The following is a 57,671-nucleotide window of genomic DNA, read 5'->3' on the forward strand; positions in this document are numbered from 1 at the left end:
CGCAGCGAAGGACCTTATCACGTCAGAATAGGCGTTGTTCTGACGTGATAAGGTCCTTCGCTGCGCTCAGGATGACAACGATTTTGACTTTCTAAACAGCTTCGATTTGATGACTTCTTGCCTCTATAACTAAATTATGTCCTCTCGTCGCAAATTTTTGCAATCCTCGGCCGCTGGCCTGGCCGGCCTGGCCGCTTCTCCCCTGGCGGCGGTGGCGCTGCCGGCCGCCCCGGTTGCGACCAAACCCATCGTCATCTCGACCTGGGACGCGGGCGTGAACGCCAACAAAGGCGCCTGGAAAATCCTGGGGCCCGGTGGCTACGCCCTCGACGCCGTGGAAGCCGGCGTGATGGTGACCGAGGCCGAGCAAGGCTGCTGCGTGGGCCTTGGCGGCCACCCCGACCGCGACGGCATCGTGACGCTCGATGCCTGCATCATGGACGAGAAATTCAACTGCGGCGGCGTGGCCGCGTTGGAACGAATTAAGCACCCCATCAGCGTGGCGCGGCGCGTGATGGAGCGCACCCCGCACGTCCTCATTGTGGGCGAAGGGGCGCAGCAGTTTGCCGTGGCACAGGGCTTCCCACTCGAACCGCAGAAGCTGAGCGCCGATGCCACGGCAGCCTACAAAGAGTGGCTCAAAACCAGCCAGTACAAGCCGGTGGTCAACATTGAAAACTCGGGCCGGCCGCGCCCTACCGGCCCGGTGGGCGACCGCCAGAACCACGACACCATTGCCATGCTGGCCCTCGATGCGCAGGGCCGGCTCAGCGGCAGCTGCACCACCAGCGGCATGCGCTTTAAGATGCACGGCCGCGTGGGCGACTCGCCCCTCATCGGCTCGGGGCTGTTTGTGGACCCGGCCGTGGGTGCCGCCGCCGCCACCGGCCAGGGCGAGGACGTGGTCCGCATTGCCGGCGCCCACACCGTGGTGGAGCTGATGCGCCAGGGCCGCACCCCGCAACAGGCCTGCAAGGAAGCCATCGAGCGCATTGCCGCCATCAAAGGCGCGAAAGCCAAAGACATCCAAGTAGCATTCATCGCCCTCGACAAAAACGGCCAGACGGGTGCCTACGCTTTGCAAACCGGCTTCAACTTCACTGTGAGCACCACTGATAAACCGCTGTTGCGCGACAGCGAGTTTTTGCTGAGGTAGACAATTATATTCTGTCATCCTGAGCGCAGCGAAGGACCTTATCACGTTCGAACAGGTTCTGTTCAGCTGTGACAAGGTCCTTCGCTGCGCTCAGGATGACAGACAGAAAACCAACAATCCATGACCAGAACCCTGGAAATCTGCGCGGCCTCGCTGCCCTCGGCGCTGGCGGCACAGGCGGGCGGCGCGCACCGCATCGAGCTATGCCAGAACCTGGAGCAAGGCGGCATCACGCCCTCTTACGGGCTGATTCAGGAGACACTTCGACAGCTTCATATTCCAGTGTTCGTGCTGATTCGGCCCCGGCCAGGCGGCTTCGTGTACAGCAATGATGAACTGGAAATCATGCGGGCCGATATCATAATGTGCCGCAAGCTGGGCTGCGCGGGCGTGGTGCTGGGCGTGCTGGATGCGTGGGGCCGCGTGTCCAGGACGCCATGCCGCTGGCTGATTGCAGCCGCTCGTTCAATGGAAGTCACCTTCCACCGCGCATTCGATTCCTGCCCCAACCAAGCCGAAGCGCTGGAAGTTATTATTAAAATGGGCTGCCAGCGCGTGCTCACCTCCGGCGGGCAGCCCACCGCCGTGGCGGGGCAAGACCAGCTGGCGCAATTGGTGGCGCAGGCGGCCGGACGCATTTCCATCATGCCGGGGGCGGGGGTTTCGGCGGCCAATATCCAGCAGTTGGCGCGCCACACCGGTGCCGTGGAGTTTCATACCAGCGCCAAGCAACTGGTGCCGGCCAACCCAGCCGACGGGCTGTTTCAGACTGAACGTTTTGAGACGGATGCGGCTTTGGTGGCGGAACTGGTGGCGCTGCTGTAGCGCGAGCTTTGTAGTTCGCGTGCCGGAACATCAATCGCTGAATTGGCGCGGAAATGCGAACTACAAAGTTCGCGCTACGACGCACTACGGCTTTCTTACCTTTGCTGTACTTATGAAAATCGGTATTTTTTTCGGAGGCACGTCGCGCGAGCGGGAAATTTCCTTTGCCGGCGGCCGCACCGTGTTTGATAATCTGGACAAGGCGCTGTTTCAGCCCGTGCCCATCTTCGTTGATAGCCTGGGGCAGTTCATTCTGCTCGACTGGCAGTTTATTTACAAAGGCACCATTCGGGATTTTTACCCGCCGGTGAGCTCGCAGCCGCCGTCGCTGCACCATTTGCAAGTCTACATTGAAAGCCTGGGCGAGCTAAGCCACGACGAGCGGTTCGAGGCCATTGCCAAAGTGGGCCGCGAGGTGAAAGTGCAGGAGCTGCCGCTGCTGATGGATTTTGCCTTCCTGGCCCTGCACGGGCCGGGCGGCGAGGACGGGTCCATTCAGGGCCTGCTGGAGTGGCTGGGCATCCCCTATTCCGGCTCGGGCATTCTGCCCTCGGCCTTTGGTATTGATAAAATTGCGCAGAAAAACCTGCTCCGCGCCACCAATCAGCCCACGCCCGATTTCCGGGTGGTCAAGGCCGAAGAATGGGACACGGCCGCCGACAAAACCGCCATGCTGCGGGTGCTGGTGAAGCAGCTGGGCCTGCCGCTGGTGCTGAAAGCGCCGCGCCAGGGCAGCAGCCTGGGCATCAGCATCCTGAAGACGGCCGACCCGGCGGCCTTCGAGCAAGCCATGCAGAAAGCGCTGTTCCGCCGCACCGTGACGCGAGCCGAATGGACGGCCCTGACCGACGAAGCCAAAGTAGCCTGGGTGCGGCAGCTGGCCGACATCCGGGATGGCATCGGCTTGCCCGTAGTTGCGCTTGCGCTTAATGAAGGATTAAGAACGAAGAATGAAGAATGGAGGACGCAGGAGAATTCCTCATTCCTCATTCCTCATTCCTCATTAAGCGAAGCGTCCATTTACCATCCCGAAACGCTGCTGGATTTCCTGAATTTAAGCTTCGAGGAGGGTGCCGAGCTGGTGCAGCTGAGCAGCACCACGGGCGAAACGCAGGTGCTGGTGGAAAGCTTCGTGGCGGGCCGTGAGTTCAGCTGCATTGTGGTGGAAAACGAAAACGGCGACCCGCTGGCCTTGCCGCCCACCGAGATTGTGAAGGGCGAGGAGATGTTCGACTACCGCTCGAAGTACCTGCCCGGTCTGGCCCGCAAGGTCACGCCCATCGACCTGCCCGAAGCTGAAATTTCGGCCATCCGCAAGGCCTGCCAGCGCATGTTTCACACCTTCGGCTTCCAGGTGTATGCCCGTTTGGATGGCTTTTACACGCCCAGCGGCCAGATTTTCCTCAACGACCCCAACACGACTTCCGGCATGTTGCCGGCTTCGTTCTTCTTTCACCAGGCGGCCGAAATTGGGCTCAACCCCAGCCAGTTCCTCACCTACCTCATCCGCACCTCGCTGGCCGCCCGCCAGCGCGGCGGCATGAAGCCCACGCAGCTCAAACAGCAGATAGAGCGGCTGGACCAGGCCGTGGCCGCCCGCCAGAGCGAAGCCACCGAACGCATCCGGGTGGCCGTAATAATGGGCGGCTACTCGTCGGAACGGCACATTTCGGTGGAAAGTGGGCGCAACATTTACGAGAAGCTCAGCTCCTCGGCCAAGTACGCGCCGGTGCCGGTGTTCCTCACCGGCTCGGCCCAGGAGCACAAGCTCTACGTGCTGCCCGTGAACGTGATGCTGAAGGACAACGCCGACGACATTCGCGAGAAAATAGAGCACGCCGAGGCCGGCGAAGCCCCGCACCCCATTCTGGAGCGCATCCGGCGCGAGGCCGGCGCCATCACCAGCACCTACGCCGGGCAGGCGCTGGCCCAGCCGCGCCGCATCTCGTTCGAGGAATTGGCCGAAATGGCCGATGAGGTCTTCATTGCCCTGCACGGCCGGCCCGGCGAGGACGGCGCCCTGCAACAGGAGCTGGAACGCTTCAACCTGCCCTACAACGGCTCGGGCGTGGCCAGCAGCAGCGTCACCATCAACAAGTTCGAAACCAACAAGCGTCTGCGCGAGGCCGGCCTGCTGGTAGCGGAGCACCGCATGGCCAACAAGCTGGAATGGCAGGCCGACGCCGAAGGCTTCTACCGCGGCCTCGAAACGCAGTTCCCCTACCCCTTCATCGCCAAGCCCGCCGACGACGGCTGCTCCTCGGCGGTGAAGAAAATCAAGAACCGGGCGGAGCTGGAAGCGTTTTCGCAGTTGATTTTCAGAACGCAGGAAGACCTGATGGCCGGCCCGGCCGAGGTGCTGCACCTGGGCTTCAAGGAGGAATTTCCGCAGAAAGATGCCTTCTTGGTCGAAACCCTCATTGGCCGCGACGGGGCCGCGCACTTTCTGGAAATCACGGGCGGCCTGCTCACGAGCTACGACGAGGACGGGCTGCTCGACATCGAAGTGTTCGAGGCCAGCGAGGCCCTGGCCACCGGCGAGGTGCTGAGCCTGGAGGAAAAATTCCTGGCCGGCGAAGGTCAGAATATCACCCCCGCCCGCTACGATGTGGACGCCGTGGAGCGCCAGCGCATCTCGAACGAGGTGAAGGCTGTGCTGCGCCGCGTGGCCGAAGTGCTCGATATTCAGGGCTACGCCCGGATTGATGCCTTTGTGCGCGTGCGCCAGGAGGGCGAGGTGGAGGTGCTCATCATCGAGGTGAACTCGCTACCCGGCATGACGCCCGCCACCTGCATTTTCCACCAAACGGCGCTGGCCGGCTACACGCCCTACGAGTTTATCGACCGGATTCTGGAGTTCGGCAAAGCGCGGGCGGCCAAGGCGGTACCCGCCAACTAGCACGTCATAAGCACCCGTCATGCAGAGCGCAGCGAAGCATCTTTACCGCAGTAGTAATTCCATTGGCAGGATTTACTTGCGCGGGCAAGATGCTTCGCTGCGCTCTGCATGACGTTCTTTGGATTCCAACTGTCGCAATTACGTTACCCTTATGTCTTTTTTCACCTCCAACACCCCGCTCGACGTCGTTAAGCATCTTGTGCTGATTCTGATTGCCGGGGTGCTGCTCGTGCTGGGCTTTTTCTTTGTGTACCTGCCGGTGAGCACCCACCACGGCGAGACCATTACGGTGCCCAAGGTGACGGGCATGAACGTGGCCGACCTGGAGGCTTACCTCGACGAGCGCAAGCTGGCCTATTTCGTGGACGACTCCAGCTACAGCCCCGACCCCAGCGTGCGGCCCTTCACGGTGCTGGTGCAGGACCCCAAGCCGGGTGAGAAGGTGAAAGAAGGCCGCAAAATTTACCTGCAGGTGAGCATGAAAAACCCGCCGGTTATCAAGATGCCCACCCTCACCGGCGGCTCGTCCAAAACGGCCATGCTCATTCTCAAAAGCTATGATTTGGTGGCCGGCCAGATTCAGCTGGTGCCCGACCTGGCCTCCGGGCAGGTGCTCAAGCAGCTGGTGAACGGCAAGGAGATTGCGCCCGGCGCGCCTATCACCAAAGGCACCAAAGTAGACCTGGTGGTGGGCGACGGCCAGGGCAACCAAACCTTCTCCGTCCCCAACCTCATTAACATGCCCGAGGACGAGGCCCTGACGCTCCTCACCGGCCAGGGCCTGCAAAAAGGCGAAGTGTTTGAGCAGCCCGCCGAAGAAGGCCAGGTGCCCGGCACGGTGGTGCGCCAGCGCCCCGTGGCCGGCCCCGACGCCACCATTCGCATGGGCCAACTGGTAGATATCTGGGTGGCGAAGTAGGGCCGTATATTGCTCGGCTGGTTGCGCATAACCGCCTGCAGCAAAACAGACGAAACCAAGGCCTTGCCCGTTTGCATGCACTATTTCGGCCGCTGCCGTCGTTAGCCTACCAAAGCCCTTTCCATGACTACACTTTTCCGCACCTGCCGTCGCCTGTTGCTGCCCATGCTGCTGCTAGCCGCCGGGGCTGCTGCCGCCCAGGACGTGCTGCCGCGCCCCCTTTCGGCCGACCCCGGCCGGGCCGTGTATGACCCAGCCGAAAATCCGCAGGTGCAGCGGCGCGGCACCACTGCACTGGCCCTGCCCTTTTTCGACGACTTCACCACGCCGCTGGAAGGGGCGCCCAAGGCCCAGAACTGGCAACCCAAAGGCGGTGCCCTGGTCAACAACCGGATGGCCATTCAGCCCCTGACGCGCGGCACGGCCACCCTGGATGGTCTGAAGGCGAACGGACAGAATTACAGCGGGGTGCCCACGGTGCAGTATGGCGTCATCGACTCGCTGTGGTCGCAGCCCATCAACCTAGCGGGCCTCTCGCCGAGCGACAACGTGTACTTAAGCTTTGCCTGGCAGGCGGGCAGCATTGCCAGCGTGCCCAGTTCCAGCTTCGGCATCACAACCGTGCGGCTGGCCCTTATGGTGAAAACCAATACCGGCATTTGGGAGCAAGCCTGGGTGTACAACAGCCAGGGCCGGCGCACGCCCTTTCGTCAGCAGGTCATCGACCTGAACCAGGCCAAATACCTCCACGGCGACTTTCAGTTCATGCTGGTGGCCAGCGGCAACCGCTCCGACAACAACGACAACTGGGGGGTAGACTACGTGTACCTCAACCGGGGCCGGTCGATGACCGATACCACGTACACGGATTATGCCACGGCCGCCGGCCTGCGCGGCGGCAACCCGTCGGGGGGCCTGCGCAGCCCTTTGCGCCGGTTCACGGCCATGCCCATCTGGCAATTCAACGCCTCGCCCGTGAGTGAGCTGAATCCGCGCTTGGGGGTGAATATTTCCAACCTGCGTTCGGGGAATTTGCCAACGCTCATCAACTTTCAAGGCACTGTGCGCGAAGTACCGGCCGGGCCCCAATTGGGTATGTGGTTTCAGCGACTGGTGGGCGTGCCAACCGCTCCCCGGCTGGACAGCGTGACGGGCCACGCCAATAGCCTGGCCATTGCCACTTCCACTACTCCCCGAACGCTGCGCTACACCCTGGCCCTCAACACCAACGAAACCAATCCGCTCACGCTGTCGAACGACACCATTTTCCGCGATGTGGAGCTGAACAACTATTATGCTTACGACGACGGCACCGTGGAAGGCTTTTTAAACATTTTGCCCTACACTTCGGGCCAGCAGGCGGGTTATGCCTACCGCTTCGACCTGAACCAGGCCGACCACGTGGGGGGCCTGCGCCTGTACCCGGTGTATCCGGGCACGGACGGGACCGGTTCCGGCACGGGGGCTTTTGACTATGCCGCCCGCACGGTCACCATCAGTGTGTGGGACGATGCCAACGGCCAGCCGGCAGCTACCCCCCGGGCTTCCAAAGTAGCCACCATTCCGGCTGCCACGGCATCTACCACGCGCGGCCAGAGCTACCAAATTAATTTCGACCAGCCCGTGCCCGTCTCCGGCACTTTCTACGTTGGTTTTTCGCAGCCCCCCACCAACCGTATTCTTCCTTACGGCTTCGACTTTAATAGCACCTACCCCACCGGCTACCTGATGAGCCGCAGCAACACCGGCACTTGGAGTGCCGTCAACTACACTACCGGCGCGCTGATGATGCGCCCCGTGATGACCAATATGGTGACCACGGCCACCACGCCCGCCGCCCGCGAAGCCGCGGCCTACCGCATTTATCCCAACCCTACCCGCGGCAGCGTGACGGTAGAAGGGCCGGCATTTGCCCGCGCTGCTGTGGTCGATGCCGTGGGCCGCACCGTGTGGGAGCAGCCGGCCGCGCAGGCTGGTCAGGCCGCGTTGCTGTTGCCGGTTTTGCCCGCCGGCCTCTACACCGTGCGCCTCACCCTTCCCGACGGACGCACCGCCAGCCGGCGGCTAGCCATTGAGTAGCGCGCTTTGTGGCCTGCTGAGCGCCCAGGAAATAGCACTTGCACTCACCCCAAAGCACGGTCCTGCTGAGCTTTTGCATAATCCCTCTTCTCAATCTGTCATCGACAAAAAGGCCCGTCAGATAATCTGACGGGCCTTTCTGTGCTCAAAGCAGTAAAACCTGCTACTTGGTTGGCATGAGCACGGCATCGACCACGTGGGTCACGCCGTTGCTGGAAATTACGTCGGGAATGGTGACGCGGGCCAGGCCGCCTTTAGCGTCTTTTAGCATCAGGCCGTTGCCGTTTTTCATCACGGTCAACGGTTCGCCTTCGACGGTGGTTAGCACCTGGCCGGGCTTGAGTTCAGCGGCAGTGAAGCGGCCGGACACCACGTGATAGGTAAGAATAGTGGTCAGTTTAGCCTTCATTTCCGGCGTCACCAGCGAGTTGGCTGTGCCGGCGGGCAGTTTATCAAACGCCGCGTTGGTAGGCGCAAAGACAGTGAAAGGGCCGGCGCTCTTCAAGGTCTCGGCCAGGCCGGCGGCTTTCACGGCGGCCACCAGCGCGGTGTGGTCGGCACTGCCCATGGCGTTGTCTATAAGGTCTTTATCGGGGGCCATCAGGGCGCCGCCCACCAGCACGCCGCCTCTGCTCGTGCTCACGTCGCCTTTGCGGAGCGTGGTCTTGGCCTTCAGTTTGTCGCCCTCGTCAGACTTGCCTTTTACTTTCGTTTTGCCATCGTCCGCCATTTTGGTTTTGGTGGTCATGCCATCGGCGGTGGCTTTGGTTTTTTCGGCGTCGCTCTTGGTTTTGGTGCCGGTCTGGGCAATGGCTGGGGCTACCAGGGCGACGGACAGAGCGCAGGTAAGGACAACTTTCGTATTCATCGGGATGGAACGCTGGGGAAGAAAGACCTAATGGTAATGGCTCCGCTATACGGCCAGGCCCCGGCCAGCGGTTTTGGCCGCGTCCCACGCGCTTGGGCCACTCCCCGCTTCTTGCAGAATTCGTCAACAGCTAAGCTAGTGCGGTGTCGGGGTTGGTGTAGAGTAGCGCGAACGTTGTCGTTCGCGTCCCCGCGCCGCGAGCTCGTTCTGGCACGCGAACTGCAAAGTTCGCGCTACTGACCGCACGTACACTGACTTCGAAACGGCTGCAATAGTATAGACAAGAAATCAGGAAGGTGCTGAACGGCTTGCGCCTCCAACGGATTCTTCGCTTGGTCATTGCCACATGTCGAGAAGCCAACAATTGCTTTCGCCAAGTATGTTTGTGGCCTTGCCTTTCCTTGCCATGTCTGCTACCCCTTCCCTGGTGCCCGATGACGACGCCCAACGGCTTTACAGCCTGCGGGCCTACGACTTACTGCCTGCGCTCACCGAACCTGTATTTGATGAGTTTGTGGCCCTGACGGCCCGCATCTTCAGCCTGCCCATCTCGTTGATTTCGGTTGTCGAGGAAGCCGACGTGTACTACCCCGCCAACCACGGCATGCCGGGCAATAACCAGCAGCCCCGCGCCGATGCGCTGTGCTCCACCGCCATTTCGCAGGCCCACGCCGTCGTCTACCACGACCTGGCCCTCGAAGACGAGTCGCATATTCCCCCGGAAGCACTGCGCGAGGCCGAATCCAACGGGCTGCGCTTCTACGCCGGGGCCTTGCTGCGCCTGCCCAACCAGCAGCCCCTGGGCACCTTGTGCATCATCGACCGCCAGCCCCGCGACTTCACCCCCGATGAGCAGCACATCCTGGAACTGCTGGCGGCCCTGGTCAGTCAAACCGTCGTGGTTCGGCACCTCTGCCGAACCAACCCCGATACCGGCGAGCACCAATGGGCACGCCTGAGCGCGGAGCTTCAGGAAGAAGTGCAGGCCCTGAATGCTCTGGTCCGCTACCTCTTTGCGCGCCGCGGCACCCAGGTCCCGGTCCCGGCAGAATTTCTCAGCCAGGTCGAAAGCCGTATTCACGACCTGCAGGACCTGCTCAATCGGTACCATCCCTAGACTTCTATAAGGACCTAAAGCACCTACGCCCCGGCCAGCAAAAAGCCTGTTCTCAACGAAAAACAGGCTTTTTGCTGGCCACTGCATGCCTGTAATCGTTGCGAAGACCAGGGTTCCGGCCAGCGTCGTTGGTCTTCAAAGGGTGGTGCAAAAACAGGCACGTGGCTGCGCGGAAATACTGGGGGTGGTGGGCAGCAACCCCACGCCTACAAGGCTGGCCCAATACCCTTGTGGTAAAGAACCGACTGCTTAAACAACTTCAATAATTTGTTTCGATTATTTGCTTTTATTTTTGTTTTGTTATGATATTTTGTAATATTGCTACCGGCAGCGGCAATAAGGACTTTTTCCTGAGAGCTGAAAGCGCTTTTATCCTGGTTATCCATGCTGGCGACGCAACGCAGAGAAAAAATCTTAGAGCTGCTAAAAGAAGACGGGTCGGCGAAGGTCATCGCGCTGGCCAGGCTTTTTAAGGTCACGGAAGTCACCATTCGGCAGGATTTGGACAAGTTGGAAAAGGAAGGCCTGGTGGTGAAAGAGCACGGGGGCGCCTACCTGAAAAACGTGGAAGACCAGGTGCGCACCTTCTCCCTGGCCAACCAGGAAAACCTGGATAAGAAAGAACTGATTGCTGCTAAATGCCTGGAATACATCCAGGAAGGCGACAGCATCATTCTGGATTCCGGCTCGACGACCACCGAAATTGCCAAGCGCCTGACCGGCTACCGCCACCTCACCGTCATCACCAACGCCCTGAACATTGCCCTGATTCTGGGGGCGCAGCCGGGCATCGAGGTGATTATGACGGGCGGAGAATTTAAGCCCCCCACGCTGTCGCTGACCGGACAAAAGGCCGCCGACTTTTTCCGAGGCCTGAACGTGCAAAAGCTGTTTCTAGCCACGGCCGGCCTGTCGTTAAAGTCGGGGCTTACCTACCCGAGTATCAGCGACATCGTGGTAAAAAAGGCCATGATTGACGCGGCTGACACCTCCTACCTGGTGGCCGACTCGACGAAGATTGGCAAAAGTGCATTTGCCAGCCTGGGGGCCCTGTCGCTGATTGACTACATCATCACCGATTCGGGCATAGAAGAGAAACACAAGGCCCTGTTCAGGGAGCACGAAATAGAGTTGATAGTTGCCAACTGAAAATAAAACAAACTAAATGAAAGGTAATGTTACCCTGGGGGTCATCATTGGCAACCGCGACTTTTTTCCCGATAAGCTGGTGGGCGAGTGCCGGCAGGACTTGCTGGCCGCTTTTGCGCAGGCCGGCATCACGCCCATCATGCTGGATGAGAGCGCCACCAAGCTGGGCGGCGTCGAAACTTTTCAGGAAGCGCAGAAGTGCGCCGCGCTGTTTCGGCAGCACGCCAACGACATCATGGGCGTGCTGGTGGTGCTGCCCAATTTCGGCGACGAAAAGGGCGTAGCCGAAACCCTGAAACTCTCGCGCCTCGATGTGCCGGTGCTGGTGCAGGCCTACCCCGACGACCTCGCCCGCCTCGACGTGGCCCACCGCCGTGATGCCTGGTGCGGCAAGATTTCGGTGTGCAACAACTTGTACCAGTACAACATCAAGTACTCGCTGACCACCAAGCACGTGGTACACCCCTCGGACCCCAGCTTTATTGAGGACCTGAAAAACTTCGCCGGCGTGTGCCGCGTCACGAAAGGCGTGCGCAACGTGCGCATCGGCGCCGTGGGTGCCCGGCCGGGCGCGTTCCAGACGGTGCGCTACAGCGAGAAGATTCTGCAGCGCAGCGGCATTTCGGTGGTGACCATTGATTTGTCGCACATCCTGGGCTTTGCCGACAAGCTGACCAAGGACGACCAGAAGGTGAAGGAGCGGCTGGAAGCCATTCAGGCCTACACGCCCACCGGCCGCACGCCCGGCGACAAACTCATCCAGATTGCCAAGCTCGACGTGGTGCTGCGCGACTTCGTGGAAGAGCACGCCCTCGACGCCACGGCCATTCAGTGCTGGACCTCGCTGCAGCAGAACTACGGCTGCAACGTGTGCACCAGCATGAGCATGATGAGCGAAAACATGCTGCCCAGCGCCTGCGAAGTGGACGTGACCGGCACCCTGAGCATGTACGCCATGCAGCTGGCCTCGGGCTCGCCGAGCGCGCTGGTGGACTGGAACAACAACTACGCCTCCGACCCCGATAAGTGCGTGCTGTTCCACTGCGGCAACTGGGCGAAGTCGTTTTTGCCGGACATTCAGATGAGCACGGCCCCGATTCTGGGCACCACCGTGGGCGAGGAAAACACCTACGGCGCCCTCGACGGCCGCACGCCGGCCTCGCCGCTCACCTTTGGCCGCATCAGCACCGACGACCCCAAGGGCATCATCAAAGCCTATGTGGGCGAGGGCGAGCTGACCGACGACGCCCTGAACACCTTCGGCAACCGCGCGGTGGCCAAAATCGACAACCTGCAAGGCCTGATGCAGCACGTGTGCCGCCACGGCTTTGAGCACCACGTGGTGATGAATGCCTCCAAAACGGCGGGCATTCTGGAGGAAGCCTTCGGCAACTACATGGGCTGGGACGTGCACCGGCACAAGTAAGCAGAACGTCATGCCGAGCGCAGCCGAGGCATCTCGCTCGCTTCGTTGTAATGGCATTGATTACTGCCACACGCGAGATGCCTCGGCTGCGCTCGGCATGACGACCTTTTCTAACTGATATCGTTCTGTGTATGATTTCCGAAGCAACGATTTCCACCGCCGAGCTGGCCCGCAAGTCGGTGCAGTACCGGCGCAACATTCTCAAGTACATTGTGGGGGCCAAGGCCGGGCACACGGGCGGCAGCCTTTCGTGCGTCGACATTCTCAACGTGCTGTATAACTATACGATGAATGTGTCGCCGGATAACTTCACTTCGCCCGACCGCGACCGGTACATTCAGAGCAAAGGGCACACGGTGGAGGCGCTGTTTGTGGTGCTGGCCGACCAGGGTTTCTTTCCGGAGTCGGACCTGGAAACGCTGTGCCGGTACCAGTCGCACTACATCGGCCACCCCACCCGCAAGGTGCACGGCGTGGAGCAAAACACCGGCTCGCTGGGCCACGGGCTGCCGCTGAGCGTGGGCACGGCCCTGGCCGCCAAGCTCGATGGGCGCAGCTACCGCACCTTCACCCTGCTCGGCGACGGCGAATTGCCCGAGGGCTCAAACTGGGAAGGCGCGCTGCTGGCGTCGCATTACAAGCTCGATAACCTCTGCGCCATCATCGACAAGAACGGCTTGCAGATTTCGGGCCCCACCGCCACAGTGTGCAACACCGACCCGATGGACCAGAAATTCGAGGCCTTTGGCTGGGCCGTGCGCCACGTGGACGGCAACGACGTGGCCGCTCTGCAAGCGGCCTTTGATGCGCTGCCGTTGGCGGCCGGCAAGCCGAGCCTCATCATTGCGCACACGGTGAAAGGCAAGGGCGTCAGCTTTATGGAAAACCAGCTGAAGTGGCACCACGGCGTGCCCTCGGCCGAGCAGTACGAAGCGGCCGTGCAGGAGTTGGACGCGGCCGAAGCGGCGCTGGCATAAGCAATTAGCACCTATTGATATGGGAGAACTAACCCCAACCGTTGCCGCGCCCGGCGTGGCCCAAGCCAACCTCGACGTCTTCTCGGGTACGCTGCAAGAACTTGCCGCTACCGACCGCGACCTGCTGGTGGTGACCAGCGACTCGCGCGGCTCGGGCAAGCTCGTGCCGTTTGCCGAGCGTTTCCCCCGGCAGCTGGTCGAAATCGGGATTGCCGAGCAAAACCTGGTGGGCGTGGCCGCCGGGCTGGCCTCCACGGGCAAGCGCGTGTTTGCGGTGTCGCCCGCCTGTTTCCTCACGGCCCGCTCCTTCGAGCAGATTAAAACCGACGTGGCTTACTCCGACAACCCGGTGAAACTCATCGGCATCAGCGCGGGCGTGAGCTACGGGGCGCTGGGCTCGACGCACCACAGCCTGCACGATTTTGCCGCTCTGCGCGCCGTGAACAACATTACGGTGGTGGCCCCGGCCGACAATTTCGAAACCGAACAAGCCATTCGAGCCGCCGCGGCGCTGGATAAGCCGGTGTACCTGCGCTTCGGCAAGAAGCCCATGCCGCTGCTCACCAAGGAGGATGTGCCGTTCGCCTTCGGCAAAGGCCGCGTGGTGCGCCAGGGCGCCGACCTCATCCTCATTGGCACCGGCGAAACGACCTACCCGGCCCTGCAAGCCGCCCAAAAGCTAGCTGCTGAACACGGCATCGAAGCCACGGTGGTGAGCATGCACACCATCAAGCCGCTCGACTACGACCTGCTAGCCGAGCTGGCCGCCACGGGTGCGCCCATCGTCACGGCCGAAGAGCACAGCATCTTCGGCGGCCTGGGCGAGGCCTGCGCGTCGTTTCTGCTACAAAACGGCTTCCGCAACCGCTTCAAAATCATGGGTATTCCTGACGAATACACCGTGACGGGCTCGCAGCTTGAAATCATGAACCACTACGGACTGTCGGAGGCGGGCATTGCTGAGGCGGCACTGAAGCTATTGAAGCTAAGCGTCATGCCGAGCGCAGCCGAGGCATCTCGCGTGCAGCAGTAATCAATGACGGCTGCAACGATTCGAGTGAGATGCCTCGGCTACGCTCGGCATGACGTTCTTTTCTTGCTCCTCCTGGCTGCTTTTTCCCAAAATCCCACCCATGTCCAACCCACGCAAATTGCTGTTGCTCTGGCTGCTCCCGCTGCTCCTTGCGGCAGGCTGCGGCCAGAAGAAGGCCGCTGGTCCGAAGAAGGTCGCCGTCATCGTTTCGACGCTGAACAACCCGTGGTTTGTGGTGCTGGCCGAAACAGCGGCGGCGCGGGCGCGGGCCCTGGGCTTTGAGGCCAAAATATTTGACTCGCAGAACAATACCTCGCTGGAGGCCGACCATTTCGAAAACGCCATCGTGTCGGGCTTCGACGCCATTCTGCTGAACCCTACTGATTCGGACGGCTCCATCGTGAACGTGCAGAAGGCCAAGGACGCCGGCATTCCGGTGTTTTGCATGGACCGGGAGGTGAATTCCTCCAAAGCCGCTACTTCGCAGATTTTGTCGGACAATTACTCCGGCTGCGTGGCGCTGGGCAAGGAGTTCGTGCAGGACCTGCACCAGCGCGGCAACTACGTGGAAATCCTCGGCATCGTGGGCGACAACAACACCTGGAACCGCTCCAAAGGCTTCCACAGCGTGGTGGACCGCTACCCCGGCCTGAAGATGGTGGCCCAGCAAAGCGCCGATTTCGACCGCAACAAGGCCATGGAAGTGCTGGAATCGGTGCTGCAGGCCCACCCCGACATCAACGCCGTGTTTTGCGGCAACGACGCCATGGCCATGGGCGCCTACCAGGCCCTGGTAGCGGCCGGCAAAGCCAAAGAGGTGGGCGTGTACGGCTTCGATGGCGCCGACGACGTGCTGGGCGCCATTGGCGAGGGCAAAATCAAAGCCACCGGCCTCCAATCGCCCCAAACGATGGCGAAAACGGCGGCCGACTACGCCGCTGAGTACTTCAAGGGCAAGCGCGACTTTGCCCAGCGCGTGCCGGTGGCCGTGGAGCTGGTAGATGCCGCTAATATTCGGGATTATCGCAACAAGTAACGCGCCATGAAGAAAACGCTGCAATACGTGGTACTGGCGGCCGTGTTGGTGCTGGTGGCCTTCAAATCGGTGTATTTCGAGAAGCTGAGCACGCACAAAGCGGCGACCGGTCCCGACGCGGCCGGCAAGTTCGACGCGGCCAGCTACGCCCAGCGCTTCTGGACCGAGAAGCTGCTGCCGGCCACGGCGCAGGCCCCTGATTTGTCGGCTTTGCTGACGGAGCTAAAGGCTAACCCGCAGGCGGCTTTCGCTCAGTCGCACGCCTTGGGCATCGGCAACATTCGCTATTTTCTGGTGCGGGGTGCGGGCACCGTGGCAAAGGTGGACAAGAACGACGTGACCGTGCGCCTGGCCGATGGCAACGACGTGCAGCTGGCCACCGAATACGTGTTCGGCAACGCGGCCCGCGATGCCTCTGGCTTGATACGCAACCAGGATTTCGACAACACGGCCGACCTCAACGCGCTGGCCGAACAGCTTAACGGGCTGATTCGGGCGCGGGTGGTGCCGGGCCTGCGGGCCGACGCCAGGCCGGGTAGCGCGGTGCAGTTTGCAGGCGCGCTGGAGCTGAACCAAGCCCACCTGCACCTCGACAAGCTGGAGGTGATGCCGCTGGCGGTGACTTTTTCGCCCACTGTAAAGCCGTAGCGTATGCTGGTCGCAGAAAATATTACGAAGCGGTTTGCGGGCGTCACGGCGCTGGATAAGGTATGCCTGGAGTTTCCGGCCGGCCAGGTCACGGCCGTGATTGGCGAGAATGGAGCCGGCAAATCCACGCTGATGAAGATTTTGTCGGGCGTGTACGCCGATTATGAGGGGCAGATTTATTTCCGTGGGCAGCCGGTGCGGTTTGCGTCCATTCGCGACGCGCAGGCCTGCGGCATCGCCATCATTCACCAGGAACTCAACCTGGTGCCCTACCTCAGCATTGCCGAAAACCTGTTTCTGGGCCGCGAGCTGACCACCGACTGGGGCCTGCTCGACCAGAAGCAGATGCGCCGCAAAACCCAGGAGCTGCTCACCCGCCTCAAGCTCGACGTGCCCCCCGACACGCTGGTGGGCGAGCTGAAAGTGGGCCAGCAGCAGGTGGTGGAAATTGCCAAGGCCCTGCTCGAAGAATCGGAGGTCATCATCATGGACGAGCCCACGTCGGCCATCAGCGAAAGCGAGGTGGCGGTGCTGTTCGGCCTCATTCGGGACCTGCGGCGCGAGGGCAAGGCCGTGGTTTACATCTCCCACAAGCTCGACGAGCTGTTCACCATCGCCGACCGCTACGTGGTGCTGCGCGACGGCCATTCCATCGAATCGGGCCCGATGGCGGGGATGACGCCCGACGACATCATCCGCAAGATGGTGGGGCGCGACATCACCATCATCCGCCAGCAGGCCGGCAAAACCTGCGGCGAGCCCGTGGTAACCGTGCGCGACCTGTGTTTGCGCCACCCCACCCGGCCGAACGAAAATCAGCTCAAAAACCTGTCGTTCAGCGTGGGTCGGGGGGAAATCGTGGGTTTGTTCGGGCTAATGGGCGCGGGGCGGACCGAGCTGCTCGAAACCCTGTTTGGCCTGCACCACGGGCGCGCCAGCGGCCGCGTGTGGGTGGAAGGCAAGGAAACGTTTTTTACCGCGCCCATTGGGGCCATCAAAGCCGGCCTGGGCCTCGTGCCCGAGGACCGCAAGCGCGACGGCCTGGTGCTGGGCCTCGACGTGCAAACCAACATCAGCCTGGCCGACCTCGGCAACGTGGAAAAAACCGGCCTGCTCAACCGCGTGAAAGAAGCCCTGCTGGCCCGCAAATACATCACCGACCTGCGCATCAAAACGCCCTCCGAAAAGCAGGAAGCCCGCAACCTGAGCGGCGGCAACCAGCAGAAAATCGTGCTGGGCAAGTGGCTGGCCACCAACCCGCGCCTGCTGATGCTGGACGAGCCCACGCGCGGCATCGACATCAACGCCAAAAACGAGATTTATAAGCTGATGCTGCAGCTGGCCGATGCCGGCATGGGCATCCTGGTCGCCTCTTCCGAGCTGCCTGAAATCCTGGCCGTGTCCGACCGCGTGCTGGTGCTGAGCGAAGGCCGGCTCACGGCCGAGTTCAGCGCCGCGGAGGCGACGGAGAATGCGATTTTGAAGGCCGCCATTCCGAGCACGATTTGATGCATTAGAACGAAAACAGTCCGTCATGCAGAGCGCAGCGAAGCATCTTTACCTCAATACCAATTAATTACTGCTGCGGTAAAGATGCTTCGCTGCGCTCTGCATGACGTTGCCACTTCCCACTTCCTTCCCACCCCCATGCAACTCGCCTTACCTGCCAATTCCCGGCCCCTGCTGCTCAAGTTTCAGTCGCTGATTGCGCTGTTTGTGCTTTGCCTGGGCATCAGCTTGCTGAGTGATAAGTTCCTGACCGGGGCCAACTTCTGGAACGTGCTGCGGCAGATTTCGGTGAACGTGTGCATCTCAACGGGCATGACGCTGGTGGTGCTCACGGCGGGCATCGACTTATCGGTGGGCTCGGTGCTGGCGTTGGCGGGCGCCATAGCGGCGGGGCTGCTGCGCAACGGCATTGCCCTCACCGGGCCCGACTTGTTCATCGGCTTCACGGTGCTGGGCGCGGTGGTGGCGGGGCTGGGCACGGGCACGGCTTTGGGCTGGTTCAACGGCTGGGTGATTACGCGCTTCCGGCTGCCGCCCTTCGTGGCCACGCTGGCCATGCTTACCATTGCCCGCGGCCTCACCATGCTCTGGACCGGCGGCTTTCCGATTACCGGGCTGGGCGACTCGTTCGACTACCTGGGCACGGGCTGGCTGCTGGGCATTCCGGTGCCGGTGTGGGTGTCGGGGCTGATTGTGGCCCTGGCCGTGCTGGTTACCAACAAAACCCGGCTGGGCCGCTACATCTACGCCATTGGCGGCAGCGAAAGCGCGGCCCGGCTCTCGGGCGTGAACATCAACCGCGTAAAAACCACCGTGTACGCCCTGGCCGGGGCGCTGGCCGCGGTAGGCGGCCTGCTCGTCACGGCCCGCCTCGATTCGGCCCAGCCCAACGCCGGCAGCAGCTACGAGCTCGACTCGATTGCGGCGGTGGTGATTGGGGGCACCTCGCTGGCGGGCGGGCGTGGCAGTATTTTGGGCACGGTGCAGGGCGCCGTCATCATCGGCGTGCTGAACAACGGGCTGGTGCTGCTCAACGTGTCGCCCTTCTGGCAGCAGGTGGTGAAAGGCTTTGTGATTCTGCTGGCCGTGATTATTGACAAATCCAACGCTAAAAACGACTAGCCGTGTTTCCTCCCTTCATCCTGGCCATCGACCAGGGCACCAGCAGCACCAAAACACTGCTATTCGATGCGACTGGCCAGGTGGTGGCCCGTGCCACGGTGCCACTGCCAACCAACTATTTTGGCAACGGCTACGTGGAGCAAGACCCCGAGGGCATCTACCAGAACGTGCTGGATTCGGTGGGGCAGTGCTTAACGGCATTTACCACCGCCGGGGGCAACCTGACGGATATAAAATCGGCGGGCATCTCCAACCAGCGCGAAACCTTCGTGGTGTGGAACGCGGCCGGCAAACCGCTGCACCCGGCCGTGGTGTGGCAGTGCAAACGCTCCATCGGCGTGTGCGAACGCCTGAAAGCCGCGGGCCTGGAAGATGAAGTACAGGCCAGAACCGGGCTGTTCATCGACCCTTATTTTTCCGGCACCAAGCTCATCTGGCTGAATGAAAACGTGCCCGCCGTGCGCGAGGCCATCCACGCCGGCCAGGCCTACTTCGGCACCGTCGATACTTGGCTGCTCTACAAGCTAACCAACGGCCAGCGCTACCTCACCGACCACACCAACGCCTCGCGCACGCTGTTTTTCAACCTGCACACCCTGAACTGGGACGCCGATTTATTGGCCAAATTTGGCCTCGGCCGGTTGAATCTGCCGGCCCCCCGGCCATCGGCGAGCAGTTTCGGCGCAACTACATTTGGGGGCCTGCTCAGCCAGCCGGTGCGCCTGACGGCCATGATGGGCGACTCGCACGCCGCCGCATTTGGCGAGGGCTGCTTCGCGCCCGGCACCGCCAAAGCCACGCTGGGCACCGGCAGCTCCATCCTGATGAACATTGGCCCGGCGCCCAAAACCTCGCAGCACGGCATGGTCACCACCATTTGCTGGAGCATGGAAGGGCGCGTGGATTATGCGCTGGAAGGCGTTATTGTGACCTGTGGCGCTACCATCGAATGGCTGAAGAACAGCCTGGGCCTGTTTGCTGAAAGCCGCGACACCGAGGCCCTGGCCACCGCCGTGCCCGACAACGGCGGCGTGTACCTCGTGCCCGCCTTCAGCGGCCTGGGCGCCCCGCACTGGCAGATGGACCGCAAGGCCAGCATCACGGGCCTCACCTTTGGCAGCACCAAAAACCACCTCGTGCGCGCCGCTCTCGAGTCCATACCGTTTCAGATACAGGACGTGCTGCAGGCCATGGCCCAGGACACCGGCCTGCCCCTGGCCGAGCTGATGGTGAACGGCGGCCTTACCGCCAACCGCTTCGTGCTCCAGTTGCTGGCCGACCTGCTCGGCACGCCCGTCAGCAACCAGAACAGCCCCGATATCTCGGCCCAGGGCGCCGCCTACCTGGCGGGCCTGCAAGCCGGCCTCTACCCCGATTTGGCGTATCTGGAAACCCTGGCTACCGGCCGTAACAGCATCCGGCCAGGGGCGGGCGCGCCCGCGGCGCAGGCAGCCCACGCCGGCTGGCGGGCAGCCATAGGCGAAGGCTAACCCGCTGTCGGCGGGCGCGCCGGGCCGGAATCCGGTATCTTTGGGCCCTTGTTGTTCTACTCAAGCAGCTCGCAGAGGCTGCGCCCCGTTCATGAAAGCAGCTGAAGTGCCCGTTCTGGAGCCCATTGTGCTCGATACCATTGAAGAAGGCGTTGCCGCCGTTCGGGCCGGCCAGGTCATCATTGTGGTGGACGACGAGGACCGCGAAAACGAGGGCGACATGATTTGTGCCTCCGAGTGCGTCACGCCGGAGCTGGTCAACTTCATGGTACGCGAGGGCCGGGGCCTGCTCTGCGTGTCGCTGCCGGCCGAGCGCTGCCAGCAGCTGGACTTGCCGCTGATGGTGGCGGACAACACAGCATTGCACCAAACGGCCTTCACCGTGTCCGTCGATTTGCTGGGACCCGACTGCGGCACCGGCATTTCGGCCAGCGACCGCGCCCGCACCATCCAGGCCCTCATAAATCCGGCAACCAAACCGGCGCAGCTGGGCCGGCCGGGGCATATTTTCCCGCTGATTGCCAATGCCGGCGGCGTACAGGCCCGCCCCGGCCACACCGAGGCAGCCTTGGATTTTGCCCGCTTGGCGGGTTATCAGCCTTCGGGCGTGCTCATTGAGGTGCTGAGCAAGGACGGTAGTATGGCCCGTCTGCCTGAACTGCGCCAGTTGGCCACCCGGCTTGGATTGAAACTGGTGAGCATCCAGGACTTGATAGCACACCTCAGCGCGTAAGCACCTGATAACCTACACGTAGGCCACAGCAATGCTGCAGCCAAGCAAGCCTTTTCGCTCGCGGCAGCACTCCCTTATTGGCATTCGTCAAATGCAGCATCCAGACCCGCCGGGGGCCGCCTGGGGCGCTTCGTTCATGCCGCAATGCGGTTGTTTGCATTGGCTGAAAGGCAGAAGTAACCGAAGCATTTAAGGTATTTCCGCCGTCCTCTTTGCTGATGAGGCACGCACTGGGTATTAAAGCAAAAACCGCCCCTGTGTTTCACAGAGACGGTTTTCAGTGGCCACGTTAGGAATCGAACCTAAATCAAGAGCTTCGGAAACTCTCATACTATCCGTTGTACGACGTGGCCAGGGCCGGATTGGACTGCAAAAGTAGCCGCAAAAGCTTCGGCAGCCAAATAGTGCGGCCGCTTTTCTATTCAACTGCTGCTTCTACCGGCTGACTGCATAAACGAAAAAAGCCTCGCCGACACAACACCGGCGAGGCTTTTTTCGTCAAACTTTCAGCGGCTTAGGCAGTAGCCAGCACTTCTTTCACGCGGGCGGCGGCATCTTTCAGCAGCACAGCCGATGATACTTTCAGGCCGCTTTCGTCGATGATGCGGGCGCCTTCTTCGGCGTTGGTGCCTTGCAGGCGCACGATGATGGGCACGCGGATGTCGCCGATGGCTTTGTAGGCCTCTACCACGCCGTTGGCCACCCGGTCGCAGCGCACGATGCCGCCGAAGATGTTAATCAGGATGGCTTTCACGTTCGGGTCCTTCAGGATGATGCGGAAGCCGGCTTCCACCGTCTGGGCGTTGGCTCCGCCGCCTACGTCGAGGAAGTTGGCGGGCTCGCCACCCGAGAGCTTGATGATGTCCATGGTGGCCATGGCCAGGCCGGCGCCGTTCACCATGCAGCCCACGTTGCCGTCGAGCTTCACGTAGTTCAGGCTGTTGTTCGAGGCTTCTACTTCCAAGGGGTCTTCCTCGTTGAGGTCGCGCAGGGCCACAAAATCCTTGTGACGGTACAGGGCGTTTTCGTCCAGCGTCACCTTGGCGTCTACGGCCAGGATTTTGTTGTCCGACGTTTTCAGCACCGGGTTGATTTCGAACATGCTGGAATCGGTTTCGTCGTAAGCCTTGTACAAAGCGGTTACGAACTTCACCATTTCCTTTTGTGCCTCGCCCTCAAGGCCCAGGTTGAAGGCAATTTTGCGGGCTTGGAAGCCCTGCAGGCCCACGGCGGGGTCCACGTGCTCGCGGTGGATTTTCTCGGGATGCGCCTCGGCTACTTCCTCGATGTCCATGCCGCCCTCGGTGGTGTAGATGATGACGTTTTTGCCCAGGGCGCGGTCCAGCAACACGCTCATGTAGTATTCCTTCGGCTCCGAAGCGCCGGGGTAATACACGTCCTGCGCGATGAGCACCTTGTGCACTTTGCGGCCTTCGGCACCGGTTTGCTTGGTCACGAGCTGCATGCCGAGGATGCTGTCGGCAACGTCCTTCACTTTGTCCAGGCCTTTGGCGAGCTTCACCCCGCCCCCTTTGCCGCGGCCACCGGCGTGGATTTGCGCCTTGATGACGTACCAGCTGGTGCCGGTTTCGGCGGTCAGCTTCTCGGCGGCGGCTACGGCCTCCTCGGGCGTATCGGCGGTGATGCCTTCCTGCACGCGGACGCCGTATTTTTTCAGGATTTCTTTGCCCTGATATTCGTGAATGTTCATAAAAACGGGTAAGGGAGTGGTGATTCTACGCGGACCTTCGGTTGCTGACGCGAAAGTACGACGATGGCTGGCAAAAGCGGAATAATATGTAGCAGAAGCTTCATCTTACGCTACTGCGCATACCAGCGGGCCAATACGGCTTCGGCCGGCTTGTGCTGGGGCGTGAAATCGGCGTGGCGGCGCGCCGGGCCGTCGGCGGCCAGGCCGGGGTACCATTTCCAGATAAACAGGCCTTTCAGCCACGGCTGGCCCCAGCAGGCCCGAAACAGGGCCTCGTAGCAGCGCGCCTGCGTGGCCTCGTCGGGCGTGGCGAAGGCGGCCGTGCGCTCGGGCCATTCCCAGGGCCGGGCGGCGGCGTCGGGGGTGGTTTTGTAGCCCACTTCGGTAAAAACGATGGGTCGCTTGATTTTTTTCTGCCAGGCAGCGAGCCGTTGCAGGTGCGGCGCCCAACCCAATAACAGCGCATCAAGCGAAGGGCTGGCGGCCGTGCTCAGCGGAAAATAGGCCTGAATGCCCACGTAGTCCAGCGCGTCCCAGAAACGGATTTGCTCGTACTCGCCGCTCCAGTTGGCGGCGTAGGTTAGCGGGCCGTGGTAGACCTTGCGAATGGCTTTGATGAGGCCGCGCCAGGCTTTCTCGTGGGCCGGCTCCGTGGCGTGCAACAGCTCGGTGCCAATGCAGAGGCCGTCGAACCGATTGGCTTCGGCCAGAGCCGCGTAGTGCAGCATGAACGTAGAATAATTGGCAAACCACGCCTGCCAGTCGGCCGGGGTAGCCATGTTGATGTCGCCGGGCCAGGACTTGGGCCCGCGCACCCACAAGTGCGGCTTGAGCAGCGTGCGGATGTGGTGCCGGTGCGCCAGCGCCGCCGTGTAGACAAGCCCGGCGTCGCTCTCACCCCACAGCCCGCGCCGGCCAGCGGGCCGCGCGGTATTCACCCGGATAGCGGGCTCAGCCGCGCCGCCCTGCCAGCCAAACGGCATCTGAGCAATCCAGCTGACGTGGTCGCGCAGCAGCGGGGCCAGCTCGGCCTCGGTAATGGAGTCGCCGCCTACCCAGCTCACGCCGCGCAAGCGGGTGCTGTCGGCCGGCGCGGCAGCGGGCCGGGGAGTGCCAGAAGCCCCGGCGGCCAGCTCGGCTGCTATTGCCAGGGTGGCTTGCGGGCTTGCGCGGCGGCTGGCCATTCCGTTCCCCAGCAAGCGCCGCAGCACCAGCAGCAATGCCGTCACGAACAGCAGCGCCAGCCACCAGCGGCGCCCCAACAGTGAGGAGAAAGGCATCGCAAAAAAATTTCCAGTCACAGGCATACCCAAAGCTACGCGTTGGCCGAAGTTGCGTATAGCTCCCGGCTGCGCTCCGCCCGGATTGTGCGTAGCTTTGCCGTACCCGCACCATTCACGTCTATCGCCGCCTACCGTTGCTGCAAGCTATCAACATTCATAAGAGCTACAATGCTCTGAACGTGCTCAAGGGCATCGATTTAACGATTGAGAAGTCGGAAATCGTGAGCATTGTCGGCTCCTCGGGGGCCGGCAAAAGCACGCTGCTGCACATTCTGGGCACGCTCGACACGCCCGATTCCGGCGATATCCTGTTCGATGGCGAGTCGGTGAGCTCGTTGGGGCGCAACGATTTGGCCCGGTTTCGCAACCGGCACATCGGCTTCATCTTCCAGTTTCACAACCTGCTGCCCGAGTTCACGGCCCTCGAAAACGTGTGCCTGCCCGCCTACCTGGCTGGCCGCACCGAAAAAGAAGTGCGCGTGCGGGCCCGTGAGCTCCTCGCCATGATGAACATGGAGCACCGCGCCGAGCACAAGCCCAGCGAAATGAGCGGCGGCGAGCAACAGCGTGTGTCGGTGGCGCGCTCACTCATCAACTCGCCCGAAATCATTTTCGCCGACGAGCCCAGCGGCAACCTCGACACCAAAAATGCCCAGGAGCTGCACCAGATTTTCTTCCTGCTGCGCAAGGAACTGGGGCAGACCTTCGTCATCGTGACGCACAACGACCAGCTGGCCGAAATGGCCGACCGCAAGATTGTGATGCGCGACGGCCATATTCTGGAGGGCGGGTAAGTCTTCGGTTGAGAAACCAATAATCAGCACATAAAAACGTCATGCTGAGCGCAGTCGAGGCATGACGTTCTTATGTTAACGCTCTGCCTGCTCCCCTACCGCGCCGCGGGGCTGCCGGAAAAATGGGCCAAGCGCAAGGCTTGGCTGCCAGAAAAAGGGATGAGTGAACAACCGGCCGGGAACGGGCAATGGAAGCCGGCGCCAACATTCCATCATCCGGCCACGGGCCGGGCCAGGACGCGTCAGGCGGTACCGGTCGCGAGTCGGTGTGCCGCTGCCGTATCAGGGGCTACAAACTTCTACCCGGAAGGAACAGAAAAATGGTTGTTTCGGCCGGTAAAAAAATCGAAGCTGCATCTGTAAAACGGCAGCCGCCATGCGGAGCGCAGTCACGGCACCCAGCGGGCTTCAACTTATTTCTCTCGATTGGGCCACTGCGTTAGGCAAGCGGTTGCGCCGCGCTCGGCGTGGCGGTGCTTGCTGCGGCTTTTTTAACCCGTGCCTTCGCTGTGTCTCCTCATTGCTAAAGCCAGTGGCCGGCTAAAGTTCGTTCGCACCAGCGATTCAGGGCCGGAATGGAACCTTTAGCCACTCAGAATTGCTTCATTGCCATTCCTCCAACCTGATTAGCTTTTACTAAAAGCAAATATTTTTTGTTATTGCTGATAAATATTTGATTTACAGCAGTAAAATTTACCAATATTTTTGGCTTTTTTCGCACGATTTCTTTTACCTTTGGGTTATACTCACGAACATCAGTTGGACACATAAAAAAATACCGCCATGAACGAGGCCACCAAAACCACCAAGGACATTACCAAAAAGGTTAAAATCGAGAGCTACGACATCAGCCGCTCCGACGAAACGCTGGATTTGGCGAAGGACCTCGCTAAGTTCATCAAGGACAACAAGCTCACCACCAACGTGCAGGGCAAAGAGTTCGTGAACGTGGAAGGCTGGCAATACGCCGGCTCGCGCCTGGGCATTGTGCCCATCGTGGAGCACGTCATCAACGTGAGCAGCCCCGAGGAAATGAAATACCAGGCCAAAGTGACGCTGTTTGACATTCGTCATCAGACCACGGTTGGTGCCGGCTTTGCCGTGTGCTCGAACAAAGAGAGCGGCAAGAAATTCTACCAGGAGTTTGCCATCATGAGCATGGCCCAGACGCGCGCCATCGGCAAAGCCTACCGCAACTGCCTGGCTTGGATTATCCGCGCCGCCGGCTACGAGCCCACGCCGGCCGAAGAAATGGACTACAACACCAACACGCCCGCCGCTGCTCCGGCCCCGGCGGCTGTGGCCCATGCCGTGCCCGCCATGCAGGTGGTACCGGCTGAGGCGCCTGCCGTAGCGGCTGAGGCCCCTGCTGCGCCCGTGCAGTACGCCACGGCCGCTCAGAAAGAGGAAATCATCCGCTTGCTGAACCACCCGGTCATCACCCGTCCGGAGAAAACCAAAATGCTGCTCAACATCAACCGCCTCGACGAGGAGCGTGCGGTGCAGGCCATTGCCAAGCTGCGCAAAGCCATCGACGACCGCGAGAACGGCGAGAAGGCCGCTGCCTAAGCTTCGGCTGCATGAACAGAAAAGCCCGGCACCTTGCGGTGCCGGGCTTTTCTGTTCTTCCATCCATCCTTCTAGCGACAATGGAAGAAAGGCGGCTTCTTTTAGCAATGCCTCGGCTCGGAGCCGGATTGATTGAGTTAACCCGGCTCCGAGCCAAGCCTGCTACTTAAATCCGCCAAAGCGGACTTGGGTTATTGCTTGAGCAAGCGGCCCGTTCGCAGGTAGCCGTCTTCGTCGCGAATTTGAATGAGGTACAGCCCTGGTTTCACCTCTTTCAAGTCAACGCGCTGGTTGGTCATGCCGGTTTTCAACAGGCTGCCCGTGATGGTGTAGATAGAAAACGCGCGGTTGCTTTTCCACTCCACCGTCACGGCATCGGTGGCGGGGTTCGGGTATACCTTCACGGCTTGCGCGTCTTGCTGCTGCAGCGTGGCCAGAACGCCTGTGTAGACGGTGCTCATGTAGTAGATGTTCGCAGTGGTGCCTTTGGTGATTTGGTGGGCACCGATGGGCAGCGTGAGGGTGAGCAGGCCCGCACTCACGGTGCGGCTGGTGCCGTCCACTATAACCGTTCCGCTAAAGGTGCTATTGAATACCAGCGTGAGCGTGGCGGCTGCGGTTGTCGTGAAGGCAATGTTCGTGGCCGACTCCAATTTCAAGCACTGCGTCAGGTTCAAGCCGTTATAAGTAACCGTTCCTTGCGAAGTGGAGAGGTTGCCGGTGATGGTGTAATACGTGCTGGAGGTGCCGGACAGGGTGAAATTGTGTATCATGCCGGCCGTGCTGGTGCCACCGCCGCCCCCGCCTCCGCCTGGGGTAGCGGGTGCGTCGCCCTGCACAGAAACCAGGCCGGTCGTGTAATGAACCAGCGCGTATTGCAGCGGTAAGTTGACGGCGGAAGAAGCATCGTCGACCGAATTATTGAAGGTCCACTGGAAATCACCGCCCTTCACGCGTCCCGAGTACAGCGTCACGTTGGTTTGCGCCCCGGTAGGGCTGTCCGGCGTGTAAGTGTACATGACGGCCGGGTTGGTGTCGAAGTTGTTGTAGGTGTTGTTTCCGTACGCCGAATGGACGGTGCTGGGCACCAGCTGCGTCCGGGTAGTCACCACGTACGCATCAAAGTCAACCGTCGAATTGGGATAGCCGGCCGCGCCGTAGGGCACAAAGCGCTGCTGCCCGGTCATCGTATTGTTGAATGCCTTGATGGTTCCGCCGTCCTCGTTCGAGAAAATCGGCATCGTGTTGTAGTCGTTCTGCTGCGTGGCAGGGTTGTAAACATCCGTGCCCTGCATCGAGGTCAGCATCGGGTACTTGCAATTGCGGAAGTAGTTGTTTTCCATGAACACGGAGGAGCCCTCCGTGGAGCCGGCCCCGTATTTGGCGTTGCCGTCGTAGTAGTTGTTGTAGACGTGGGCCGAATAAAACCGAACCCGAGGATGACGCGAATCCGAATGGTCGTACCAGTTGTGGTGGTAGGTGATGTACAGCCCCTGGGTGGTGTTCTCGCTCAGGCCCAGTAGGTTGCATTTGCCCGAATCCCAGAAGTGGTTGTAGGAGAACGTCACGTAGGTTGACTTTTTGCAGTCCAGCGCGCCGTCGCCTTTCACTTGGTCGGCGGCGCTGCCGGCGTGGCCGTAGAAGAAATCGCAGTTGTGCACCCAGATGTGGTCGTTGTCCTGCTGCAGGCCGATGTTGTCGCCCTCGTCGCTGTCGCAGTTCATCGTGCCCATGTTGCGGACTTCCACGTTGGAAGCCCCTTTTATCCGAATGCCCCAGCCATCGGCCACGGCATCGTTTCCTACGCCTTCCATGGTAATGTTGCCGGAAGCATAGTTGCCGTTCTCGACCACAATGTCGCCGTTCAGCATGTAGGTCAGGTCGGTGATTTGCCCGACGAAGCGGACAATCAGCGGCCGCGCATCACGGCCTTTCTTGAAACCATCCAGAATGGTTTGCAGCCCCACGCAGGGGTTGGTGGTGGCCCCGGTCACGTTGAGGGAGACGGTATTCTTGCTGTTTTGCGTGATGTAGAGAATGACCGCGTTGCTTTTTACGGTGCCGTTGGCGTTGTAGCCCCCCGGCACCCGGCCGCCGTCAAAGGCAAATCCGGTCCGGTCCTGGGCCAGCACCGTTAGGGACGGGGTCACCGTTGCGGCACCTTCTACCCCCGAAACCACGGGCACAATCCGGAGCGTATACGTGCCTGGCGTAAGGCCCAGGGCATCAGCCCGGTAAAAAGACCCATAGTTGCGGACAAGCTGGTCGTCGAGCTTCTGGTTGACAATGCCGGCGCCGCTGTAGTACACATTGTAGCTTTGCGCCGTGGCAATGGGCTGCCACCGCACATACGCCGTTTCGAGCCAACCCGAAGATTCCAAGATAGTTACCGTTTGAGCTCGCAGCGCCATCGGCAACAGCAGCAAAAACAAGAATAGAAATTGTTTCATAGTTGGGGACATTTTGGGTGGGCCAGGTGGAAAAAAAGGAAATTGTTTACACAAACCTAGCGCTAAGCTGCAGGGATTGAGTATTTAAATAGAACAATGGCATAGCTAAAGTTATGCAAACGATGCCGGCATCGTTGCCGGCATCGTTGCCGGCATCGTTGCCGGCATCGATGCCGGTTAAATTTACGCTAAAAACCAGCCCCGTTAGCTTGGCAGTTCCTGCTGTTTGAATGAGCCGAAGCAGAAGGGAAGTAGGCTAGCGCCTGTTAGCTATTCGCGTTCCGTTGGGAAGGCAGAAAACAGGTAGATGCCAGGCTAACAAGACGAAGGAAAACGGATGCAGGTACCTGCTTTTCCAGTTCGATGCGCCGGGACAACGCAGAAAGAGGAAATCATCTGCTCTGAAAAAACCAAGCTGGCGTGCAAAATCAGCCCCCTCGATGAGGAGCGCGCCCTGCAGGCCATTGCCAAGCTGCGCAAAGCCATCGACGGCCGCGAGAGCAGCGAGAAGGCCGCAGCCTAAGCTTCGGCCTGATTGAAAAGTCCGGTCCCGCGAGGTGTCGAGCTTTTTCGCTTTCCCGGCGGGGGTCTAATGGCATGCGCGCAACGCATCGGTCCCATGCTAACCTTGGTTCGATGCGGCCGGTGCTCCGGTGGGTAGGTGCGCAAACACGACAGCAACGGCGGATAAGTCGTGTAGCAAAGCACAACCGGCGGCTACCGAAGCTATTTGCAGGCCGCGGTCCGTGTTGCCGGCCCGCTGCGCCGCCACTGCTGGCACCCCACTTGCGCATGCTACCTCTGCTGCCGTGCTAGTGCCCGTTGATGCCGCACGTCCATCGGCACGGCAAATCCGCGCAATGTATTATACATGAAAATGTTGCTGTTATTACAACACCTCCTAACGCGGCGTACTGCCCGTTGATGCCCTGGCAATCAGCTCCGATTTCAATTCCAGGCTTTGGGTAGGGAGTACCGGTTTGTGCTTGATAATGGCATGAAACAGAATGCGGGCGGCCTCTTTGCCAATGGCGTAAGCCGGTTGGGTGATGGTGGTCAGGCTGGGCGCCAGCAATGAAGCGGTTTCCATGTTGGAAAACCCGATGATTTTGACCTGTTTCGGAATGCTGATGCCTAAGCGTTGGCAGGCCTGGTAGCTGCTCAGGGCCAGGCGCTCCACGGAAGCGAAAATCCCATCAATGTCCGGCCGCTGCTGCAGCAGTCGGGTGATAAGGCGCAGGTTTTCGTCATTGCTGCCCCGGCCATTGAGCACCAGACCTGCATCGTAAGGTATCTGGTGGTCGCGCAGGGCCGCCTGGTACCCGTGCAGGCGTCGGCTTCCAATGGAAAGGCTCTCGGAAATGAGCAAGTGCGCAACGGTGCGGCACCCGGCCTTGATAAGATGTTCGGTGGCCTGGTAGCTACTCGCGAAGTCGTCGGTGGTAACGGTGGCTGTTTGAAGCGCTTTGTTCACCCGGTCGAACTGCACAAGCGGCACGCCGGTCAGCTTGAGTTTTTCAAGGTGGCTGACGCTGCGCGTCCCCGTGGCCAGCGCCAGCAAGATTCCATCGACGCGGCCGCTCATGAGGTACTTGGACACGGCCTTCTCCTTCTCCCCGCTGTCGTGGGTGAGGTAGATGAGGACGTGGTAGCCGTTTTGCTGCGCCACCTCCTCAATGCCGTTGATGGCAAGGGAGAAAAAGTGGTTATCAAGCTGGGGCAAAATCACGCCAATGGTTTTGGTCACGTTGTTGCGCAGGCTGCTGGCAAAGGGGTTGGGCTGGTAGTTGAGCAGCTGGGCCACAGCCTTCACCCGCTCGCGGGTAGCCGTGCTGATTTCGTAGGAGTCGCGCATGGCCCGCGACACGGTGGACGACGACAAGCCGAGCTCACCGGCCAGCTGTTTCAGATTGACAAAGCTCATGGGGCGGGGTGGGATGGGAAAGCGAAGCGTGGCCGGAACCGGCCTTTCCAAGCGGCCGTTTTGGCCGGCGGCCTCACACAAAATTCACCGCCCCCGCAGCGCGGGGCTTGCTCAATTCTTGCAATTCCTGTTCAAAAAAAGAATTTGCTATAACCTGCTTTCAAACAATTGTTTATGTATAAAAAAACCGAGCCCGGCAAGGGTTCGGTTTCGTTTTTGGAACAAGGGTTTTGACTTTGTATCAGGACGGCGACGCCACATGCAAGGCCCGGAACTCGGATGGCGACAACTGGTAGCGCGCCCGGAAGCTGGTGGAAAAGTACGACGGGGACGAGAAGCCCAGCTCGTAGGCCACGTCGGAAATGGTGCGCCGTTCGTCGAGTAGCAGTTCCCGCGCTTTCGTCAGGCGCACGCCTTGGATAAAATCGGTGACGCCGGTGCCCAGCACGGCCTTCACCTTGCGGTAGAGCTGCATGCGCGAGATGCCCAGCTGCTGGGCGATTTCCTCTACACTCAGGTTGGTTTTGGTCAGGTTGGCCTCGACTGTGGCCGTGAGGTCGGCCAGAAACTTCTGGTCGGGGCTGGTTAGCACGGTGGCCGTGTCCAGGCTCAGCTCGCGGCGGAAATGCTCGCGCTGGCGGGCGCGGTTGGCGAGCAGCGTGCGCACGCTCTCGAGCAAAAACGTGGGGTTGAAGGGCTTGGTCAGGTAGAGGTCGGCGCCGGCCTGCACGCCCTCCACCTGCTGCTCGGGAGCGCCCCGGGCCGTGAGCAGGATGACGGGGATGTGGGAGGTGCGCCAGTCGGCCCGCAGCTGGGCCACCACTTGCAGGCCGCTCAGGCCGGGCATCATCACGTCGCACACTATCAGGTCGGGAATCAGCTCGGTTGCCCGGCGCAGGCCGGTGTGGCCGTCGGTGGCGCTCTGCACCCGGAAGTCGCCGCGCAGCTTGCGCGTCAGGAAGTCGTTCACCTCCTGGTTATCCTCCAGCACCAGCACCAGGGTTTCGCTGCCGGTTCCGGCCACCGTCAGGGCCTCTTCCGCGTCCGCTTTGGCTGGCAGCCATTCCGGCTCGGGCAGGGCAATGGCCGGCTGGTCGGGCTGGCCAGTGGCGCGCAGTTCTGCCGGCAACTCCCGGGGCAGCGTCACGGTGAAGGTGCTGCCCTGACCCGGCTGGCTGCTAAAGGCCAGCTGCCCCTGGTGCAGGCGCACCAGCCCGTGCGCGAGCGCCAAGCCCATGCCCGAGCCTTTGGCCAGGGCGCCCGGCGCGCCTTGCTCGCCCTGGTAGAACCATTCGAAAACGTGGGCCCGGTCTTGCGCACCGATGCCGGGCCCCGTGTCGGCCACGCTCACGCTGAGCGTGCGGCCTTGGTCAGCGCTTTGCACGCTCACGGTAATCTGGCCGTGCTCAGGCGTGAATTTCAAGGCATTCGAGAGCAGGTTGAGAAAGACCTTGTCCAGCAGATTCGCATCAAACCAAGCCCGTAGTTCCGGCTCGGCGGCCAGGAAGTGCAGGCGCACGCCCCGCAGCTGCGCCGGCTTCTCGAAAGCCTCCACCAGCTCACGCACAAAAGCCACCGCGTCGGCTTCGGTGGCGCGCACAGCCATTTTCCCCACTTCAATTTTGCGAAAATCCAGCAGCTGGTTCACCAGCTGGAGCAGGCGCTGGGTGTTGCGGCGCACCAGGGCCAGGTCCTGCCGGGCCGGCCCCGACAGGTCGGCCCGGCTGCTAAGCAACTCTTCGACCGGCCCCAGGATGAGGGTGAGCGGCGTGCGCAGCTCGTGCGAGAAGTTGGTGAAGAAGCGCAGCTTGGCTTCGGTATCGGCGCGGGCCTGCTCGGCCAGTTCCTGAATATGGTTGCGCTGGGTGCTGATTTCCTCGTTCTGCGCACTCAGCCGGGCGTTGAGCTGCGCCAACTGCTGGTTGATGAGCCGGTTGCGGCGGGCCGACCGCCAGGCCACCGCGCCCAGCAGCAACGCCCCCAGCAAGGTGGCCAGCAGGCCATACAGCACGGTGCGCTGGCTGGCGTAGGTGGCGCGCAGGCGCAGCAGCAGGCCGTGTTGCTGCTCAATGTCCTGCTGCTGCGTGAGAATCTTCTCCCGTTGCTGCATCATCATGCCCACGTTGGTCGAGTCAATCACCACCGTGCTTAAGCGGTTTTCCCGCTCGAAGGGCTGATGGTTAAGAATTTTCAGGGCCGTGCGAATGGCGTCCTCTCCGGCCGGCGAGTACAGCAGCGAAGCTTGCAGCACCCGCCGCTGCACCAGGTCCAGCGCCAAGCCATCGACGCCGATGATGCGCACCTTTTGGGTCAGGCCCAGTTCCTGCAGCACCTCGGCGGCGCTGCGGCCCATGTTGTCGTTGTGGGCAAAGATGAGCGAGGCTTCCGGGTGCGCCCGCAAAGCGGCCTTCAGGGGCGCTTTCAGGGTTGTGACGTTCCAGTCGCCGTTTACCTGCGCGGCAACGTGCAGGTTGGGGTAAGCCGCCAGGCCTTGCGTAAAGCCCTGGTGCCGCCCCGCTGTGGCCGCCGACCGCAACGCGCCCAGCAACTCGATAACGGCGCCCCGTTCTTTCAGCAGCTGGGCGGCGTAGCGGGCCGCCGTCTGGCCCACGTCTACGTTGTCGCCGCCCACGTAGGCCGTGAAATTCGGCGAAGTAGTGCGGCGGTCGAGTAGCAGCACCGGCACACCGCTTCGGAAGGCAGCGTCCACTGCCGGCGTCACCGGGCCGGGCTCGTAGGGCGACACAATCAGCAAATCGATGCCGCCGCGCAGCAACTCCCGGATTTGCTGGCTTTGGCGCTGGCTGTTGTCCTGGGCATCCAGCATGCGCAGCTGCACTTCGGGGTGGAAGCTCAGCTCGCGCTCCATACCGGCCAGCACGGCCTGCCGCCAGATGCCGTGCGTGCTGCACTGCGAGAAGCCGATGCGGTAAGGGCGGGGCGGAGCAGGACGGGCGTCGCTGCAGCCACTCAGCAGTGCCAACGCCAGCAACAGCCACTCCAGCCCTCGAAAAAAAGTCCTGTTCATTACCACGTGCGTTCGACGGGCCAGCCGGAGGTGAAGCAGTCGGCCCGACTCACCCAAATATAAGGCCTGAGCCCCCTTGACTGTCCGCCGCAGTCGTAGCGCTTCGAGGATGCACGTCCGAGACGGCCATTGCAATGCCAAACTCTACGCCTGGTATCACCTTCATTTTTGGTGCGGCAATTTCGGCTGTTATCACACAATCAACTTATAATCAGCATTATAATTATAATTTTCACGTAAACGATTCCGTAAAAAACCATTTTTCTGGAGCGGTTTGCGGAGTTGGCGGCTCTTTATTTACTGAACAAATGAGCCCTCACTCACTCATGTAATCCCACCTACTATGTTAAAACATCGACTCATTTTACTGCTGCTGGCGTTCCTGGGAACGTTTGCGGCGCATGCGCAAACCCGGCAAGTGTCCGGGCGCGTGCTGAACGCGGCGGACAAGACGCCGCTGCCCGGCGTATCAGTGCTGCTGAAGGGCACCACCACAGGCAGCACCACCAACCCCGACGGCGTGTACGAGCTAAACGTGCCGGCCAACGGCGCCGGCACGCTGGTGTTCTCGTTCGTCGGCTTTGAGTCGGTGGAAATGCCGGTCGGCACGTCGGCTTCGATGAATATCCAGCTCAAAGAGCAGAGCCAGGGCCTCAACGAGGTGGTGGTGGTGGGCTACGGCACGCAGCGCAAGCGCGACATCACCGGCTCGGTGGCCTCCATCTCGGCCGAGCAGGTGGCCGAAACGCCCATCACCCGCGCCGACCAGATTCTGCAGGGCCGCGTGAGCGGTGTGCAGGTGACCCAGACCAACTCAGAGCCGGGCGGCAACGTGTCCATCCGCATCCGCGGCACCAACTCCATCAACACCGGCAACGAGCCGCTGTTCGTGGTGGACGGCTTCCCCGGCGCGGGCGATTTGAACTCCATCAACCCGAGCGACATCGAGAGCGTGGAGATTCTGAAAGACGCCTCGGCCACGGCTATTTACGGCTCGCGCGGAGCCAACGGCGTGGTGCTCATCACCACCAAAAAGGGCAAAGTGGGCAAGGGCACCGTGAGCCTGGAGGGCTACACCGGCGTGCAGGTGGTGCGCCACAAGTTCGATTTGATGAACGCCAAGGAATTTGCGCAGTACCTCAACGACGTGAACGCCGGCTCGACCACCCTGCCCCCGCCCTACCGCCAAAGCCAGATTGACTCGCTGGGCGAGGGCACCGACTGGCAGAAGGAGCTGTTTCGGCCGGCGCGCATGAGTAACTACCAGCTGGGCTTCAACGGCGGCACCGAAGAGACGCGCTATAATCTGAGCTTCAACTATTTTGACCAGGATGGCGTGGTGATTAATTCGGGCTTCAAGCGCGCCACGGTGCGGCTGAACCTCGACAAGAAAATCGGCAGCAAGCTGAGCTTCAACTTTTCGAGTCAGGTGGCCGGCACGTTTGAGAACCGGGCGTTTGTGAACTCCTCGGGCGGCAGCAACGGCGGCGTGCTGCTCGACGCCCTGCGCATCAGCCCGGTGGTGCCGGTGCGCGACGCCTCGGGCGCCTTCACCTATTCCAACAGCCCCCTGCCCTATGTGGAGGACGTGGGCAACCCCATTGCCTACGCCGAGAAGGTGAAGGACCAGCGCACCACGGCCCGCGGCCTGTTCAACGTGGCGGCCAACTACGAAATCATCCCCGGCCTGACGGCCCGCGTGACCGGCGGCTTCGACTACAACAACAACCAGGTGAACGTGTACCGGCCTTCGGACATCTTCCTAGGCCGCCTCACCAACGGCTCGGCCACGCGCAGCACCACCTACCGCTACAGCTGGCTGAACGAGAATACGCTGACCTACGACAAGAAGCTCAACGAGAACAACGCGTTGAACGTGGTGGTGGGCGTAACGGAGCAGCAGTTCTTCGGCGACAACTTCGGCACCTCGGCCAACGGCTTCTTCACCAACACGCTGGGCTCCGACAACCTGGCCCTGGCTTCCACCCTGCTCACGCCCAACTCGGGCAAGCCGTCGAACTCGCTGGCCTCGTTTTTTGGGCGGGTGAATTACCGGCTGTTCGAGCGGTTTTTGTTCACGGCCACGCTGCGGGCCGATGGCTCGTCGCGCTTCGGGGCCAATAACAAGTGGGGCTACTTCCCCTCGGCGGCCTTCGCCTACCGGCTGATTGACGAGCGGTTTATGAAGGATTTGAGCTTCCTGAGCGACCTGAAGCTGCGGGTGGGCTTCGGCATCACGGGCAACCAGGAAATCAGCAACTACCAGTCGCTGGCCCGCTACGATGCCGGCTCCTACGCCTCGGGCAGCACCCGTTTGGTGGGTCTGGTACCGCTGAACATCCCGAATCCGAACCTGAAATGGGAGTCGACGGCGGCCTCCAACGTGGGCATCGACATGGCCTTTTTGCAAAACCACATTGTGGTGACGGCCGATGCCTACTACAAGAAAACCAGCGACTTGCTGCTGCAGGTTTCGACGCCCCGCACCAGCGGCTACAACAGCATTTTGCTGAACGCGGGCAGCGTGGAAAACAAGGGCGTGGAATTCGCGCTGACCACGACCAACATCGACAGCAAGCAATTTTCCTGGACCACGAACTTCAACATCTCGGCCAACCGCAACAAGGTGCTCGACCTCAACGGCGAGTACGAGCGCTACGTGGGCAGCTCCAGCTCCAGCCTGTTTGTGGGTTCGGGCCTGGGCAACACCAGCTTGCTGCGCGTGGGCGAGCCCATCGGTACGTTCTTCGGCTACCAGTTCGATGGGATTTGGCAGACGCAGGACGAGATTACGGCCAGCGGCACCAAGACCGGCGCCCGCCCCGGCGACCCGCGCTATGTGGACCAGAATGGCGATAAGGCCATCACGGCCGACGACCGGGTGATTATCGGCCGGGCCCAGCCCAAGTTCATCTACGGCTTCACCAACGGCTTCAAGCTGGGCGGCTTCAACCTGAGCGTGTTCATCCAGGGCGTGCAGGGCGACGACGTGCTCAACCTGAACCGCTACGAGCTGGAATCGGGCATCACGACCACCAACAAGCTCAAAACCGTCATCAACCGCTGGACACCGACCAACACGAACACCACCATTCCGCGGGCCGGCAGCACTCTGCGCCGCAGCACCGGCATCGTGAGCGACGTGGTGGAGGACGGCAGCTTCCTGCGCCTGAAAACGGTGACGCTGGGCTACACGCTGCCCAAGTTCAGCAAGGTCATCAAGTCGGCCAGCGTGTACATCACGGGCCAGAACGTGCTGACGTTCACCAAATACACCGGCTACGACCCGGAGGTGAACTCCTTCGGCAGCGACAACCTGAGTTTGAACACCGACTACAACGCCTACCCCAGCACCCGCACCTTCATTGCGGGGGTGAAGCTGGGGTTCTAATCGCCCGGCGGCGCGACCGGGGAACCTCACCCCCGGCCCCTCTCCAAAAGAGAGGGGAGCCTGAAGATTCTTAATTGCGCAAAACCGGTGCCCCCTCTCTTTTGGAGAGGGGGTCAGGGGGTGAGGTCCTCCGGTCGCGCATCCTCCCGACTTTCCCATCAATTCCCGATGAAAAAAAATATCCTTTTGCTCGGCATTCTGGCCCTCGGCCTGAGCCTGGGCGCCTGCGAGAAATTCCTACAGGAAAACCCGGCCGACTTTCTGGCCGCTGAGAACTTTTACCAAAACGAGAGTGACGCCATTGCGGGCCTGAATGGCGTGTTCAACGCGCTGCTGCCCCAGACGTACTACGGCCGCACGGGCTGGCAAATCACGGAGCTGCCCGGCGAGCTGATTCGCGTGGGCTCCAGCACCGACGAGCGGGCCCAGCTCTCGCGCTTCACCTACACGCCCACCAACACCGAAATCAACAGCTGGTGGACCAACTCGTACCGGATGATAAACCGGGCCAACGACGTGATTGAGAAGGTGCCGGCCATCGCAATGGACGCCACGCGCAAGGCCAACATCATCGGCAACGCCCGCTTTCTGCGCGCCCAGGGTTACTTCGACTTGGTGCGCTGTTTCGGCGACGTGCCCCTGATTACGGCCACCGTGAAGGGGCCGGCCGACGATTTGCGGCCCAGCCGCACGCCCCTGGCGCAGGTATACCAGCAGATTATCGACGACCTGACGTTTGCCGAAGCCAACTGCTACCGTGAAGACCGGATTGCGGCCGGCGAAAAGGGCCGCGTATCGAGCGGCGCGGCGGCGGCCGTGCTGGCCAAGGTATACCTGACCCGCGCCACGACCACCGCCGCCCAGCCCGGCGACAACCAGAGCGCCCTCGACGCCTGCAACCGCGTCATCAACTCGAACGTGTACCAGCTGCTGCCGGTGTACGGCGACGTATTCAACCCCGACAAGGAAAACGGGCCCGAGCACATCTTTAGCATTCAGTTCGACCTGCCGCCGAACACGGGCAGCATCATCGTGCGGCAGTTTTTGCCCTCGCAGCTGGCTGGCCTGGGCACCTTCACGGTGGAAGACAGCCTCGTGCGCTCCTACCGCGCCAACGACTTGCGCCGCGCCTGGAACATCAGCAACATGGCCGGCACCACCACGCTGGCCCGCTACTACTTCAACAAATTCCGCGACGACAAGCGCATCATCAACGACTCGCGCTGCAACTACCTCATCACGCGCTACGCCGACGTGCTGCTGCTGCAATCGGAAGCCCGCAACGCCCTCAACCCCAACGACCCGCTGAAATACGACGGCTACAACAAAGTGCGCCAGCGGGCCGGCATCGCGCAGTGGGCCCCCACCCGCACCACCACCAAAGATGCCTTCGTGGACATGCTGCTGCGCGAGCGGGGCTGGGAGCTGTGCCAGGAAGGCCACCGCTGGTTCGACCTCGTGCGCCTGAGCCGCCTCTTCGAGCGCGAGCGCGCCATCTTCAACCGCACCGTCGACCCGCGCTACGTACTGTTTCCCATTCCGCAGCCCGAGCTGCAGCTGAACCCGAACCTGACCCAGAACCCGGGGTATAACTAAGTCCTTCTACTGACTCAAACGGGGCGGACGTGGGCGCCTCACCCCCTGACCCCCTCTCCGAAAAGGAGAGGGGGCACCGGACTTGCACTAAACGGAATCGGCTGGCACCCCTCTCCTTTTCGGAGAGGGGCCGGGGGTGAGGCGCCACGTTAGCGCCGTTTAAGAAACCAATCAATTCAGTAATACCCAATGCGTCCTTTCCTTTTTTTCCTAACGCTGTGGTGGGTGATGAGCGCACCGGCGCGGGCGGCTGCAACCGCCGCGCCGGCGGCGTTCATCCTGCTCGACCCGGCTGCGATGGCCGCCTACAAAACGGCCTACAAAGCCGGCCACCAGCCCGAAGCCGCGCAGGTGAAAAGCCTGCTGGGCCGGGCCGACCGCGCCCTGAAAACCGCGCCGTACACCATTGCCACCAAGCCCCAGACGCCCCCCAGCGGCGACAAGCACGACTACATCTCGCAGGCGCCCTACTGGTGGCCCGACCCCAGCAAGCCCAACGGCCTGCCCTACATCCAGAAAGACGGCCTGCACAACCCCGAAGCCGAGGCCATGAAAGACAGCGAGACGCTGAGCAAGCTCTGCACCGACGTGCAGGCGCTGAGTCTGGCCTACTATTTCTCGGGCGAGGAGAAATACGCGCAGCAGGCCACGCGCCAGCTGCGCACGTTCTTTCTCGAGCCCGCCACCCGCATGAACCCCAATCTGAACTTCGGGCAGGGCATTCCGGGTATCAATTCGGGCCGGAATTTCGGCATCATCGAAACGCGGCATCTGGTGAATATCCCGGAAGCGCTGGCGCTGATGAACGGCAGCAAAAGCGTAGATGCCTACTTGACTTCGGGCTTGAAAACCTGGTTTAAAGCCTTCAACACCTGGCTTACCACCAGCCCCATTGCGCTGCCCGAAGGCCAGGCCAAGAACAACCACGGCACCTTCTACGACACGCAGGTAGTCGATTTTGCCCTCTTCACCGGCGACGACGCCCTGGCCAAACGCATCCTGCAGCAACAAACCTGGCCCCGCGTGGCCGTGCAGCTGGCCCCCGACGGCGCCCAGCCCCTGGAACTGGCCCGCACCCGCCCCTGGAACTACGTGAGCATGAACCTGCAAGGCTGGGTGCGCCTGGCCCTGATGGCCCCGCACGTCGGCCTCGACCTCTGGCACTACACCACCCCCGACGGCCGCGGCCTGCGCCCGGCCGTGGAGTGGTTCCGGCCCTACCTGCTGGGCGAAAAAAAGATGGCTAAAGCCGACGTGGCCGGCACCTCCAACGCGTTGGCCCTCGACGCTTTCGCCCAGGCTGCCCGCGCCTACCCCGACCTGCAGGCGAACGAAGTATTTGCCCACCACCCAGACTTCACCCCCGTGCCGTGGGCTTACTGATGAAGAAGCATTTTCTCGCTCTCCCCGTGGCACTGCTTGGCCTGACGGTTGGCTTCCTGCGGGCCCAGCCGAAACCGGCCGCTAAGCCCGTGGTGCCGGTGGCCGCCGTGGTGGCCCGGGCCGAAGCCCAGTACGCCGCCTACCTGCGCCAGTACCCCGACAGCACCCTGCACCCGCGCAGCAACAACGAGGACGGCAGCATCCTGCTCACCACCTCGCGCAACTGGACCAGCGGCTTTTTTGCCGGCAACCTGTGGTACCTGGCCCGGCTGAGCGGCCAGCCCCGGTGGCCGCGCCGCGCCGCCGCCTGGACCGAGACGCTGGACGCCGAGAAGAACGTGACCACTACCCACGACCTCGGCTTCATCCTGAACAACTCCTACGGCCAGGGCTACGCCATCACGAAAAACCCGAAGTACCGCGAGGTGCTGCTGCAGGCCGCTGCCACCCTGGCCAAGCGCTTCAACCCCAAAGTAGGGGCCATTCGCTCTTGGGACCACCACGCCGAGGTGTGGGCCTACCCGGTTATCGTGGACAACCTCCTGAACCTGGAACTGCTGTTTGCAGCCAGCAAGCTGAGCGGCGATACCACCTACGCCCATATTGCCAAAACCCACGCGGCTACCGACCTGAAATACCGTTTTCGGCGCGACTTCAGCACCTACCACGTGCTGAACTTCGACCCGGTGAAAGGCAAGCTGCTCACCGCCGTGACCCACCAGGGCTACGCCGACAACTCGTGCTGGGCGCGGGGCCAGGCCTGGGCCATATACGGCTACACCATGGTGTACCGCGAAACCAAGAACCCCAAGTTCCTGCAGGCCGCCATGCACGCGGCCGACTATTTCCTGCAGCAAACCAGCAAGGTTCCGGACCACATTCCGTACTGGGACTTCAACGCGCCCGACATTCCCAATGCGCCCCGCGATGCTTCGGCCGCCGCCGCCGCTGCTTCCGGCATGCTGGAGCTGAGCAAGTACGCGCCCAGGAAAAACCCGTATTTCGGCGCTGCCACGGCCATTCTTGCCAGCCTGAGCATGCCCCAGTACCTGGCTGCGGCCGGCACCAACAATTACTTCCTGCTGAAACACAGCACCGGCAACAAGCCGGCCAACTCCGAAGTGGACGCCCCGCTCATCTACGCCGACTATTACTACCTCGAAGCCTTATGGCGCTACCAGAACTACGCCCAGCTGACCCTCAACTAGCCCCCGTGGCCAACCGCTTTTCCCTCCAGAACAAGGTCATCGTCGTGACGGGCGGCACCGGCATCCTCGGCGATGCCTTCCTGGCGGGCATTGTGGAAGCGGGCGGTGCCGTGGGCATCCTGGGCCGCAACGCCGCCTTGGCCGAAGGCCGCGCCGCGGCCATCAACGCGCAGGGCGGCCGCGCCTTGCCCCTGATAGCCGATGTGCTGAACGAAGCCCAGCTGCAAGCCGCCTGCGATTTGATGATGAACACCTTCGGCCAACTAGACGGCTTGGTGAATGCCGCCGGCGGCAATGGCCCCGACGGCGTGCTGGCGCCTGACACCGACGTATTCGAGATGGACCTGGCCGGCATGCGCCGCGTGATGGAGCTCAACGTGTGGGGCACGCTGCTGCCCACGCAGGTGTTCGGGCCGGCCATTGCCGAGTCGGGCGCGGGCAGCATCGTCAACATCTCGTCGATGAACTCGAAGCGCGCCATTACCAAAGTGCTGGGCTACAACATGGGCAAGGCCGCCGTGGACTGCTACAACCAGTGGTTTGCCGTGGAAATGGCCAACCGCTACGGCGACCGCCTGCGCATGAACGCGCTGGCCCCCGGCTTCTTTCTCACCGAGCAAAACCGGAGCCTGCTCACTACGCCCGAAGGTGGCTTCACGCCCCGCGGCGAACTCGTGATTCGGCAAACGCCCTTCAAGCGTTTCGGCCAGCCCGACGAATTGAAAGGCGCCCTGGTGTGGCTGCTGAGCGACGCCTCGCGCTTCGTAACGGGGTCCATGATTTGCGTGGATGGCGGCTTTTCCATCTTCGGCGGTGTTTAATTCGGCCCATGAATGGTCTTCATTATCTTGATAGCCGGCACGGGCGGGGCACCTCACCCCTGGCCCCTCTCCCCAAGAGAGGGGGGCCACGGCGGCGCGGCTTAAATCGTCAGGCTCCCCTCTCCTGGGGAGAGGGGCCGGGGGGGAGGTTCGCCACCTGTGCGCTACTGCTGTTTCTCAGTTTCCTGGCCCGGCCGGCCGCGGCGCAGCGCGTGGTGCAGTCCATCAACGCTAACTGGCTCTTCCGCAAAGCCGACGGCACCGATTTCGCCAAAACCCCGGCGGCGGCAGGTTGGGACAAAATCTCGCTGCCCCACACCTGGAACGCGGCCGACGTGCTGGACGACGAGCCCGGCTACTACCGCGGCGTGGGCTGGTACAAGAAGGCCCTGCACGTGCCCGCCGACTGGCAAAGCCGCCGGGTGTACCTACACTTTGAGGGCGCGGGCCAAGCGGCTGAGGTGTACGTGAACGGCCAGCTGGCCGGCCGCCACGCCGGCGGCTACACGGCTTTCCGCTTTTCCATCAGTCAGTGGCTGAAGTTTGGCCAAGCGGCGGTGAATGAGGTGGTGGTCAAAGTCGATAACAGCCACAATCCCGACCTGCCGCCGCTTTCCGCCGACTTCACGTTCTACGGCGGCCTCTACCGCGACGTGTACCTGGTGGCGGCTAGCCCCGTCCACCTCGCGCTTGACGACCACGCCTCCAGCGGCGTGTACGTGACCACGCCGAAAGTCTCCGCCGAAACCGCTGAAGTTGCTGTGAGCGGCACAGTGGCTAACGAGGGCGCGTCCCGCCAGCGCCTCACCATTGTGACGGAGCTGACCGACCGCGAAGGCCGCGCCGTGGCCCAGCAGTACAGCAGCCTCACGCTGGCGGCAGGAGAAAAGCACGCGTTCAAGCAGGCGTTTGCCGGCCTGAAAAAACCGCACCTGTGGTCGCCCACCGACCCGTATTTGTATCACGTGAACACCACCGTGCACGAGGCCGGCCGCACCGAGCCGCTCGATGCCGTGAGTAGCCCCCTGGGCCTGCGCTGGTTTCGCTTCGATGCCGCCACGGGCTTCCACCTGAATGGCCAGTCACTCAAGCTCATTGGCACCAACCGGCACCAGGACTTTCCCGGCTTGGGCAATGCCCTACCCGATGCCTTGGCCGAGCGCGACGTGCAGCTGCTGAAGCAGATGGGCGGCAACTTCCTGCGCGTGTCGCACTACCCGCAGGACCCCGCCGTGCTCGCCGCTTGCGACCGGCTGGGCATCCTGGCCTCGGTAGAAATTCCGGTGGTAAACGCCATCACCGACTCGCCGGCCTTCTTTGAGAACTGCCGGAACATGCAAACAGAGATGATTCGGCAGGGGCACAACCACCCCAGCGTCATCATTTGGGCCTACATGAACGAGGTGCTGCTGCGCCTGCCCACGGGCCTCACCAAAGACAACGAGGCCGGCAAAGCCTACCTGGGCCGCGTGGCCGCCCTAGCGCAAGAGCTGGAAACCCTCACCCGGCGCGAAGACCCGGCCCGCTACACCATGCTGGCCAACCACGGCGCTTTTGAGTTGTACCAGCAGGCCGGCCTCACCAAAATCCCCATGTTGGTCGGCTGGAACCTGTACCCCGGCTGGTATTCGGCGGGCCTGCAGGGCTTCCCCGATTTCCTGGACCGCCACCGCCGCGAGCTGCCCGACAAGCCCCTGCTGGTGACCGAGTACGGCGCCGACTCCGACGCGCGCTTGCACGCCTTCAAGCCGCAGCGCTTCGACAAGACGATGGAGTACGCCAACGTCTACCACCAGTTTTACCTCAAGGAAATTCTGGCTCGGCCCTTCGTGGCGGGCAGCACCGTGTGGAACCTGGCCGAGTTCAACTCCGAAACCCGGCAGGAAGCCGTGCCGCACATCAACAACAAAAGCCTGCTTACGGCCGACCGCCAGCCCAAGGACGCCTACCTGTTTTACCAGGCCCACCTGCTGAAAACGCCCTTCGTGCGCATTGGCTCCCGCGGCTGGAACCTGCGCAGCGGCACCGCCGCCGGCCCGGATTCGTTGTACTGCCGCCAACCCGTGGAAGTGTACACCAACCAGCCCAGCGCCGAGCTGCTGCTCAATGGCCAGTCGCTGGGGATGCGCCCGGCCGAGTTCGGCGTGGTGCGCTTCACGGTGCCGTTCGGCCCCGGAACAAACCAGCTCACGGCTCGCGCCGGCACGGCTCCCCTCGACCACGCCGACATAGAGTTTCAACTCCTGCCAACCAACCTGGCGTCTGACAAGCTGCCCTTCACCGAGCTCAACGTGAGCCTGGGCGACCAGCGCATCTTCACCGATGCCCGGCTGCACCAGGTGTGGATGCCGGAGCAAGCTTACACGCCCGGCGGCTGGGGCTACGTGGGCGGCCACCCCTTTGTGCTGCCCGGCACCGGCCGCCTGCCCTACGGCTCCGACCGCAACGTCCTCGGCACCGAGTACGATGCGCTCTACGAAACGCAGCGCATGGGCCTCAGCCAGTTTCGGGCCGATGTGCCGGCCGGCGACTACGAAGTAACCCTGCACTTTGCCGAGCTGGAAGCCGCCCCGCCCACCGAACAGCTCGTGTACAACCTCGCCAAAAACGACGCCGCCGCGCCTGCACCAGCCGCCAGCCGCCGCTTCGATGTGCTGCTGAATGGCCAAGTGGTGCTGCCGGGCCTGGGAGCTGATAACTACCTCACGCCGCTGCAGGCCACCAGCTTCAAGTTTCCGGTGAGCGTGCGGCGCGGGCAAGGCATCGTGGTCGATTTCAAAGCTGCGTCCGGCGAGGCCGTGCTGAATGGCATCCAGATAAAGCGGGTGGAGTGATAAAAATGATTGCAACAAGCCCGTCATGCCGAGCGCAGCCGAGGCATCCCGCGTGCAGCAGTATTCAATGAATTAGTGGCGGCACGCGAGATGCCTCGGCTGCGCTCGGCATGACGTTTTAGATAACTCAAAATGATGAAAAAGGCCATTACCGCATATGCCCTGCTGCTGTTGCTGCTTAGCGGCCTTGGCCGCCCATTGGCCGCGCAGCAAAGCACCCGCCTGAACGCCGGCTGGGAATTTGTGCGCCAGGACCTGGGCGGCGTGTGGGAAGCCGTGCGCCCCGTGGTGGCCGGCAACCCCGAAAGCGTGCCCCTGTGGGAACCCGTGACGCTGCCGCACTGCTTCAACGCCCGCGACGCCGTGGACCCCGACGTGAACTACTACCAGGGCCCCGGCTGGTACCGCTCCCAGCTCACCGTGCAAAACCCCTACGCCAACGGCCGCACCCTGCTGCATTTCGAGGGTGCCGGCCAGAAAACCCGCGTGTTCATCAACACCACTGAGGTGGGCAGCCACGTGGGCGGCTACGACGAATGGACCGTGGACATCACCCAGGCGGTGGCCGACTTTCAGAAAACCGACGCCTTCAAAACCCAATTCAAGGGCAAAATCCCGCTCTCCATTCGCTGTGACAACTCCCGCGACCTGGAGATGATGCCTTCTGACTTGTCGGATTTCAACGTGTACGGCGGCCTCTACCGCTACCTGAATTTGCGGTACGAGCCGGCGGTTTCGCTGGAGCGCCTGGCGGCCAAAGCCGAAGTCGACAAAGCCGGCAAACAAGGGCAGCTGATGCTGAAAGGCCTTTTTCGGGAGCCATTCGCGGGCGGCACTGCGCAAGTAAGCGTGCGCCTGCTGGACCCGCGCGGCAAGCTGGTAGCCAGGTCGCAAACTTCGCTCGGCATCAAAGGCGGGGAGCAGGAGTTGGCGGCATTCAAGCTGAAAGCGCCGCGCCTGTGGTCGCCCGAGCACCCCGAGTTGTACACCGTGCAGGTGACCGTGACGGCCGGTGGCCAACGCTTCGAGCAAACCGAGCGGGTGGGCTTCCGAAACATTGAGTTTGTGGAGCACGGCCCGTTTCTGCTGAATGGGCAGCGCCTGCTGCTGCGCGGTACCCACCGCCACGAAGACCACGCCGGCGTGGCCGCCGCCATGACCGAGCCCCAGATTCGGCAGGAAATGCGGCTGATGAAGACCATGGGCGTCAACTTCATCCGGCTGGGCCACTACCAGCAGTCGCGCATCGTGCTGAACCTGTGCGACTCGCTGGGCATCACGGTGTGGGAAGAAATCCCCTGGTGCCGGGGCGGGCTGGGCGGCGAGGTGTACCAAAGCCAGGGCCGCCGCATGCTGCGCAACCTGATTCAGCAGCACTACAACCACCCGGCCATCCTCATCTGGGGCTTGGGCAACGAGAACGACTGGCCCGGCGACTTTCCGGAGTTCGACAAGGAGAAAATCCGGACCTATATGAAGTCACTGAACGACCTGGCGCACCAGCTCGACCCCGCGCGTTACACCGCCATCCGGCGCTGCGATTTCTGCAAAGACATCCCCGATGTGTATTCGCCCTCCATCTGGGCCGGCTGGTACCGCGGCATCTACACCGATTACAAGCAGGTGAGCGAGCAGGAATTCAAGGCCGTGAAGCGCTTTCTGCACGTGGAATGGGGCGGCGACAGCCACGCCGGCCGCCACTCCGAAAACCCCGACAACGCCTTGGCCAAAATCAGCCGCGGCCAGGGCGCCGACGAGCGGGCCGGCGACGCCTCCCTGTTCGGCGGCAGCGCCCGCGTGTCGAAGGACGGCGACTGGAGCGAAAGCTACCTCTGCAACCTCGTGGACTGGCACCTCAAGGAGCAGGAAACCATGCCCTGGCTGAGCGGTGCGGCCTACTGGCCGTTCAAGGATTTCTCCACGCCCGTGCGCCCCGACAACCCCATTCCCTACATGAACCAGAAGGGCGTGGTGGAGCGCGACTTCACGCCCAAGGAGGCCTTCTACGTCTTCCAATCCTACTGGACCACGGCGCCCATGGTGCACATCTACGGCCATTCCTGGCCGGTGCGCTGGGGCGAGGCCGGCGAAAAAAAGATGGTGAAAGTGTACTCCAACGCCGACGAAGTGGAGCTATTCGTGAACGGGCAAAGCCAGGGCATCAGGAAGCGCAACAGCCAGGACTTTCCGGCCGCCGGCCTGCGCTGGCTGGTGGCGCTGAACGAGGGCGCAAACACGTTCCGCGCCGTGGCCCGCAAAGGCAAAGCCACCGTGCAGGACCAACTTTCCCAGCGCTACCAAACCGCCAAATGGGGCAAGCCCGCCAAGCTCACGCTGGAAAGAACCGGCGAAACCAACGGCATTGCCACCCTCGAAGTGAAGCTGTTCGACGCCCAGGGCGTGCCGTGCCTGGACGCGGCCAATTGGGTGCGGTTCGGGCTGGTGGGGGGCGGCGTGATGCTCGATGACCTGGGCACCAGCAGCGGCTCGCGCAAGGTGCAGGCCTACAACGGCCGCGCCATCATCCGGGTGAAGACCAACGGCCTGCGCAGCGTAGCCAGTGTGGCTTCGGAGGGAATAGAAACAGCTTTTTTGAACTTGTGAGCGAATCATAAGAACCGTCATGCAGAGCGCAGCGAAGCATCTCGCGTGTAGTAGTAATCAAATCTGATTGACGATTGATTTACCATTGCACGCGAGATGCTTCGCTACGCTCTGCATGACGATATTTTTATTAGTTAACTAACTAAAAATCAAACAACAAATCACGCATTCTTACGCAAACGGTTCCGTAAATAAACCTGGCTTGTGCGTCACTTTTCGGGGTGGGAAGCGTCTACTTTTATGCCGCTCCCAGAGGATGGCCTAACTCCCGGAGCTGCCTGAAAATCATCGTTTCCATCCGTCAATTCCCATGAAAACCATGACGCATTTTACCGCTCTACCGCGCCTTGCCCGCTTGGGTTTGGCTGCCATCGCCTTGCTCAGCAGCTGCCAGAAAAAAACCGCGGCCGCGCCCGACACCAACGAAACCAAGACGGCCGATTCCACCATCACCACCTTCCGCCACCCCGGCGTGGTGGTCAGCGCGGCCAGCCTGGACTTAGTGGCCTCGCAAGCCAACGCCGGCGACGCCACGCGCACGGCCGGCTACAACAAGGTGGTCGACTACATGAACCAGTACCCGGTGCCCACGTCGTTTCCGGCGGTGGTGTATGCGGTGGCCGGAGCCGGCAGCCCCACCGAAGACCAGATTCGGCGCGATTGCATTCTGGCCTATGCCTGCGCCCTGCGTTGGGCGAAAACCGGCAACGCCACCTACGCCGGCCAGGCCAAGCAAATTCTGAACGGCTACGCTTATAATTTCCAGCGTTATTCGACCGCCGACGGACCAAACGGCCCCACTGAGTTCCGCCAGACTTACCTGGAAGCCTCCTGGGTGGCACCCACTTTCGTGGCCGCGGCCGAGATTATCCGCTACTACCAGGTGAATGGGGCGGGCGCAGGCTGGTCGTCGACGGACGTAGCCAAGTTTTCGGATTTCCTGAACAACCTCAAAAACAACTACGTCAACAACGTGCCCGGCGCCATCAGCGACATCAATAACTGGCAGGCTTCGTACTGCTACGCCAAAATGGCCCTGGGCGTGTGGTTCAACAGCACGGCCGTGTACGACTCGGGCTACGACTACCTGCTGCAAATCATGCCGCAGCTGGTGTACTCCGACGGGGCCATTAAGGAGCTGCGCGACCGCGACTGCGTGCACCCGCAATACACCCTCACGGCCATGACCTACGCCGCCGAAACGGCCCGCATCCAGGGCAACACGGCCCTGTACGAAGCAAATACCCAGCTCATCAAAAACGGCTGGAACAAGTTTGAAGACGCCGAGGCCGGCAGCTATACCCGCAACTGCAGCGGCAGCCAGATTTTCCCGGGCATCGAAACCGCTTACAACTACTACGGCACCGCCAAGCTGGCCTCGCTGCGCGACCGCCAGGACCCCTACGGCGTGTCAGGCGACAAAACCTTCCTGGGCTTCACGTCCTTCACGCACCGCAGCATCGGCACGGTGCGGTAAGGCCTTGGGGCTTCCTGCTGAATAAAAACAGAACGTCATGCTGAGCTGGTCGAAGCATCCCTCCCGCGCCTCTTGTCATGCTGACGAAGGAAGCATCTTATCACGCCAGCTAAATAGCCCGGACGTGAGAAGGTCCTTCGCTTTGCTCAGGATGACAGATGGCGCGGGAGAGATGCTTCGACCAGCTCAGCATGACGTTTCAAGCCGAATAATTTTTTGAACACATGCTACCTCGAATAACCGCTCTGCTGTTGATGCTGCTCTTCACCGCTACGCAAGCCGCCGCTACGCCGCCTGCCCGCAAGCTGCAGCAGGAAGCCACGCGCACCCTGCGCGCCTACGTGCTAAAAGAAGCCGCCTGGGCCCTGCAGCAGGCGCCCGTGACGGTCACGGCCAGCACCTCGCCGCGCAGCGCGGGCGGCCCGCACGACTTCTTCTCCGAAGGCGACTACTGGTGGCCCGACCCGCAGAACCCCGGCGGCCCCTACATCCAAAAAGATGGCCTGACCAACCCCGACAACTTCACGGCCCACCGCCTGGCCATGATTCGGTTCAGCCGCGTGGTGGGGGCGCTGGCTTCGGCGTACAAGCTAACGGGCGACGAAAAGTACGTGCGCCACGCGCTGGTGCACCTGCGCGCCTGGTTCACGGATGCCCAGACGCTGATGAACCCCTCGCTGCTCTACGCCCAGGCCATTTCGGGCCGCTTCACCGGGCGCGGCATCGGCATCATCGACACCATTCAGCTGATGGAGGTGGCCCAGGGCGTGCTGGTGATGCAGGCGGCAAAAGGCTTCGGTAAAAACGACCTGGCCGGCATCAAAAACTGGTTCGGCCAGTACCTGACCTGGCTCACCACGCACCCCAACGCCCGGGAGGAAATGAACGCGGCCAACAACCACGGCACCTGCTGGACCATGCAGGTGGCCGCCTTCGCCCGCCTTACGGCTAACCAGGAGCTGCTGGCCCTCTGCCGCACCCGCTACAAAACCGTGCACCTGCCCACCCAGATGGCCCCCGACGGCAGCTTCCCGCTCGAAACCAAGCGCACCAAGCCTTACGGCTACTCTTTGTTCAACCTCGATGCCCTGACCATGCTCTGCCAGATGCTGACCACTCCCACCGACAACCTCTGGGCCTACCACACCCCCGACGGCCGCAGCATCCGCAAGGGCATCGAATTTCTGTACCCCTACGTGGCCGACAAAACCACCTGGCCCTTTCCCAAAGACGTGATGTATTGGGAAAACTGGCCCGTGGCGCAGCCCTTCTTGGTGTTCGGCGCGGTGCAATTCAACAACGCTGCGTGGCTGGCTACCTGGCAGCGCCTGGAACACGCGCCGCAAGTGCCCGAAGTGGTGCGCAACTTGCCGGTGCGCAATCCGCTCATCTGGCTGGATTAAAGGACGCGGAGCCCCACGCCCCCAGCATAGGCGTCCTTTCAGCAAACCGCTGCCTACCGCGCTTTCGAAGTCAGTGACTGTCGGGGCGGGGCCTGCCCCCGCCCGGCTAGTGGCGCCGTTTCAACGATTCCGTGCAACGACGGGCGGGGGCAGGCCCCGCCCCGACATGGTGTCGCATGTATACTAACTCTAAATCTGTTCTAGAGAGCCTTCCAGCCTGGCGAAGCGTCCTTATTGTCCAGATTGGGTTCAAAAACCATTCATTTTTCTAAATTCACGAGCTGCAAATTAGGCTTGCGTTTTCTGCACTGCTCCCCAACACGTTGCGCTGGCTTCTTCGTTGATTAGAACAGCGCACAGCTTCGCTCAAAGGAAAGCCACTGGCGCCTAAAGGCGAGGCAGTATCTTCGCCCCATGCCCTCCTCCCCTACCGAAATTTCGCCATTGGCCCTGCTGCGTGCGCATTGGGGACACGAGAAATTTCGGCCGGGGCAGGAGGAAATCATCAACTCGGTGTTGGCGGGGCACGATACGCTGGCGCTGCTGCCCACCGGCGGCGGTAAGAGCATCTGCTTCCAGGTGCCGGCGCTGGCGCGGCCGGGCATCTGCCTTGTGGTATCGCCGCTCATTGCCCTGATGAAGGACCAGGTGGACAACCTACGCAAGCGCGGGCTGAAAGCGGAGGCCATTTACGCGGGCATGAGCCATCAGGAAATCGACCACGCGCTGGACAACTGTGTGTACGGCCGCAGCGTGAAGTTCCTGTACGTATCGCCGGAACGGCTGCTCACGGAGTTGTTTCAGGTGCGGGTGGCGAAGATGAACGTGGGCCTGCTGGCCGTGGACGAGGCGCACTGCCTCTCGCAATGGGGCTACGATTTTCGGCCGCCCTACCTGCGCATTGCCGAGCTGCGGGAGAAGCTGCCGGCCGGCACGCCGGTTATTGCCCTCACGGCCACGGCTACGGCCCAGGTGCAGGCCGACATTGTGGAGAAGCTGAAGTTTGGGACCAGCGGCCAGGTGTTTCGGCAGAGCTTTGCGCGTCCTAAGCTGTCGTATTCGGTGCTGCACACGGAAGACAAACTGCGCCAGCTGTTGGAAGTGGTGCGCGGCGTGGGCCCCGACAAAACCGGCATCGTGTACGCTCGCACGCGGCGGCAGACAGAGGACACGGCGGCTTTCCTGCAACAGCACAAGTTTGCGGCGGCGGCCTACCACGCGGGCCTGCCCCCGGAAAAGCGCACCCAGGTGCAGCAGGATTGGATTGCCAACAAAGTCCGGCTCATGGTGGCCACCAACGCTTTCGGCATGGGCATTGACAAGCCCGATGTGCGCCTCGTGGTGCACCTCGACGCGCCCGATACTCTGGAGGCCTACTACCAGGAAGCCGGCCGCGCCGGGCGCGATAACCTCTTCGCCTTCGCCGTGCTGCTGGCCGGGCCCAACGATGCCGACGAGTTGCGCCGCCGCACCAACCAGTCGTTTCCGCCCCTCGACACCGTGAAACGTGTGTACCAGGCGCTGGCCAACTACTCGCGCACGGCGGTAGGCGGGGGCGAATTGGCGGCGTTCGAGTTCGACATGCAGCAGTTTGCCGAAACCTACCGCATCAAGGCCGTGGACGCCCACAATTCGCTGAAGATTTTGCAGCGCGAAGGCTTCGTGCAGCTCAATGAGGCCGTGAATCAGCCGGCGCGGGTGCATTTGATTATAAACCATCAGGATTTGTACGCCTTCCAGGTGGCCAACGCGCAGCATGATTTGCTGATAAAAGCCCTGCTACGGCTGCATGGCGGCGAGCTGTTTGCCGACTTCCAGACGATTTCGGAAAATGCGCTGGCTACGCACCTGCGCCGCAGCGTGGTGGAGGTGCGCCAGCAGCTGCGCTACCTGCACACGGCCGGTATTCTGCACTACCAGCCCCGGCAAGAGTCGCCGCAGGCCCTCTTCACCACGCCGCGCTTCGATGCCGCCAAGCTGCCCCTCGACCAGGTGAAGATGACCGCGGCCCGCGACCTGGCCCGCGCCAAAACCACCGCCGTGGCCCAGTACCTGAGCGGCACGCGCTGCCGCCAGATTCTGCTGCTCACCTATTTTGATGAGGCCGACCCGGCCCGCTGCGGCGTGTGCGACATCTGCCTGGCCGAGAAGAAAGCCGCTCAAACAACCGAGCAGGCGCCCTCACTTCGAGAGCCGTTGTTGCAGCATATTCGTCAGGCAGCACGCTCTCCGCGTGAGTTGCTGGCTGCGTTTCCGCCCAAGGATGCGGCGGCCATTACAGCTGCCCTGCGGGAAATGGTGGACCGGGGCGAGCTGGCGTACGCGGCCGATGGGCGGCTGGTGCTTGGCTCCTAGCAAAACAGAACGTCCTGCTGAGCGCAGCCGAAGCATCTCGCGTGCCGTGGTAATTCTCTTCTGCAACGATTGAGTTACTACCACAAGCGAGATGCTTCGGCTACGCTCAGCAGGACGTTCTATTATTCACGGCCCTTAAATCCCCTCCGCCGCGTAGGCCTGGTAGCCGCCCAGCAGGTTGCGCACGTTGGTGAAGCCTTGCTGGGTGAGGTAGGCTTTGGCCTGGCCGGAGCGGGCGCCGCTTTTGCAATGCACGATGATTTCTTGCTCTTTCCAGGCGTCGAGGTCGTCGAGCTTTTCAGGCAGGGTGCCGAGCGGGATATTCTGGGCGCCGGGCATGCGGGCTTCTTCGTGCTCCCAGGGTTCGCGCACGTCGATGATGGTGGGGGTTTCGCCGGCTTGCTGGCGCTGGTGGAGTTCGGCGGGGGTGATGTCGGCCATGGTGGAAAAGGGATTGGGTGGTTGGGTAGTAACTGACTTGCTGGGACGAAAGTACGGCCGAAGGCTTCTTGGTTTCGTAACGGCAAGAGCACCAACCACGCACGGCGCAATCCTTACCTTTGTCGTTTCCCAGAGGCTGTCGCATTTCCAACAGTAAGGGATTCAACCCACGCCCCCGTGTCTTTCTGCCACCCAAGTTCCTAAGACCCTAAGCCCCCAAGTCTCCTTTTTCCCATGAAACACTTCTTCGCTTCGGTGCTGCTGGTGCTGGCCTTGGTGCCAGCCGCGCTGCACGCTCAAACCGCGCCGCCCATGCCGCCGGCTGCGCCCGCCGGCCTTACGGGCCAGGCCCTGCGCACCTGGTACCTCGACAACTGGTACACCAACAAGCGCGTGGTGCTGAGCTACGCCGATGCCCGCGGCAAGATGTATAACTACGCCGATAACTACAGCAACATCGTCACCTGCGTGTATTCGGGCTACACCGAAACGGTGCCTTACAGCACCACCAACACCAGCACCTCAGTGGTCAGCCGCATCAACTGCGAGCACACCGTGCCCCAGTCATGGTTCAACCAGGTGGTGCGCATGCGCTCCGACATGCACCACCTGTTCCCGACTTACGATACCTGGAACAACCTGCGCGGCTCGGACCCCTACGCCGACATTCCCGACGCCACCACCCAAACCTGGATGCGCCTGCTGGTAAGCCAGAACACTATCCCGACCGCCAACATCAACGAATGGAGCGAGGATACCAACACGCAGTTTGAGCCCCGCGAAGACCACAAGGGCAACGTGGCCCGCGCCGTTTTCTACTTCTACACCATGCACGGCGGGCAGCCCGAGCTGGCCGCCACCAACCACCAGGACATCAACTCCGTGGCCAACATCAATACCCTCTACGCCTGGCACCTGGCCGACCCGGTCGATGCCCACGAAATTGAGCGCAACCGCCGCGTGGCCGTCAGCCAGGGCAACTACAACCCCTACATCGAGCACCCCGAAACCGTGGCGCCCGCCTGGGGCCTCACGCCGCCCGGCCCGGTGTTCAGCTTCGCATCGCCCTCGGGTACCATCACCGAAGGCAACGCCGGCACCGCCACCTACACCTTCACGCTGAGCCTGGCCCCGGCGGCTACCACCGCTACCACCGTACAGGTGAACCTGGACGCCGCGAATTCTACGGCCACCAACGGCACCGATTTCGCCTTCACCACCCCCACTACCGTGACCTTCCCGGCTGGCAGCACCAGCCAGACCGTGACGCTAACCGTGAACGGCGACACCCAGCCCGAGGCCGATGAAACCGTCATCCTGACCCTGAGCAACCCCAGCACCGGCAACAGCGTGGGCAGCCCCGGCACCCACACGCTCACCATCACCAACGACGACGGCCCCGCGCCCACGGTCAACTTTGCCACCGCCGGCGGCACCATCACCGAAGGCAACACCGGCACCAGCACCTACACCGTGAACGTGACGGCCAGCGGCACCCTGCCCACCGGCACCTTCACCGTGCCGGTGAGCGTGGACGCGGCCAACAGCACCGCCACCACCCCCAGCGACTACGTGCTGAACACCACCAGCCTCACCTTCAGCAGCTCCGCCCTCACGCAAGCCGTGACCGTGACCGTGAACGGCGACCTGACCTTCGAGCCCAACGAAACCGTGCGCCTGCGCCTGGGCACGCCTTCCAACGCCACCGTCATTGTGGGGCAGCCCAGCCAGCACACGCTCACCATTCTGAACGACGACGCGGCCCCGGCCGGCGCGCCCTGCACCAAGCCCTATTTCTCGCAGTACGTGGAGTCGAACGTGGGCAATACCAAGGTGCTGGAAATTTACAATCCCACGCTCTCGCCCATGCCGCTGGCCGGCAAGCGCGTGGTGCTCTACCAACCGGGCTCTACCACCGCCGGCACCACCCTCAACCTGAGCGGCACCATTGCCCCCGGCGACGTGTACGTGATTGGCAACGTGGGTTTGACGGATGCGACCACGCTGGCCCAGACCGACATTTTATCCACCGTATGCTATTTCAGCGGAGCGCACTCCATTGCCTTGTTTGATGCCACGGATACGCTCGACGTTATCGGCGTAATCGGCCAGACGCCGCCTTCCGGCGGCTGGACAGTACCCAATGGCTCAACCCTGAACAACACCCTCGTGCGCCAGCCCACCACCAGCCAGGGCGGCCGCTGGAACGGCCCCAACGGCAGTGTGACCTGGAGCGCCGGTGGCGTGGACAACTACGCCGGCGTGGGCAGCTACGTCAGCTCCGCCTGCTTCATTCCCACGGCGGCCCGCACTGCCTCGGTACTGCGCAACGCCCTCGAAATCTACCCGAACCCGGCCTCCGAAACCGTGCAGCTGCGCCTGCCCGGCGTGCCCACCGCCCGCCCCGCCACCGTGGAAGTGCTGGATATGCTGGGCCGCTCGGTGCGCCAGCGCACCGCCCAGCTCAGCGCCACCGAGGCCGTTTCGGTTGACCTGCGGGGCCTGCCCGCCGGCATTTACGCCGTGCGCGTCACCTGCGCCGACGTGGAATACACTGGACGCGTTGTCGTGCAATAACGTTCGGATGCACAAACCTTTGATGCTATAAAAAGCCCCTTGCTGATATCAGCAAGGGGCTTTTTGATGTAGGGGGTTTAGAAGCCGTTAGAGTTGGTCGAAAACATTCCAGCCCGTCCTGCTGAGCTTGTCGAAGCATCTCTCCCGTAACAGTAAATGAATTAGTCCCCCGGTAGAGATGCTTCGACAAGCTCAGCATAACCGTTTTGGTTAACTCAAACAGCTTCTCAGTTATACGCTCTTTCCCACAGCTGTCATCCTGAGCGGAGCGAAGGACCTTCTCACCGCTGAACCATTGGCAGTGATTCAGTTGATACAAGCGTGAGAAGGTCCTTCGCAAGCTCAGGATGACAGACGAGCATTAAAATGACACCTATACTGAAGCACGAGAGTTGCTTCCTCCTCGCCACAAGCCGTGTCGTTAAAACTCTGCCTCCAACCCTAAACGTTGCTTGGCCTCGCGCAAGGCCGGAAACCGCTCGGCTAGGTACTCAAATTTATCGGTAGAGGTGTAGAGCTTTTTGGCCGTGGGCGCAGCCGCGTTCACTACGGGTTGCACGTTGAGGCGCGGGTTGCCGGTGCGGCGGCGCAGCTCGGCCAGGAATTCCACGCGCATTTCGTTGAACTGGTCGACCTGGATGGGGTTGTCCACGGCCAGCTCGATGTGGTGTTCTTCGTTGGCCGTCACGGGCCGGTTCAGCACCCAGAATTCGCTCATGCGGTCCTGGGCCCGGCGCTCTTCGGCCAGTTCCTGCCACACGCGCTGCAGCACGGCAGGGTCGGTGGGGGCCACCGGGCCGCTGGCGGCCGCCGGCTCGGCCGAAGCAGCGGCCGATGGGCCAGTGGCTGCACGGGCCCCCATGTTCTTGAGGCTGGGCAGCTTGCTGGCCAAGCTGGGAATCTTGGCAAAAGCGGCTTGCGGCGTTGGACGCGGCGCCGGCTCAATGCCCTCAAAGCTCGGCACGCCGATTTCGACGTGCGGCAGCGTGTCGCGCATCTGGTGCCGCTCGGTGATGGCGGCGTTCGGGTCGGCTTCAATGCTGGGCGTGTCGTGCAGCTCCTCCACGCCGTTTTCGACGGGTAATGGGTCGGGGCCGTCGGCCGGGGCCGGGCCGGTGGCTACGGGTGCACCGGCCGGCATGGGCAGCGGCGCGGATGCGACGGCCGGGCGCGGTGCGGCCGTGTAGGCCGCGGCCGGCGACTCGGTGGCGTAAGCAGCCGGAGCGGCATAAGAAACTGATGAAACCGCAGCGGCAGCTGGGACGCTAGCAGATGGAGAGGCTACAGGCGCAGGCTGGGCGTGGCCGTTGGTGCTTCCACCGTAGATGCCATCACTGGTGCTGCCGCTGCTGCTTGGCGCAGCAGTTGCTGGCGTTTCACCGTCGCTTAGGCTGCTAGTTTTTTTTTTTGCCTCGCCGTTGGTGGCGGGGCTTAGCTCACGCACGAACTGCACGGCGCCGTTCAGGTAGGCCAGCTTCATCAGCGCCAATTCGACATGGAGGCGCTGGTTTTTGGCTTGCTTGAACTCGCGGTCACATTGGCTGATGAGGTTGAGCGCCGAGAGCAGGAAGGCCAGCGGCGCGGCCTGGGCCTGCTGCACGTACTTCAGCCGGATGCCGTCGGACACTTCCAGCAGCTGCACGGTCACGGCGTCTTTGCACACGAGCAGGCCGCGCAGGTGTTCGGCGGTGCCCACCACGAAGTTGTGGAGGTCGAAGCCATTCTGCATCACTTCATCGAGCAGGAGCAGCGCGGCCGAGAGGTTTTCGGTGAGCAGGCTGTCGACTAAGCGGAAGTAGTAGTCGTAGTCGAGGATGTGCAGGTTTTGCACCACCT

General features: G+C 62.0%; 40 protein-coding genes, 1 tRNA gene and 1 pseudogene (1 of these 42 running past the window's edge). 31 read left to right on the forward strand and 11 right to left on the reverse strand.

The window, feature by feature from the left end; translation table 11 throughout:
* The first annotated feature begins 136 nt into the window (after positions 1 to 136).
* The 5 genes from JKL48_RS13550 (at position 137) to JKL48_RS13570 (ending at position 7,878) form a co-directional block, all read left to right on the forward strand.
* The gene (locus tag JKL48_RS13550) at positions 137 to 1,156 is read left to right on the forward strand and encodes a N(4)-(beta-N-acetylglucosaminyl)-L-asparaginase (protein ID WP_201983334.1); all 1,020 of its coding nucleotides are present in this window, start codon (positions 137 to 139) and stop codon (positions 1,154 to 1,156) included.
* Between the two features lie 120 nt (positions 1,157 to 1,276).
* Positions 1,277 to 1,981 carry a copper homeostasis protein CutC gene (locus JKL48_RS13555; protein ID WP_201983336.1) on the forward strand — a complete coding sequence of 235 codons (705 nt, stop codon included), beginning with the start codon at positions 1,277 to 1,279 and terminating at the stop codon, positions 1,979 to 1,981.
* Positions 1,982 to 2,093: 112 nt separating this feature from the next.
* Complete coding sequence (locus JKL48_RS13560) at positions 2,094 to 4,880, forward strand: D-alanine--D-alanine ligase family protein (RefSeq protein WP_201983339.1); 2,787 nt, start codon at positions 2,094 to 2,096, stop codon at positions 4,878 to 4,880.
* A 151-nt stretch (positions 4,881 to 5,031) separates the two neighbouring features.
* Entirely contained in the window at positions 5,032 to 5,799 is a 768-nt protein-coding gene (locus tag JKL48_RS13565; RefSeq protein ID WP_201983342.1) for a PASTA domain-containing protein, read from the forward strand.
* A gap of 123 nt (positions 5,800 to 5,922) precedes the next feature.
* A complete protein-coding gene (locus JKL48_RS13570) occupies positions 5,923 to 7,878 on the forward strand; it encodes a T9SS type A sorting domain-containing protein (RefSeq protein ID WP_201983345.1) in 1,956 nt (651 codons plus the stop codon).
* Positions 7,879 to 8,041: 163 nt separating this feature from the next.
* Here the strand turns inward: JKL48_RS13570 and JKL48_RS13575 are convergent, their stop codons facing one another.
* Positions 8,042 to 8,554 (reverse strand): fasciclin domain-containing protein, encoded by a 513-nt coding sequence (locus tag JKL48_RS13575; RefSeq protein ID WP_236668799.1) that lies wholly within the window; start codon positions 8,552 to 8,554, stop codon positions 8,042 to 8,044.
* A gap of 598 nt (positions 8,555 to 9,152) precedes the next feature.
* Here JKL48_RS13575 and JKL48_RS13580 point away from each other — a divergent pair.
* A complete protein-coding gene (locus JKL48_RS13580; protein ID WP_201983349.1) occupies positions 9,153 to 9,863 on the forward strand; it encodes a GAF domain-containing protein in 711 nt (236 codons plus the stop codon).
* 206 nt (positions 9,864 to 10,069) lie between these two features.
* Here the strand turns inward: JKL48_RS13580 and JKL48_RS13585 are convergent, their stop codons facing one another.
* Positions 10,070 to 10,354: a hypothetical protein gene (locus tag JKL48_RS13585; RefSeq protein ID WP_201983496.1), complete on the reverse strand. Its 285-nt coding sequence runs from the start codon at positions 10,352 to 10,354 to the stop codon at positions 10,070 to 10,072.
* Between JKL48_RS13585 and JKL48_RS13590 the strand changes: the two genes are divergently transcribed.
* The 10 genes and pseudogenes from JKL48_RS13590 to ribB form a co-directional block, all read left to right on the forward strand.
* Complete coding sequence (locus JKL48_RS13590; protein ID WP_201983351.1) at positions 10,248 to 11,012, forward strand: DeoR/GlpR family DNA-binding transcription regulator; 765 nt, start codon at positions 10,248 to 10,250, stop codon at positions 11,010 to 11,012. The two genes, JKL48_RS13585 and JKL48_RS13590, sit on opposite strands and share 107 nt — an antisense overlap.
* A 16-nt stretch (positions 11,013 to 11,028) precedes the next feature.
* Positions 11,029 to 12,438: an L-fucose/L-arabinose isomerase family protein gene (locus tag JKL48_RS13595; RefSeq protein WP_201983352.1), complete on the forward strand. Its 1,410-nt coding sequence runs from the start codon at positions 11,029 to 11,031 to the stop codon at positions 12,436 to 12,438.
* A gap of 131 nt (positions 12,439 to 12,569) precedes the next feature.
* Positions 12,570 to 13,415 carry a transketolase gene (locus JKL48_RS13600; protein ID WP_236668793.1) on the forward strand — a complete coding sequence of 282 codons (846 nt, stop codon included), beginning with the start codon at positions 12,570 to 12,572 and terminating at the stop codon, positions 13,413 to 13,415.
* Between the two features lie 19 nt (positions 13,416 to 13,434).
* On the forward strand, positions 13,435 to 14,448 hold the full coding sequence (locus JKL48_RS13605; protein ID WP_201983356.1) for a transketolase family protein: 1,014 nt from the start codon (positions 13,435 to 13,437) through the stop codon (positions 14,446 to 14,448).
* 100 nt (positions 14,449 to 14,548) lie between these two features.
* Positions 14,549 to 15,484, forward strand: a complete 936-nt coding sequence (locus JKL48_RS13610; protein WP_201983358.1) for a D-ribose ABC transporter substrate-binding protein — start codon at positions 14,549 to 14,551, stop codon at positions 15,482 to 15,484.
* A 6-nt stretch (positions 15,485 to 15,490) separates the two neighbouring features.
* Entirely contained in the window at positions 15,491 to 16,132 is a 642-nt protein-coding gene (locus JKL48_RS13615; RefSeq protein WP_201983360.1) for a DUF2291 domain-containing protein, read from the forward strand.
* A 3-nt stretch (positions 16,133 to 16,135) separates the two neighbouring features.
* Positions 16,136 to 17,641 (forward strand): sugar ABC transporter ATP-binding protein, encoded by a 1,506-nt coding sequence (locus tag JKL48_RS13620; protein ID WP_201983362.1) that lies wholly within the window; start codon positions 16,136 to 16,138, stop codon positions 17,639 to 17,641.
* A 138-nt stretch (positions 17,642 to 17,779) separates the two neighbouring features.
* Complete coding sequence (locus tag JKL48_RS13625) at positions 17,780 to 18,763, forward strand: ABC transporter permease (protein ID WP_201983364.1); 984 nt, start codon at positions 17,780 to 17,782, stop codon at positions 18,761 to 18,763.
* Between the two features lie 2 nt (positions 18,764 to 18,765).
* Positions 18,766 to 20,253, forward strand: a complete 1,488-nt coding sequence (locus JKL48_RS13630; protein ID WP_201983365.1) for an FGGY family carbohydrate kinase — start codon at positions 18,766 to 18,768, stop codon at positions 20,251 to 20,253.
* A gap of 115 nt (positions 20,254 to 20,368) precedes the next feature.
* Positions 20,369 to 20,974: pseudogene (gene ribB, locus JKL48_RS13635) on the forward strand (3,4-dihydroxy-2-butanone-4-phosphate synthase); the annotation flags it as partial.
* Positions 20,975 to 21,267: 293 nt separating this feature from the next.
* Here the strand turns inward: ribB and JKL48_RS13640 are convergent.
* The 3 genes from JKL48_RS13640 to JKL48_RS13650 all read right to left on the reverse strand — a co-directional run bounded on the left by JKL48_RS13640 (position 21,268) and on the right by JKL48_RS13650 (position 23,977).
* Positions 21,268 to 21,339, reverse strand: a tRNA-Arg gene (locus tag JKL48_RS13640).
* Between the two features lie 161 nt (positions 21,340 to 21,500).
* Complete coding sequence (gene sucC / locus JKL48_RS13645) at positions 21,501 to 22,697, reverse strand: ADP-forming succinate--CoA ligase subunit beta (protein ID WP_201983367.1); 1,197 nt, start codon at positions 22,695 to 22,697, stop codon at positions 21,501 to 21,503.
* A gap of 110 nt (positions 22,698 to 22,807) precedes the next feature.
* Entirely contained in the window at positions 22,808 to 23,977 is a 1,170-nt protein-coding gene (locus JKL48_RS13650; RefSeq protein WP_201983369.1) for a glycoside hydrolase family 113, read from the reverse strand.
* A 137-nt stretch (positions 23,978 to 24,114) separates the two neighbouring features.
* On the opposite strand from JKL48_RS13650, the gene JKL48_RS13655 reads away from it, so the two are divergent.
* Positions 24,115 to 24,774 (forward strand): ABC transporter ATP-binding protein, encoded by a 660-nt coding sequence (locus JKL48_RS13655; RefSeq protein WP_201983371.1) that lies wholly within the window; start codon positions 24,115 to 24,117, stop codon positions 24,772 to 24,774.
* Positions 24,775 to 24,846: 72 nt separating this feature from the next.
* Entirely contained in the window at positions 24,847 to 25,137 is a 291-nt protein-coding gene (locus JKL48_RS13660; RefSeq protein WP_201983374.1) for a hypothetical protein, read from the forward strand.
* Between the two features lie 229 nt (positions 25,138 to 25,366).
* Here the strand turns inward: JKL48_RS13660 and JKL48_RS13665 are convergent, their stop codons facing one another.
* Positions 25,367 to 25,543, reverse strand: a complete 177-nt coding sequence (locus JKL48_RS13665) for a hypothetical protein (protein ID WP_201983376.1) — start codon at positions 25,541 to 25,543, stop codon at positions 25,367 to 25,369.
* 14 nt (positions 25,544 to 25,557) lie between these two features.
* Between JKL48_RS13665 and JKL48_RS13670 the strand changes: the two genes are divergently transcribed.
* A complete protein-coding gene (locus tag JKL48_RS13670; RefSeq protein WP_201983379.1) occupies positions 25,558 to 26,343 on the forward strand; it encodes a hypothetical protein in 786 nt (261 codons plus the stop codon).
* Between the two features lie 191 nt (positions 26,344 to 26,534).
* On the opposite strand, the gene JKL48_RS13675 is transcribed toward JKL48_RS13670, so the two are convergent.
* Positions 26,535 to 28,793, reverse strand: coding sequence for a pectate lyase family protein (locus JKL48_RS13675; protein ID WP_201983389.1), 2,259 nt, complete (start codon positions 28,791 to 28,793; stop codon positions 26,535 to 26,537).
* 337 nt (positions 28,794 to 29,130) lie between these two features.
* Between JKL48_RS13675 and JKL48_RS13680 the strand changes: the two genes are divergently transcribed.
* Entirely contained in the window at positions 29,131 to 29,316 is a 186-nt protein-coding gene (locus JKL48_RS13680; protein WP_201983391.1) for a hypothetical protein, read from the forward strand.
* 378 nt (positions 29,317 to 29,694) lie between these two features.
* Here JKL48_RS13680 and JKL48_RS13685 read toward each other — a convergent pair whose 3' ends face one another.
* Both JKL48_RS13685 and JKL48_RS13690 read right to left on the reverse strand, forming a co-directional pair.
* On the reverse strand, positions 29,695 to 30,717 hold the full coding sequence (locus JKL48_RS13685; protein ID WP_201983393.1) for a LacI family DNA-binding transcriptional regulator: 1,023 nt from the start codon (positions 30,715 to 30,717) through the stop codon (positions 29,695 to 29,697).
* 241 nt (positions 30,718 to 30,958) lie between these two features.
* The gene (locus JKL48_RS13690) at positions 30,959 to 33,745 is read right to left on the reverse strand and encodes a substrate-binding domain-containing protein (protein ID WP_201983395.1); all 2,787 of its coding nucleotides are present in this window, start codon (positions 33,743 to 33,745) and stop codon (positions 30,959 to 30,961) included.
* A gap of 343 nt (positions 33,746 to 34,088) precedes the next feature.
* Here JKL48_RS13690 and JKL48_RS13695 point away from each other — a divergent pair, with 343 nt between their 5' ends.
* The 10 genes from JKL48_RS13695 (at position 34,089) to JKL48_RS13740 (ending at position 52,817) form a co-directional block, all read left to right on the forward strand.
* Positions 34,089 to 37,136, forward strand: a complete 3,048-nt coding sequence (locus tag JKL48_RS13695) for a SusC/RagA family TonB-linked outer membrane protein (RefSeq protein WP_201983397.1) — start codon at positions 34,089 to 34,091, stop codon at positions 37,134 to 37,136.
* A 168-nt stretch (positions 37,137 to 37,304) separates the two neighbouring features.
* Positions 37,305 to 38,732, forward strand: coding sequence for a RagB/SusD family nutrient uptake outer membrane protein (locus tag JKL48_RS13700; protein ID WP_201983399.1), 1,428 nt, complete (start codon positions 37,305 to 37,307; stop codon positions 38,730 to 38,732).
* A gap of 189 nt (positions 38,733 to 38,921) precedes the next feature.
* Positions 38,922 to 40,115 carry an alginate lyase family protein gene (locus JKL48_RS13705; protein WP_201983400.1) on the forward strand — a complete coding sequence of 398 codons (1,194 nt, stop codon included), beginning with the start codon at positions 38,922 to 38,924 and terminating at the stop codon, positions 40,113 to 40,115.
* Positions 40,115 to 41,323, forward strand: coding sequence for a glycoside hydrolase family 88 protein (locus JKL48_RS13710; protein ID WP_201983402.1), 1,209 nt, complete (start codon positions 40,115 to 40,117; stop codon positions 41,321 to 41,323). The genes JKL48_RS13705 and JKL48_RS13710 overlap by 1 nt, the downstream gene beginning before the upstream one ends.
* A gap of 5 nt (positions 41,324 to 41,328) precedes the next feature.
* Complete coding sequence (locus tag JKL48_RS13715) at positions 41,329 to 42,144, forward strand: SDR family oxidoreductase (RefSeq protein WP_201983403.1); 816 nt, start codon at positions 41,329 to 41,331, stop codon at positions 42,142 to 42,144.
* 8 nt (positions 42,145 to 42,152) lie between these two features.
* Positions 42,153 to 44,978 (forward strand): glycoside hydrolase family 2 TIM barrel-domain containing protein, encoded by a 2,826-nt coding sequence (locus JKL48_RS13720; protein ID WP_236668795.1) that lies wholly within the window; start codon positions 42,153 to 42,155, stop codon positions 44,976 to 44,978.
* Between the two features lie 135 nt (positions 44,979 to 45,113).
* The gene (locus JKL48_RS13725) at positions 45,114 to 47,582 is read left to right on the forward strand and encodes a glycoside hydrolase family 2 protein (RefSeq protein WP_236668796.1); all 2,469 of its coding nucleotides are present in this window, start codon (positions 45,114 to 45,116) and stop codon (positions 47,580 to 47,582) included.
* 319 nt (positions 47,583 to 47,901) lie between these two features.
* A complete protein-coding gene (locus JKL48_RS13730; RefSeq protein ID WP_201983407.1) occupies positions 47,902 to 49,059 on the forward strand; it encodes an alginate lyase family protein in 1,158 nt (385 codons plus the stop codon).
* Positions 49,060 to 49,283: 224 nt separating this feature from the next.
* Positions 49,284 to 50,462, forward strand: a complete 1,179-nt coding sequence (locus JKL48_RS13735) for an alginate lyase family protein (protein WP_201983409.1) — start codon at positions 49,284 to 49,286, stop codon at positions 50,460 to 50,462.
* 414 nt (positions 50,463 to 50,876) lie between these two features.
* The gene (locus JKL48_RS13740; protein ID WP_201983412.1) at positions 50,877 to 52,817 is read left to right on the forward strand and encodes a RecQ family ATP-dependent DNA helicase; all 1,941 of its coding nucleotides are present in this window, start codon (positions 50,877 to 50,879) and stop codon (positions 52,815 to 52,817) included.
* A gap of 135 nt (positions 52,818 to 52,952) precedes the next feature.
* Here JKL48_RS13740 and JKL48_RS13745 read toward each other — a convergent pair whose 3' ends face one another.
* Positions 52,953 to 53,258, reverse strand: coding sequence for a rhodanese-like domain-containing protein (locus JKL48_RS13745; RefSeq protein WP_201983415.1), 306 nt, complete (start codon positions 53,256 to 53,258; stop codon positions 52,953 to 52,955).
* A 234-nt stretch (positions 53,259 to 53,492) separates the two neighbouring features.
* On the opposite strand from JKL48_RS13745, the gene JKL48_RS13750 reads away from it, so the two are divergent.
* Entirely contained in the window at positions 53,493 to 55,835 is a 2,343-nt protein-coding gene (locus tag JKL48_RS13750; RefSeq protein WP_201983418.1) for an endonuclease, read from the forward strand.
* Positions 55,836 to 56,256: 421 nt separating this feature from the next.
* Here JKL48_RS13750 and JKL48_RS13755 read toward each other — a convergent pair whose 3' ends face one another.
* A protein-coding gene (locus JKL48_RS13755) for a DNA polymerase III subunit gamma/tau (RefSeq protein ID WP_201983421.1) crosses the window boundary here: on the reverse strand, positions 56,257 to 57,671 show its 3' portion. The gene runs 712 nt beyond the window's last position; 1,415 of the gene's 2,127 nt are visible here — the last part of the coding sequence; the start codon falls outside the window, past its right edge; the stop codon is at positions 56,257 to 56,259.

This window comes from Hymenobacter rubidus (genome assembly GCF_016734815.1).
GTDB classification, from domain to species: domain Bacteria; phylum Bacteroidota; class Bacteroidia; order Cytophagales; family Hymenobacteraceae; genus Hymenobacter; species Hymenobacter rubidus.

What these genes read in the sequence shown, in the direction of transcription:
- JKL48_RS13595 (WP_201983352.1), top strand. Translation starts at nt 11,029, where the DNA reads ATGAAAGGTAATGTTACCCTGGGGGTCATCATTGGCAACCGCGACTTT.
- JKL48_RS13565 (WP_201983342.1), top strand. Translation starts at nt 5,032, where the DNA reads ATGTCTTTTTTCACCTCCAACACCCCGCTCGACGTCGTTAAGCATCTT.
- JKL48_RS13580 (WP_201983349.1), top strand. Translation starts at nt 9,153, where the DNA reads ATGTCTGCTACCCCTTCCCTGGTGCCCGATGACGACGCCCAACGGCTT.
- JKL48_RS13745 (WP_201983415.1), bottom strand. Translation starts at nt 53,258, where the DNA reads ATGGCCGACATCACCCCCGCCGAACTCCACCAGCGCCAGCAAGCCGGC.
- JKL48_RS13680 (WP_201983391.1), top strand. Translation starts at nt 29,131, where the DNA reads ATGCAGGTACCTGCTTTTCCAGTTCGATGCGCCGGGACAACGCAGAAA.
- JKL48_RS13605 (WP_201983356.1), top strand. Translation starts at nt 13,435, where the DNA reads ATGGGAGAACTAACCCCAACCGTTGCCGCGCCCGGCGTGGCCCAAGCC.
- JKL48_RS13555 (WP_201983336.1), top strand. Translation starts at nt 1,277, where the DNA reads ATGACCAGAACCCTGGAAATCTGCGCGGCCTCGCTGCCCTCGGCGCTG.
- JKL48_RS13700 (WP_201983399.1), top strand. Translation starts at nt 37,305, where the DNA reads ATGAAAAAAAATATCCTTTTGCTCGGCATTCTGGCCCTCGGCCTGAGC.
- JKL48_RS13570 (WP_201983345.1), top strand. Translation starts at nt 5,923, where the DNA reads ATGACTACACTTTTCCGCACCTGCCGTCGCCTGTTGCTGCCCATGCTG.
- JKL48_RS13675 (WP_201983389.1), bottom strand. Translation starts at nt 28,793, where the DNA reads ATGAAACAATTTCTATTCTTGTTTTTGCTGCTGTTGCCGATGGCGCTG.
- JKL48_RS13660 (WP_201983374.1), top strand. Translation starts at nt 24,847, where the DNA reads ATGTTAACGCTCTGCCTGCTCCCCTACCGCGCCGCGGGGCTGCCGGAA.
- JKL48_RS13585 (WP_201983496.1), bottom strand. Translation starts at nt 10,354, where the DNA reads ATGGTGACTTCCGTGACCTTAAAAAGCCTGGCCAGCGCGATGACCTTC.
- JKL48_RS13740 (WP_201983412.1), top strand. Translation starts at nt 50,877, where the DNA reads ATGCCCTCCTCCCCTACCGAAATTTCGCCATTGGCCCTGCTGCGTGCG.
- JKL48_RS13650 (WP_201983369.1), bottom strand. Translation starts at nt 23,977, where the DNA reads ATGCCTTTCTCCTCACTGTTGGGGCGCCGCTGGTGGCTGGCGCTGCTG.
- JKL48_RS13560 (WP_201983339.1), top strand. Translation starts at nt 2,094, where the DNA reads ATGAAAATCGGTATTTTTTTCGGAGGCACGTCGCGCGAGCGGGAAATT.
- JKL48_RS13610 (WP_201983358.1), top strand. Translation starts at nt 14,549, where the DNA reads ATGTCCAACCCACGCAAATTGCTGTTGCTCTGGCTGCTCCCGCTGCTC.
- JKL48_RS13615 (WP_201983360.1), top strand. Translation starts at nt 15,491, where the DNA reads ATGAAGAAAACGCTGCAATACGTGGTACTGGCGGCCGTGTTGGTGCTG.
- JKL48_RS13750 (WP_201983418.1), top strand. Translation starts at nt 53,493, where the DNA reads ATGAAACACTTCTTCGCTTCGGTGCTGCTGGTGCTGGCCTTGGTGCCA.
- JKL48_RS13685 (WP_201983393.1), bottom strand. Translation starts at nt 30,717, where the DNA reads ATGAGCTTTGTCAATCTGAAACAGCTGGCCGGTGAGCTCGGCTTGTCG.
- JKL48_RS13600 (WP_236668793.1), top strand. Translation starts at nt 12,570, where the DNA reads ATGATTTCCGAAGCAACGATTTCCACCGCCGAGCTGGCCCGCAAGTCG.
- JKL48_RS13665 (WP_201983376.1), bottom strand. Translation starts at nt 25,543, where the DNA reads ATGTGTCCAACTGATGTTCGTGAGTATAACCCAAAGGTAAAAGAAATC.
- JKL48_RS13735 (WP_201983409.1), top strand. Translation starts at nt 49,284, where the DNA reads ATGCTACCTCGAATAACCGCTCTGCTGTTGATGCTGCTCTTCACCGCT.
- JKL48_RS13625 (WP_201983364.1), top strand. Translation starts at nt 17,780, where the DNA reads ATGCAACTCGCCTTACCTGCCAATTCCCGGCCCCTGCTGCTCAAGTTT.
- JKL48_RS13670 (WP_201983379.1), top strand. Translation starts at nt 25,558, where the DNA reads ATGAACGAGGCCACCAAAACCACCAAGGACATTACCAAAAAGGTTAAA.
- JKL48_RS13550 (WP_201983334.1), top strand. Translation starts at nt 137, where the DNA reads ATGTCCTCTCGTCGCAAATTTTTGCAATCCTCGGCCGCTGGCCTGGCC.
- JKL48_RS13695 (WP_201983397.1), top strand. Translation starts at nt 34,089, where the DNA reads ATGTTAAAACATCGACTCATTTTACTGCTGCTGGCGTTCCTGGGAACG.
- JKL48_RS13620 (WP_201983362.1), top strand. Translation starts at nt 16,136, where the DNA reads ATGCTGGTCGCAGAAAATATTACGAAGCGGTTTGCGGGCGTCACGGCG.
- JKL48_RS13590 (WP_201983351.1), top strand. Translation starts at nt 10,248, where the DNA reads ATGCTGGCGACGCAACGCAGAGAAAAAATCTTAGAGCTGCTAAAAGAA.
- JKL48_RS13725 (WP_236668796.1), top strand. Translation starts at nt 45,114, where the DNA reads ATGAAAAAGGCCATTACCGCATATGCCCTGCTGCTGTTGCTGCTTAGC.
- JKL48_RS13720 (WP_236668795.1), top strand. Translation starts at nt 42,153, where the DNA reads ATGAATGGTCTTCATTATCTTGATAGCCGGCACGGGCGGGGCACCTCA.
- JKL48_RS13730 (WP_201983407.1), top strand. Translation starts at nt 47,902, where the DNA reads ATGACGCATTTTACCGCTCTACCGCGCCTTGCCCGCTTGGGTTTGGCT.
- sucC (WP_201983367.1), bottom strand. Translation starts at nt 22,697, where the DNA reads ATGAACATTCACGAATATCAGGGCAAAGAAATCCTGAAAAAATACGGC.
- JKL48_RS13710 (WP_201983402.1), top strand. Translation starts at nt 40,115, where the DNA reads ATGAAGAAGCATTTTCTCGCTCTCCCCGTGGCACTGCTTGGCCTGACG.
- JKL48_RS13690 (WP_201983395.1), bottom strand. Translation starts at nt 33,745, where the DNA reads ATGAACAGGACTTTTTTTCGAGGGCTGGAGTGGCTGTTGCTGGCGTTG.
- JKL48_RS13705 (WP_201983400.1), top strand. Translation starts at nt 38,922, where the DNA reads ATGCGTCCTTTCCTTTTTTTCCTAACGCTGTGGTGGGTGATGAGCGCA.